At 43.3% G+C, this 56,442-nt stretch carries 63 protein-coding genes (2 of these 63 running past the window's edge); 28 read left to right on the top strand and 35 right to left on the bottom strand.

Annotation, left to right across the window (positions count from 1 at the left end):
• Window positions 1–706, top strand: partial view of a nitrogen regulation protein NR(I) gene (gene ntrC / locus Q8J82_RS03150; protein ID WP_304892225.1) — the 3' portion only. Its footprint begins 683 nt before the window's first position; the window shows 706 of its 1,389 coding nt (coding positions 684–1,389); its start codon lies off the left edge, out of view; its stop codon occupies window positions 704–706.
• Between the two features lie 65 nt (window positions 707–771).
• Here the strand turns inward: ntrC and Q8J82_RS03145 are convergent, their stop codons facing one another.
• From Q8J82_RS03145 to Q8J82_RS03105, 9 genes are all read right to left on the bottom strand, one after another.
• Complete coding sequence (locus tag Q8J82_RS03145) at window positions 772–1,098, bottom strand: type II toxin-antitoxin system RelE/ParE family toxin (RefSeq protein ID WP_304907931.1); 327 nt, start codon at window positions 1,096–1,098, stop codon at window positions 772–774.
• On the bottom strand, window positions 1,098–1,334 hold the full coding sequence (locus Q8J82_RS03140; RefSeq protein ID WP_305327758.1) for a type II toxin-antitoxin system ParD family antitoxin: 237 nt from the start codon (window positions 1,332–1,334) through the stop codon (window positions 1,098–1,100). Before Q8J82_RS03140 ends, Q8J82_RS03145 begins: the two co-directional genes overlap by 1 nt.
• 476 nt (window positions 1,335–1,810) lie before the next feature.
• A complete protein-coding gene (locus Q8J82_RS03135; protein WP_305327757.1) occupies window positions 1,811–2,080 on the bottom strand; it encodes a type II toxin-antitoxin system RelE/ParE family toxin in 270 nt (89 codons plus the stop codon).
• Window positions 2,080–2,304: a DUF6290 family protein gene (locus tag Q8J82_RS03130; protein ID WP_304892229.1), complete on the bottom strand. Its 225-nt coding sequence runs from the start codon at window positions 2,302–2,304 to the stop codon at window positions 2,080–2,082. The genes Q8J82_RS03135 and Q8J82_RS03130 overlap by 1 nt, the downstream gene beginning before the upstream one ends.
• A gap of 504 nt (window positions 2,305–2,808) precedes the next feature.
• Window positions 2,809–3,009: a DUF2283 domain-containing protein gene (locus Q8J82_RS03125; RefSeq protein ID WP_305252712.1), complete on the bottom strand. Its 201-nt coding sequence runs from the start codon at window positions 3,007–3,009 to the stop codon at window positions 2,809–2,811.
• The gene (locus Q8J82_RS03120; RefSeq protein ID WP_305327756.1) at window positions 3,006–3,242 is read right to left on the bottom strand and encodes a DUF4258 domain-containing protein; all 237 of its coding nucleotides are present in this window, start codon (window positions 3,240–3,242) and stop codon (window positions 3,006–3,008) included. The genes Q8J82_RS03125 and Q8J82_RS03120 overlap by 4 nt, the downstream gene beginning before the upstream one ends.
• 172 nt (window positions 3,243–3,414) lie before the next feature.
• Window positions 3,415–3,567, bottom strand: coding sequence for a hypothetical protein (locus Q8J82_RS03115; protein ID WP_305327755.1), 153 nt, complete (start codon window positions 3,565–3,567; stop codon window positions 3,415–3,417).
• Window positions 3,568–3,799: 232 nt separating this feature from the next.
• On the bottom strand, window positions 3,800–4,042 hold the full coding sequence (locus tag Q8J82_RS03110) for a hypothetical protein (protein WP_305327754.1): 243 nt from the start codon (window positions 4,040–4,042) through the stop codon (window positions 3,800–3,802).
• A 127-nt stretch (window positions 4,043–4,169) separates the two neighbouring features.
• Window positions 4,170–5,333 (bottom strand): porin, encoded by a 1,164-nt coding sequence (locus tag Q8J82_RS03105; RefSeq protein ID WP_305327753.1) that lies wholly within the window; start codon window positions 5,331–5,333, stop codon window positions 4,170–4,172.
• A gap of 540 nt (window positions 5,334–5,873) precedes the next feature.
• On the opposite strand from Q8J82_RS03105, the gene Q8J82_RS03100 reads away from it, so the two are divergent.
• A complete protein-coding gene (locus Q8J82_RS03100) occupies window positions 5,874–6,119 on the top strand; it encodes a type II toxin-antitoxin system Phd/YefM family antitoxin (protein ID WP_304891850.1) in 246 nt (81 codons plus the stop codon).
• On the top strand, window positions 6,109–6,393 hold the full coding sequence (locus Q8J82_RS03095) for a type II toxin-antitoxin system RelE/ParE family toxin (RefSeq protein ID WP_304891851.1): 285 nt from the start codon (window positions 6,109–6,111) through the stop codon (window positions 6,391–6,393). The genes Q8J82_RS03100 and Q8J82_RS03095 overlap by 11 nt, the downstream gene beginning before the upstream one ends.
• A 174-nt stretch (window positions 6,394–6,567) precedes the next feature.
• On the opposite strand, the gene Q8J82_RS03090 is transcribed toward Q8J82_RS03095, so the two are convergent.
• The 9 genes from Q8J82_RS03090 to Q8J82_RS03050 form a co-directional block, all read right to left on the bottom strand.
• A complete protein-coding gene (locus tag Q8J82_RS03090) occupies window positions 6,568–7,029 on the bottom strand; it encodes a transposase (RefSeq protein ID WP_304891852.1) in 462 nt (153 codons plus the stop codon).
• Between the two features lie 188 nt (window positions 7,030–7,217).
• Window positions 7,218–8,342, bottom strand: coding sequence for a deoxyguanosinetriphosphate triphosphohydrolase (locus Q8J82_RS03085; protein ID WP_305327752.1), 1,125 nt, complete (start codon window positions 8,340–8,342; stop codon window positions 7,218–7,220).
• Between the two features lie 103 nt (window positions 8,343–8,445).
• Complete coding sequence (aroB, locus tag Q8J82_RS03080) at window positions 8,446–9,522, bottom strand: 3-dehydroquinate synthase (protein ID WP_305327751.1); 1,077 nt, start codon at window positions 9,520–9,522, stop codon at window positions 8,446–8,448.
• A 204-nt stretch (window positions 9,523–9,726) separates the two neighbouring features.
• Window positions 9,727–10,245: a shikimate kinase gene (locus Q8J82_RS03075; protein WP_304891248.1), complete on the bottom strand. Its 519-nt coding sequence runs from the start codon at window positions 10,243–10,245 to the stop codon at window positions 9,727–9,729.
• Between the two features lie 150 nt (window positions 10,246–10,395).
• Window positions 10,396–12,552 (bottom strand): type IV pilus secretin PilQ, encoded by a 2,157-nt coding sequence (gene pilQ, locus Q8J82_RS03070; protein ID WP_304908870.1) that lies wholly within the window; start codon window positions 12,550–12,552, stop codon window positions 10,396–10,398.
• A 229-nt stretch (window positions 12,553–12,781) separates the two neighbouring features.
• Window positions 12,782–13,288 (bottom strand): pilus assembly protein PilP, encoded by a 507-nt coding sequence (locus Q8J82_RS03065; RefSeq protein WP_304908871.1) that lies wholly within the window; start codon window positions 13,286–13,288, stop codon window positions 12,782–12,784.
• A 44-nt stretch (window positions 13,289–13,332) separates the two neighbouring features.
• Entirely contained in the window at window positions 13,333–13,980 is a 648-nt protein-coding gene (locus Q8J82_RS03060) for a type 4a pilus biogenesis protein PilO (protein ID WP_305327750.1), read from the bottom strand.
• Window positions 13,977–14,561: a PilN domain-containing protein gene (locus tag Q8J82_RS03055; RefSeq protein WP_304908873.1), complete on the bottom strand. Its 585-nt coding sequence runs from the start codon at window positions 14,559–14,561 to the stop codon at window positions 13,977–13,979. Before Q8J82_RS03055 ends, Q8J82_RS03060 begins: the two co-directional genes overlap by 4 nt.
• On the bottom strand, window positions 14,558–15,631 hold the full coding sequence (locus Q8J82_RS03050; RefSeq protein WP_304891241.1) for a pilus assembly protein PilM: 1,074 nt from the start codon (window positions 15,629–15,631) through the stop codon (window positions 14,558–14,560). Before Q8J82_RS03050 ends, Q8J82_RS03055 begins: the two co-directional genes overlap by 4 nt.
• Window positions 15,632–15,853: 222 nt before the next feature.
• On the opposite strand from Q8J82_RS03050, the gene Q8J82_RS03045 reads away from it, so the two are divergent.
• On the top strand, window positions 15,854–18,352 hold the full coding sequence (locus tag Q8J82_RS03045; protein ID WP_305327749.1) for a penicillin-binding protein 1A: 2,499 nt from the start codon (window positions 15,854–15,856) through the stop codon (window positions 18,350–18,352).
• A gap of 19 nt (window positions 18,353–18,371) precedes the next feature.
• A complete protein-coding gene (locus Q8J82_RS03040) occupies window positions 18,372–18,995 on the top strand; it encodes a hypothetical protein (RefSeq protein ID WP_304891239.1) in 624 nt (207 codons plus the stop codon).
• 32 nt (window positions 18,996–19,027) lie between these two features.
• Here the strand turns inward: Q8J82_RS03040 and hemB are convergent, their stop codons facing one another.
• The 8 genes from hemB to rpe form a co-directional block, all read right to left on the bottom strand.
• Window positions 19,028–20,020 carry a porphobilinogen synthase gene (gene hemB / locus Q8J82_RS03035; RefSeq protein WP_304891238.1) on the bottom strand — a complete coding sequence of 331 codons (993 nt, stop codon included), beginning with the start codon at window positions 20,018–20,020 and terminating at the stop codon, window positions 19,028–19,030.
• Between the two features lie 42 nt (window positions 20,021–20,062).
• Window positions 20,063–20,854 carry an indole-3-glycerol phosphate synthase TrpC gene (gene trpC / locus Q8J82_RS03030; protein ID WP_304891237.1) on the bottom strand — a complete coding sequence of 264 codons (792 nt, stop codon included), beginning with the start codon at window positions 20,852–20,854 and terminating at the stop codon, window positions 20,063–20,065.
• A gap of 95 nt (window positions 20,855–20,949) precedes the next feature.
• Complete coding sequence (locus tag Q8J82_RS03025) at window positions 20,950–21,423, bottom strand: DUF3465 domain-containing protein (RefSeq protein WP_304891236.1); 474 nt, start codon at window positions 21,421–21,423, stop codon at window positions 20,950–20,952.
• Window positions 21,424–21,429: 6 nt separating this feature from the next.
• Complete coding sequence (trpD, locus tag Q8J82_RS03020; RefSeq protein ID WP_304891235.1) at window positions 21,430–22,476, bottom strand: anthranilate phosphoribosyltransferase; 1,047 nt, start codon at window positions 22,474–22,476, stop codon at window positions 21,430–21,432.
• Entirely contained in the window at window positions 22,476–23,042 is a 567-nt protein-coding gene (locus tag Q8J82_RS03015) for an aminodeoxychorismate/anthranilate synthase component II (protein ID WP_304891234.1), read from the bottom strand. Before Q8J82_RS03015 ends, trpD begins: the two co-directional genes overlap by 1 nt.
• Window position 23,043: 1 nt before the next feature.
• On the bottom strand, window positions 23,044–24,552 hold the full coding sequence (gene trpE / locus Q8J82_RS03010) for an anthranilate synthase component I (protein ID WP_304891233.1): 1,509 nt from the start codon (window positions 24,550–24,552) through the stop codon (window positions 23,044–23,046).
• Between the two features lie 167 nt (window positions 24,553–24,719).
• On the bottom strand, window positions 24,720–25,403 hold the full coding sequence (locus tag Q8J82_RS03005; RefSeq protein WP_304908876.1) for a phosphoglycolate phosphatase: 684 nt from the start codon (window positions 25,401–25,403) through the stop codon (window positions 24,720–24,722).
• Window positions 25,404–25,416: 13 nt separating this feature from the next.
• Window positions 25,417–26,127 carry a ribulose-phosphate 3-epimerase gene (gene rpe, locus Q8J82_RS03000; protein WP_304891231.1) on the bottom strand — a complete coding sequence of 237 codons (711 nt, stop codon included), beginning with the start codon at window positions 26,125–26,127 and terminating at the stop codon, window positions 25,417–25,419.
• A 96-nt stretch (window positions 26,128–26,223) separates the two neighbouring features.
• On the opposite strand from rpe, the gene hemA reads away from it, so the two are divergent.
• Genes hemA through prmC form a run of 3 tightly spaced genes read left to right on the top strand, consistent with a single transcriptional unit; the run spans window position 26,224 to window position 29,469 of the window.
• Window positions 26,224–27,483 (top strand): glutamyl-tRNA reductase, encoded by a 1,260-nt coding sequence (gene hemA, locus Q8J82_RS02995; protein WP_304908877.1) that lies wholly within the window; start codon window positions 26,224–26,226, stop codon window positions 27,481–27,483.
• Between the two features lie 28 nt (window positions 27,484–27,511).
• Window positions 27,512–28,594 (top strand): peptide chain release factor 1, encoded by a 1,083-nt coding sequence (gene prfA, locus Q8J82_RS02990; RefSeq protein WP_304891230.1) that lies wholly within the window; start codon window positions 27,512–27,514, stop codon window positions 28,592–28,594.
• Between the two features lie 2 nt (window positions 28,595–28,596).
• Window positions 28,597–29,469 carry a peptide chain release factor N(5)-glutamine methyltransferase gene (gene prmC / locus Q8J82_RS02985; RefSeq protein ID WP_304891229.1) on the top strand — a complete coding sequence of 291 codons (873 nt, stop codon included), beginning with the start codon at window positions 28,597–28,599 and terminating at the stop codon, window positions 29,467–29,469.
• On the opposite strand, the gene Q8J82_RS02980 is transcribed toward prmC, so the two are convergent.
• Together Q8J82_RS02980 and Q8J82_RS02975 are read right to left on the bottom strand one after the other, a co-directional pair.
• Window positions 29,466–30,233, bottom strand: coding sequence for an alpha/beta fold hydrolase (locus Q8J82_RS02980; RefSeq protein WP_304891228.1), 768 nt, complete (start codon window positions 30,231–30,233; stop codon window positions 29,466–29,468). The two genes, prmC and Q8J82_RS02980, sit on opposite strands and share 4 nt — an antisense overlap.
• Window positions 30,230–30,769 carry a gamma carbonic anhydrase family protein gene (locus Q8J82_RS02975; RefSeq protein WP_304891246.1) on the bottom strand — a complete coding sequence of 180 codons (540 nt, stop codon included), beginning with the start codon at window positions 30,767–30,769 and terminating at the stop codon, window positions 30,230–30,232. The genes Q8J82_RS02980 and Q8J82_RS02975 overlap by 4 nt, the downstream gene beginning before the upstream one ends.
• Before the next feature lie 137 nt (window positions 30,770–30,906).
• Here Q8J82_RS02975 and Q8J82_RS02970 point away from each other — a divergent pair, with 137 nt between their 5' ends.
• Together Q8J82_RS02970 and metW are read left to right on the top strand one after the other, a co-directional pair.
• Complete coding sequence (locus Q8J82_RS02970) at window positions 30,907–32,049, top strand: homoserine O-acetyltransferase (protein ID WP_304891227.1); 1,143 nt, start codon at window positions 30,907–30,909, stop codon at window positions 32,047–32,049.
• On the top strand, window positions 32,039–32,656 hold the full coding sequence (gene metW, locus Q8J82_RS02965) for a methionine biosynthesis protein MetW (RefSeq protein WP_304891226.1): 618 nt from the start codon (window positions 32,039–32,041) through the stop codon (window positions 32,654–32,656). Before Q8J82_RS02970 ends, metW begins: the two co-directional genes overlap by 11 nt.
• An 8-nt stretch (window positions 32,657–32,664) precedes the next feature.
• On the opposite strand, the gene Q8J82_RS02960 is transcribed toward metW, so the two are convergent.
• Entirely contained in the window at window positions 32,665–34,179 is a 1,515-nt protein-coding gene (locus Q8J82_RS02960; protein ID WP_305326420.1) for an MFS transporter, read from the bottom strand.
• A gap of 85 nt (window positions 34,180–34,264) precedes the next feature.
• Entirely contained in the window at window positions 34,265–35,068 is an 804-nt protein-coding gene (locus Q8J82_RS02955; RefSeq protein WP_305326421.1) for an exodeoxyribonuclease III, read from the bottom strand.
• Window positions 35,069–35,097: 29 nt separating this feature from the next.
• Between Q8J82_RS02955 and pyrE the strand changes: the two genes are divergently transcribed.
• Both pyrE and Q8J82_RS02945 read left to right on the top strand, forming a co-directional pair.
• On the top strand, window positions 35,098–35,766 hold the full coding sequence (pyrE, locus tag Q8J82_RS02950) for an orotate phosphoribosyltransferase (protein ID WP_304889901.1): 669 nt from the start codon (window positions 35,098–35,100) through the stop codon (window positions 35,764–35,766).
• A gap of 26 nt (window positions 35,767–35,792) precedes the next feature.
• Window positions 35,793–36,440, top strand: a complete 648-nt coding sequence (locus tag Q8J82_RS02945) for a DUF4124 domain-containing protein (RefSeq protein ID WP_304889902.1) — start codon at window positions 35,793–35,795, stop codon at window positions 36,438–36,440.
• A 77-nt stretch (window positions 36,441–36,517) separates the two neighbouring features.
• On the opposite strand, the gene gatB is transcribed toward Q8J82_RS02945, so the two are convergent.
• The 3 genes from gatB to gatC are packed head-to-tail and all read right to left on the bottom strand — an operon-like array spanning window position 36,518 to window position 39,818.
• Entirely contained in the window at window positions 36,518–37,981 is a 1,464-nt protein-coding gene (gatB, locus tag Q8J82_RS02940; RefSeq protein ID WP_305326422.1) for an Asp-tRNA(Asn)/Glu-tRNA(Gln) amidotransferase subunit GatB, read from the bottom strand.
• The gene (gene gatA, locus Q8J82_RS02935; protein ID WP_305327748.1) at window positions 37,981–39,495 is read right to left on the bottom strand and encodes an Asp-tRNA(Asn)/Glu-tRNA(Gln) amidotransferase subunit GatA; all 1,515 of its coding nucleotides are present in this window, start codon (window positions 39,493–39,495) and stop codon (window positions 37,981–37,983) included. Before gatA ends, gatB begins: the two co-directional genes overlap by 1 nt.
• 8 nt (window positions 39,496–39,503) lie before the next feature.
• Window positions 39,504–39,818, bottom strand: a complete 315-nt coding sequence (gatC, locus tag Q8J82_RS02930; protein ID WP_305327747.1) for an Asp-tRNA(Asn)/Glu-tRNA(Gln) amidotransferase subunit GatC — start codon at window positions 39,816–39,818, stop codon at window positions 39,504–39,506.
• 211 nt (window positions 39,819–40,029) lie between these two features.
• Between gatC and Q8J82_RS02925 the strand changes: the two genes are divergently transcribed.
• From Q8J82_RS02925 to Q8J82_RS02850, 16 genes are all read left to right on the top strand, one after another.
• Complete coding sequence (locus Q8J82_RS02925; RefSeq protein ID WP_305327746.1) at window positions 40,030–41,073, top strand: rod shape-determining protein; 1,044 nt, start codon at window positions 40,030–40,032, stop codon at window positions 41,071–41,073.
• 202 nt (window positions 41,074–41,275) lie between these two features.
• On the top strand, window positions 41,276–42,307 hold the full coding sequence (mreC, locus tag Q8J82_RS02920) for a rod shape-determining protein MreC (RefSeq protein ID WP_304889907.1): 1,032 nt from the start codon (window positions 41,276–41,278) through the stop codon (window positions 42,305–42,307).
• Complete coding sequence (mreD, locus tag Q8J82_RS02915) at window positions 42,294–42,773, top strand: rod shape-determining protein MreD (protein WP_304889908.1); 480 nt, start codon at window positions 42,294–42,296, stop codon at window positions 42,771–42,773. The genes mreC and mreD overlap by 14 nt, the downstream gene beginning before the upstream one ends.
• Window positions 42,774–42,797: 24 nt before the next feature.
• Complete coding sequence (mrdA, locus tag Q8J82_RS02910; protein ID WP_305327745.1) at window positions 42,798–44,744, top strand: penicillin-binding protein 2; 1,947 nt, start codon at window positions 42,798–42,800, stop codon at window positions 44,742–44,744.
• The gene (gene rodA / locus Q8J82_RS02905) at window positions 44,737–45,831 is read left to right on the top strand and encodes a rod shape-determining protein RodA (RefSeq protein WP_305327744.1); all 1,095 of its coding nucleotides are present in this window, start codon (window positions 44,737–44,739) and stop codon (window positions 45,829–45,831) included. The genes mrdA and rodA overlap by 8 nt, the downstream gene beginning before the upstream one ends.
• A gap of 13 nt (window positions 45,832–45,844) precedes the next feature.
• Window positions 45,845–46,861 (top strand): septal ring lytic transglycosylase RlpA family protein, encoded by a 1,017-nt coding sequence (locus tag Q8J82_RS02900; RefSeq protein WP_305327743.1) that lies wholly within the window; start codon window positions 45,845–45,847, stop codon window positions 46,859–46,861.
• 13 nt (window positions 46,862–46,874) lie between these two features.
• Window positions 46,875–48,062, top strand: coding sequence for a D-alanyl-D-alanine carboxypeptidase family protein (locus Q8J82_RS02895; RefSeq protein WP_305327742.1), 1,188 nt, complete (start codon window positions 46,875–46,877; stop codon window positions 48,060–48,062).
• A 31-nt stretch (window positions 48,063–48,093) separates the two neighbouring features.
• The gene (locus Q8J82_RS02890) at window positions 48,094–48,387 is read left to right on the top strand and encodes a YbeD family protein (RefSeq protein ID WP_305327741.1); all 294 of its coding nucleotides are present in this window, start codon (window positions 48,094–48,096) and stop codon (window positions 48,385–48,387) included.
• A 42-nt stretch (window positions 48,388–48,429) separates the two neighbouring features.
• Complete coding sequence (gene lipB / locus Q8J82_RS02885) at window positions 48,430–49,077, top strand: lipoyl(octanoyl) transferase LipB (protein ID WP_305327740.1); 648 nt, start codon at window positions 48,430–48,432, stop codon at window positions 49,075–49,077.
• On the top strand, window positions 49,070–50,050 hold the full coding sequence (gene lipA, locus Q8J82_RS02880; protein ID WP_305327739.1) for a lipoyl synthase: 981 nt from the start codon (window positions 49,070–49,072) through the stop codon (window positions 50,048–50,050). Before lipB ends, lipA begins: the two co-directional genes overlap by 8 nt.
• Window positions 50,051–50,152: 102 nt before the next feature.
• The gene (gene gshA / locus Q8J82_RS02875) at window positions 50,153–51,448 is read left to right on the top strand and encodes a glutamate--cysteine ligase (RefSeq protein WP_304891719.1); all 1,296 of its coding nucleotides are present in this window, start codon (window positions 50,153–50,155) and stop codon (window positions 51,446–51,448) included.
• A 142-nt stretch (window positions 51,449–51,590) separates the two neighbouring features.
• Window positions 51,591–52,541, top strand: coding sequence for a glutathione synthase (gene gshB / locus Q8J82_RS02870; RefSeq protein ID WP_304891720.1), 951 nt, complete (start codon window positions 51,591–51,593; stop codon window positions 52,539–52,541).
• The gene (locus tag Q8J82_RS02865; protein WP_305327738.1) at window positions 52,542–53,621 is read left to right on the top strand and encodes an FAD:protein FMN transferase; all 1,080 of its coding nucleotides are present in this window, start codon (window positions 52,542–52,544) and stop codon (window positions 53,619–53,621) included. It abuts the gene before it with no gap.
• Complete coding sequence (locus Q8J82_RS02860) at window positions 53,596–54,012, top strand: NusG domain II-containing protein (RefSeq protein ID WP_305327737.1); 417 nt, start codon at window positions 53,596–53,598, stop codon at window positions 54,010–54,012. Before Q8J82_RS02865 ends, Q8J82_RS02860 begins: the two co-directional genes overlap by 26 nt.
• 135 nt (window positions 54,013–54,147) lie before the next feature.
• Complete coding sequence (locus Q8J82_RS02855) at window positions 54,148–54,615, top strand: GIY-YIG nuclease family protein (protein WP_304891723.1); 468 nt, start codon at window positions 54,148–54,150, stop codon at window positions 54,613–54,615.
• Window positions 54,612–55,115 carry a Gx transporter family protein gene (locus tag Q8J82_RS02850; protein ID WP_304891724.1) on the top strand — a complete coding sequence of 168 codons (504 nt, stop codon included), beginning with the start codon at window positions 54,612–54,614 and terminating at the stop codon, window positions 55,113–55,115. Before Q8J82_RS02855 ends, Q8J82_RS02850 begins: the two co-directional genes overlap by 4 nt.
• Window positions 55,116–55,129: 14 nt before the next feature.
• Here the strand turns inward: Q8J82_RS02850 and Q8J82_RS02845 are convergent, their stop codons facing one another.
• Entirely contained in the window at window positions 55,130–55,726 is a 597-nt protein-coding gene (locus Q8J82_RS02845) for a hypothetical protein (protein WP_305327736.1), read from the bottom strand.
• An 80-nt stretch (window positions 55,727–55,806) separates the two neighbouring features.
• Window positions 55,807–56,442 carry the 3' end of a pilus assembly protein gene (locus tag Q8J82_RS02840; protein WP_305327735.1) on the bottom strand. The gene runs 3,033 nt beyond the window's last position, so only the last 636 of its 3,669 coding nucleotides appear in the window; its start codon lies off the right edge, out of view — the gene reads right to left on this strand; it ends in the stop codon at window positions 55,807–55,809.

Below are 56,442 nucleotides of genomic sequence, written 5' to 3'. Positions count from 1 at the left end.
TACCGGCACACTATTTTTAGATGAAATCGGCGACATGCCGCCAGACTTGCAAACGCGGCTTTTACGTGTGCTAAGTGACGGGCAGTTCTACCGCGTGGGCGGCCACCAACCCATTAAAGTGAATGTACGCATTATTGCTGCCACCCATCAGGATTTAGAAGAGCGCGTTAAAAACGGTTTATTTCGTGAAGACTTATTTCACCGCCTGAATGTCATCCGCTTAAGGTTGCCAGCGCTACGCGAACGCCGTGAAGATATACCATTACTCATCAAACACTTTTTACAACACAGTGCTACCGAGCTTGGTGTAGAAACCAAGCAGCCATCGGTTGCGGCACTTAAATATTTAAGCGCCGTGAACTGGAGCGGCAATGTACGGCAGCTTGAAAACGTATGCCACTGGCTAACCGTAATGGCACCCGGGCAAAACATTGATGTGGCTGATTTACCGCCTGAACTAAAAGAAGATAGCAGTAAATCCAGCGCAGCCCTCTCTTGGCAAGATGCACTCGCGAGTGAAGTCATGGATGCACTGAACCGTGGCGAGCAAAACGTATTAGAAACCCGCACGCAAATTTTTGAACGGATATTAATTGTAAAGGCGCTGGAACATACCCACGGCCGCCGTATTGAAGCCGCCAATCAGCTAGGCATGGGGCGCAATACACTCACACGGAAGATTCAGGAACTTGGGATAGAAGAATAATGTAGGAGGGGCGACCCGCCCCGATAACTTGGCAGCCAATTAAATCGAGTCTGACCCCATTTCCCCTATTCGTTAGTAAAGATTTCGAACTGAAGCGAAATCGGAATGTCACGACTGCTATGAAGTACTCGCCATATTTCAATTTGGTTGGGATGTTCAGCGTAAAAGACTAGATACGGAAATTTATTGCAACTCCAAACACGCAATTCAGGCAAATCTAATTCATGTGCGTAACGTGGAGAGCCAGTCGCAGGGAATTTTTGAATATGCTGGTATGCATGCTCTAAAGCATCTAGAAAGCTAAGTGCATATTCTGGTGCGTTAGCAACGTAATAATCCAGCGCAGCCAAAATATCAGCATCAGCTAGAGCACGCCGAACCAGCTTCTTCATTAGGCGTGCTGTGCTAATCGTTTATTAATGTCAGCGCGCAAATCAGAAAAATACTGTTTGTCGGCCTCACCAGCAACTGAAGAACTAGCGCCTTCAATTATCAAGCTACGTAAGTGCAAACGGTCTTGATCACGACGTATTAATTCCCGGACATATTCGCTAGACGTGCCGTAACCTGCTGCCGCGACATGCTCATCAACAAAGTTTTTAAGTGGTGCGGGTAATGAAATATTCATAGTGCTCATAACGTATACTCTAAATGCTTTGGCAAAATTTGGCAACAAATAATTATACGCTTTAAAGTACACCGCAGAATCGAGTGGAGCATTCGGTGTTAAATAAAGTACTCCAGCAAAAATTGTATTGTTATCCGTGTGAATGACACCCTGTCTATATTGTTCTGAAACACTTTGAAAACTTGAAGAAATCGCCCGGCGCATACTATCATGCTCAGGAATATGAAATACCGAAACTAGTTTTTTAAGTACTTTTTCTTGTAAATCACTATCTAAATCATATTAAGTCTTTTGTTCTACATCCAGGGTAAACATAGCCAATATCGCCTTCTTCATGGAGAAATTTATACTGCTGTGCTAAGGCGAATTGTCAAATAGCATCAGGGTTTTCGTAAAAATTATTGATTACGGTAACGGGGTATAGATTCATATTTTCAACTTATCAGCACGAGATTAGCGGGTTAAGTTGACTAAAACTAGCGATACACTTCTTTTCGATTGCCAATTCTAACCACCGTAATTGTAATTTGGCTATCATCTATATTAGCGATGATACGGTAGTCACCAACGCGATATTTCCAGTATTCGCCCAATTTTGCACCTTGCAGTGCAGCACCAAGTATTCTTGGATTTTCAGCCGCTGCCAACCAGTTTTCAATAAAGTCAATAATGCGTGCTGTTACTGGCTTATCAAGCTTTTGTAGCATTTTAAAAACTTTATCATCTACAATAACTTTCCAACGCATTAGTCTGCTAGCTCTAAACGACTTTTAACTTCATCTAAAGTGTAAGTTTTACTACGCCCAGCCTGAATATCAGCTAATCTTTGCTCGGCTAAATATAAATCTTCTAAATCTTCTAAATACTCTAAAATAGCTTCACGCGCATAAAATGTTTTAGTACGTCCTGTTGCTTTGGCTAAAACGTCTAATCTATTTTCTATATCTTCAGGTAATCTAATGGCTAACATACTTATCTCCAAGTTTGATATACATGTATATCATATAGCGAAAAGATTTCATTAGCAATAAAAAAACGGCACCCTGTAGGAGGGGCTTGTAGCCCAGAAGGCAATGGTGATTATTGTGGTGACGCTTATTTGCATGGCGATTCGCGGCTGCAAGCCGCTCCTACATACGACTTTGCAAGTGCTTTCACGTATGAATAATCTGCTTTAGCAGATATATTCTACGGGGATGCCAAGCACTGGTACAGCACTTAGCAAATTAGTAACACTTGCTAGCAAAGCTAGCTTAGTGGCACTTATCAGTTTTCTCTGGTCGGAGTGCCCGTGGTACCAAAACAAAAAACGGCACCCGAAGATGCCGTTTTTTATTTATAACTTTAAACTACAACAGGGTTACACTTCGACGTAAATCGTGTCTGACCCCATTTTCCACATTTGACCCCATTTTCCACATTTTCCAGACCCCATTTTCCAGTTTATTGTTCACAATGGTCAAATTACATCAAACTAGGCAGCCAACTTAGACTGCTCACTATGAAAAGGAATCAAGCCAGCAGCTACTGCGTCTAAAATAACCATTTGGACGATACTTCCATCAGCCGCATAACTTACATTCACATTCCAGTCTTGTGAAGTTTCACGCGTAATTGGCTTATCATTAAAAACAAGTTCTAAAATATCATCTTCAGGGTAATAAAGTGTTTTCATTTTTGCTCCAGTTCAAAATGGTGCATCACGGTTTTAATCACCAAAACAGACTCAATAACAACAGCAATGCATAATAAATTATCATTTCTATCTGTATAGGCTTTATAAATCCACAAACGTTTTTCGTCTTTATACTGAGTCATGCCAGTTTCAACTAAATCCAAGATAATTTCATCAGTAATGCTACGCTCAACCATACGCAATTTCGCATGGTGGCTGAGCCTAATTTCCAACAAAAATCTTTTGCTATACATCGGTTAATCATACTCCACAAATTGCATTCGCGATTTAAAAATCGCTCCTACCTAAAAAAACGGCACCCGAAGATGCCGTTTTTTATTGATAACTTTAATGACTTGTAGTTTCTAAGTTAAGCATAAATCGTGTCTGACCCCATTTTTACGATCAAAAATACTGTTTAGCGAAATTGGCTATTGCAACCGCAATTAAAGCACCCATCATCCATTTAAGTAAGTTCAAATCCGCACTAATCGGTGCCAGTGCAATTTGCAAATCTTTTTTAGTCACTAACTCAGACTCATCAATTGCCGAACGCATCGCTTCGGTTAGACCTCAGCTTGCTTTTCATCAAAACCTGCTTCTTTTAACTTTTGCAAAAATTTATGCGTATCAAATGTTACGGTAGCCATTAGCAACCCTTAGGATTTATCTTGACATAGTCTAGCGAAAGAAAATAAAGAAAGCAACCAATAAAAACGGCACCCGAAGATGCCGTTTTTATTTGCACACTGTTATGGTGGGCAAGGTAAACTTTTTGCACACCCTACGCTTAATACGCTATCTCTAGCCTTTTTTCAATACGCTCAATGCGCTCGTTAATTCTATCAATGCTGATATATTGTGTGGCATGTTCTGTTGAAAAATGAGCTACATCACGCCGCACTGCAGCAACGCCAACTTCTAAATTACTCACACGATGTTTAATTTCTTTTAGCTCGCTTTCAATGCGATTTTGCCCAGCTTGAAATGTCTTCAAGTGCTCAAGTATTAAGTTGTCTATTTTTTCGCTCATATATTTCCCTCCTAAAACTAAGGTTAGTCTATCATTTCAGCAAAAAAATGCAAACAAAAAAACGGCACCCGAAGATGCCGTTTTTTATTTATAACTTTAAACTCAACAGGCTGTTGCCTGTCTTATCCTAGAAGAATAAGATTGCGCCTAAAGCGATAGTTTTTGTTTTACCTTCTGTAGAAGTACCAGCGACTTTACCATCAAATTCACCTTTAACATCTGAGTACTCAGCTACCAAGTTCAAGTGTTTTGTCAATGGGTGGTAAGCACCAACAGTCCACATTCTGTTTTGTGTTTCATTGAATGCATCAATTGCGTTACCATCTAATGTTGACTCGCCGTAGCTTACGCCCAATTTAGTGCCTACACCTGGAAGTGTGTAAGTACCTTGAACGTACCAGTCATCTGAATCACGTGCTTGACCAGCAAGATCATAACCTTGATTGAACAATACTGTAGTACCAGTACCTTCACCTTGGCCGTAGTAACCAGTTAAGCCAAAACCAGCAACATTTACAGTAGCGCCTAAGTCCCATGCATTAGCTCTATCATCAGCACCTTCAACATTTTGTGTAAGTCCAGAAGCCCATACTTTACCAGCGAAGTCGCCAGCCCAAGCATAGCTTGCTTTACCTTCGTAAGCTGGCTCTGAACCACCACGTTGAGTATTGCCTGTACCGTTCCAAGCCTGTGTTACACCAGCTGTAAAGCTGAAACCATTCCAGTTTGGTGATGAGTAAGCGATTTGTGATTTCCAGTCAGCATACATAAAGCCAGTACCGATACGGCCTAATGTTGTTGTGTTACCAGCTAACATACCAGCAGCAGAACCCACGCCTAACAATGTCATGTCATTCAAGATAGCATCTGAAGCGTAGATACCTAAATCTTTACCAAGTTTGATAGAACCCCATGAAGCATCACCGAATGTCAAGAATGCCTGACGGTTTTCTTGTTGAGCTGTCTGAATACCAGATTGTGTTGTTGAAGCACCTGGATTGATGCTGATAGTGAAACCAACATCTAAGTCATTTTGACGAGTTTTACCAGAAACTGATAGGTAGTTTGGTAACAGACCAGTTGTAATGTTTGATGCTGTTTTAGTACCAGTATCATTTGCACCAGCTAAACCAGTTGCTGTACCAGAAGCACGTGTACTTGTGTAGTAAGCGTTTACAACACCACCGATGTCCAATGTCCAATCGCCAGCTGGAATCATGATGCCAGCGTTTGCGCTTGAAGCTGCAGCTAATAAAGCTGAAGCCACTGCTAATTTAATTGTGTTATTCATATTGAATCTCCTAAAAGGTTATTGCTTATAGTATTTATAACTAAGTTACCTCACCATTGCTGGCAAGAGAGTTTGCAAACTCTCTCAATGCTTTCTATGCTCTTATATTACAAACAGAATAGGTTTCATTAAGAAGGTGAATGAGAGTATGCCTAAACGAGTTAGCTGAAACAACTATTTATTTGCATTTTAGTCACAAATATTTACATTTGTTGTAAATGTGCAACATCCGGGTCATGTAGGAGGGGATTTATCACTGGTGGTTTAATGGTGACGGTGGCCTCGCGGATGAGCCAGTATTTGGCTTCTCCGCATCATCACCAACACCTTCGCGCAACAAGTTGCGCTCCTACAAGATGCGTTCAACCATGGGGTTTTTATGTAGGAGCGATTTTTAAATCGCGAAAGCAATAGAAATAGGGTCGGATTCTATTTTATTTAGTTTGGTGGATATTTGCTGGACTAAACCTAAATTAAATGCTAAATTAAATGCTAAATTAAACATCTAATAACACATTATTTTTATATTACGAGGTTTTTATGGATACTATTTACAGCAATATGACTGTAAGCGTGACTGAATTAAAGCGCAACTTTGCCGGCGTTATCAAGCTAGCTGATGATTGCCCTGTTGCTATTCTTAACCATAACCGACCAGAAGCTTACTTGCTGCCTGCCGCGCATTACGAACGACTCATCGCACATATGGAAGATTTAGAAGACGCTAAGCTCATTCAAGAACGCGCCAGTGGCCCGTTTATTGAGGTTGCGATTGATGACCTATAAGCTACGATTTCACGAACTGGCATTTGCAGAGTGGAAAAAGTTGGACAATAGCGTACGAGAGCCTTTCAAGAAGAAACTGATTGAGCGGCTTGAAGCTCCTCACGTTTCTGCCGCAGGTTTATCAGGCATGCAGGACTGTTACAAAATTAAACTTTTACGTGTTGGCTATAGACTTGTTTATCGTGTCGAAGATGATATTGTGTTTGTGACTGTGATTGCCGTTGGTAAGCGAGATAAACTAAAAGTTTATGATACGGCGAAGTCTAGACTGTGAACGTTATGGGTTGTTATTAGCTACATTGCTTTCGGGATTTGAAGGCCGCGAAAAATGGTGGCTTAATTCACCGTTGCTTTCGCGATCTAAAGATCGCTCCTACCTTGATGCGCAAGCGATGGTTGTTGTGTGCGGCATTGCCTTCGCGATTTAAAATTCGCTCCTACATATAAGTTACAACCAAATCGCATCCCAATGCGGATAATCGCCCACCTTTGTAACTAAGCCCGCGCGTATGGGGTTAGCTACAATATATCTTGCAATATTCTGTATATCTTCGTCTTTACGAATTGCATGGTCGTAATAGCCTGCTTGCCATATTGGCATGCCAATTACCTTGGCACTTTGTGATTTCATACTACGAATAATGCGTTGTAATGTTGCATTGTTATCTAGCTGTATTAGCCAGTGCATATGGTCTGGCATAATGACAAACGCAAGGGTTTTGGTGAAGTTTAAGTCATCTGATTTTCGTATAGTGCTGATGAGTTTTCTTGCGGAGGAAAAATCGCTAAAAATCGGTGCGCGGTTTTTGGTGGTAGTTGTAATGTGATAAATTTGATTAACTTCCGAATAGCGACCTTTGCGCAAATCTTTTTGGTGTTTGGGTTGTAGCAACTTTGTTGTTGAATTCATTTTTTATGGTTTATTTACTTTTTTCGCGGCTGCAAGCCGCTCCTACAACAACGCACTTGGTAGGAGGGGCTTGTAGCCCCGAATGCGGTGGTGAAATTGTGGCGTCATTGACCATTTGGGTTGTTCGCGGCTGCAAGCCGCTCCTACAATGCGTATAGGTAGGAGCGGCTTGCAGCCGCGAAAGATTATTACAAATACTCTTCTACCGTGAATAATTTACGGTGCTCGCGTATGGCAAAGCGGTCTGTCATGCCGGCTATGTAATCTGCAACGGCGCGGGCTTTGTCAGTTTCGGCATAAACTTGAAATTCATTGGGTAATAAGCCCGTATTTTCATAAAAAGCATTAAATAGTTCGCGCACAATGCATGCAGCCTTTGCGCTCATTCGATTTACTTTGTAATGGTGATATAGGTTTTTACGTAAAAACTGTTTGAGCTTGAGGTTTTGCTCTGCCACTACGCTGCTAAAGCTGATTAAATGCGGCAACTGGCGTATGTCATTGATGCTGGCAGGTTGGTGTTGCGCTATATTGGCTTCGCTATTTGTACATAAATCTACCACCAATGTGTTTATCATGCGGCGGACTGTTTCGTGTATCACGCGCTTTTGTTCTAATTTAGGATATTTGGTTTTTACTATTGCTAGGTTGTCGGCAAAGATTGTAACTTTTGACAACTGTTCTATAGTAATTAAACCTGAGCGCAGGCCATCATCTATATCATGGTTGTTGTAGGCGATTTCATCGGCAAAATTAGTGAGCTGCGCCTCCAAACTCGGGCTGGTCTTATCTAAAAAGCGCTTACCGACATCACCTAATAGCTTTGCATTTTTAATAGCGCAATGTTTTAGTATGCCTTCCCGCACTTCAAACGTGAGGTTTAAGCCATCAAACTCGGCATAACGCTGCTCTAGCTTTTCAACCACGCGCAATGATTGCAGGTTATGTTCAAAACCGCCGAAATCGCGCATACATTCATTGAGTGCATCTTGCCCTGCATGGCCAAACGGTGTGTGACCCAAATCGTGCGCAAGGGCAATGGCTTCTGTTAAATCTTCGTGCAAGTTAAGTGTACGCGCGATACCGCGCGCCATTTGAGCGACTTCAAGGCTGTGTGTTAAGCGCGTGCGGAATAAATCACCTTCATGGTTCACAAAGACCTGAGTTTTGTATTCCAAGCGGCGAAAAGCAGTTGAATGAATAATGCGGTCGCGGTCACGCTGAAAGGCATTGCGGGTTTCGGATGGCGGCTCGCTGAATTGGCGGCCTTGTGTTTGATTAGGGTTTGCAGCGTAGGGGGCTAGGGGGTTCATAAGCAGCATTTCCGCCGGCTGCTGCATTGCTCGCGGTCACAGACCGCTCCTACAATAGTCTGCACTTTGTAGGAGCGGTCTGTGACCGCGAAATTATTGATCTTTAGCATAACACCAAGGTCTCTTTTAATTTCTCAGCATCATAATCACTGGTAATGACTGATTTGCCAATGCCTTGCTGCAATATTAGCCTGATTTTTCCATTCTCTACTTTTTTATCCAAGCCCATTAAATCTAAATATTTTTCTGCGCCTAATTTTGGCGGAATTATTGGTAAATTAGCCGCTTCAAAACTATTTTTGATTCTGTTCACTTCATTAGCGCTTAGCCAGCCCATGCGTTGTGACAAATCAGCTGCCATCATGGTGCCTGCGGCTACAGCTTCACCATGCAGCCATACGCCGTAGCCCATGGCGTTTTCTATCGCATGGCCGAATGTGTGGCCCAAGTTTAGCAACGCGCGCTCGCCTTGCTCGTGCTCATCTTTAGCTACAACTTCTGCCTTGTTTTGACATGAGCGATAAATGGCATAACTGAGCACTTGTTCGTTAAGCTGCATCAAACTTGCCATATTGGTTTCCAGCCAGTCAAAAAAATCTGCGTCTCTAATTAAGCCATATTTAATGACTTCTGCCACGCCTGCTGAAAACTCTCGCGCAGGCAATGTTTGCAAGGTATCAATATCAGCCAGTACCAATTGCGGTTGATAAAAGGCACCTATCATATTTTTGCCTAAGGGATGGTTAATGCCAGTTTTTCCGCCGACTGAAGAATCCACCTGCGAAAGTAACGTAGTAGGGATTTGAATGAAAGGTACGCCACGCAGATAAGTAGCTGCGGCATAGCCAGTTAAATCGCCAACCACACCGCCGCCAAGTGCAATGAGCGTTGTACTGCGCTCACAACGATTCTGCAACAAAACATCATAAATTGTATTCAATGTTTCAGCATTTTTATAGGCTTCGCCATCTGGCAAAATAATGGGAATGACCTTGACGCCTTCTGCCTGAAGGGTTTGGCTTAATTTATCCAAATACAATGGCGCCACTGTGGTGTTAGTCACAATGGCGACATGCATACGTTTAAGGTAAGGTAAAATCAGGCTGGCATTGGTAAGAAGATTACGCCCGATATGTATTGGGTAACTTCTATTGGCTAGTTCTACTTTAAGTGTTTGCATTGTCATTATTGGCTTAATTGGGTTAGCTTAGTTTATATTGAGGCCTATGCACGATATGAAATAACCTACTAATTATCACAAAACCATCAAACCCACCTACGTCGTTCCCTGAGCTTGTCGAAGGGATATGCCCGGCAAGCTAATGGTGATTATGCATATCCCTTCGACAAGCTCAGGGAACAGTTTTAGTGAAATGGCGATAATTTAAGGCTTAATATTTTCATAAGCATCGTCTTGAGTGTAATCATTTTGCAGCAATTGCTCAATGTAATTTGTGATGTCATGTGCCGATTGTGCGCCGGTATCCACAATACAATCTGCTAAGGCCGTGTAGATGGGGTCACGCTCGATATAGAGTTGCTCTAACTTCTGCCTGATGTTACCACCCTGCAATAGCGGGCGAGTTTTATCATTGCGGGTACGTAGCCATAAATCATGAACGTTTGCCCGCAAATATACTACTTTGCCATTATTTTTAAGTAATGCCCGATTTTCCGGCATCAAAACGGCACCGCCGCCTGTGGCCATTACAATATTTTTTAACTGACACAGTTCTTCAATGATGGCTGTTTCACGTTTGCGAAAGCCTGCCTCGCCTTCCAGCTCAAATATAAGCGGGATTTTAACGCCGGTTTTACGTTCAATTTCATGATCCGAGTCGTAAAAAACCATGCCCAACTGCTTCGCAATTAGTCGACCTATCGTGGTTTTACCTGCCCCCATCAAACCGATAAAAAAAATATTGTTCAACTCTTACCACCTATTACGCATAAAAAATGCCCATCACAATCATGATGGGCATTTTAAGACAATCTTGAATATCTGTCAGGTTTTGCTTGAGTTAAAAATGCACAACCAGACAAAACCTGCGGTTTATTGCAACGTTAAACTATCATTCATAATTTTTGGCGTAATGAAAATCAGTAATTCTGTTTTGTTGTTAAGCGTAGTTTTACGTTTGAACAGATTACCCATAATTGGTAAGTCGCCAAAGAATGGCACTTTCTCCACATCGTTGCGTTCTGTTTGCTCAAAAATTCCACCAAGCACAGCGGTTTCACCGTTGCCTACCAACACCAGGGTATTGATGTTTTGGGTTTCAATAGATGGAACACCATTAAATACTTGCCCTACCCGGTCTTTTTTAACATCAAGTTGCATGATGATTTTATCATCCGGTGTAATTTGTGGTGTTACTTCTAAACTTAATACCGCAGGTTTAAAGGAAACCGTAGCTGCTCCGCTACTGCTTGCTTCTAAATAAGGTATCTCTGTACCTTGAGCAATTTTCGCTTTGTGCTGATTTGCCGTTGTGACACGTGGACTAGAAACTACTTTACCGCGCCCGTCGGCTTCCATCGCCGTTAATTCAAAGTTCAACAGCAAACCAGCCGGCAGATGGAACAAGCTGTATGCAAATGAGCCAAATGCATTGGCAACAGGAAGGTTCGATGCCAAATCAGGCAGTCCGTCAGAGCTTGTTGTAACAGCACCGCCTGTGAGGGCTGTTTGTATAGAGCCGTTATGCGTACCTTGTGTTAGCGTTGTGGCCGTACTTGCAGTTGGCCTGTTACCTAAAGTTCCGCTGATGGTACTCGCAGCCCTACCTGGTGTTCCTGTTTGAGTTACGCCAAACCTGGCCCCCAACGCCTTGCTGTATTTATCATCAGCAATCACCAATCTGGACTCAATCATTACTTGTTTAACTGCAATATCTACTTTATTGATAATTGCTTGCACCTGTTCTAAATATTTTGAAGTATCTTGCACAAACACCGTATTAGTACGTGGGTCTAACACTGCACTACCGCGCTTGGATAATATTTTTTGTTTTGGATCACTCAATATATTTTTGAGTGATTCTGCCTTCATATATTTCAAAGTAAATACTTCAGTGCGCACTGGCTCTAAATCATCAATTTGCAACGATGCTTCCAGCATTTGCTTCTCTTTAGCCGCCACCTCTTCTGCCGGGGCAATTAAAATTACATTACCCGTTTTACGCATAGATAGACCCTTGCTTTGGACAATAATATCCAATGCCTGATCCCAGGGCACATCTTTTAGTCGTAAAGTTAGATTGCCAGTTACTGTGTCACTTGTAATAATATTTAACCCGGTAAAGTCAGCAATTACCTGCAATACGGAGCGCACTTCGATATTCTGGAAATTCAAAGAGAGTTTTTCACCTGCGTAACCTGGTTTAGCGCCTCGAACCAATTTGTTTGGATCTTCGATTACTTGACGGACATCTATAATGAATTTTTTATCGGCTTGGTAAGCTGATTGCTCCCAGTTGCCTTTGGGTTCAATTATCATGCGGCCATTTTTACCTTGCTTCATGGTATCCACATAAATAACCGGTGTATTAAAATTGGTGACATTAAGGCGGCGCTGTAAGTTGGCTGGTACATCGGTGTTAATAAAATCAACGACAATTGTCTTACCTGTTTGCTTGATATTGATACCTGCTGAGGCATTTGATAAGTCTACAATAATACGGCCTTCACCATTTTTACCCCGGGCAAAATCAACATTGTTAATTGAATATTGCTGCTGGCCTATAGCCGCTTCTGCAAATTTAGTTTCAACACCTACATTTGCACTTACTTCATTGGCCTGCAGCATAATCGTTACTTCGTTACCTTTTACGGTGCTGCTGTAACCAACGTTTTTAGATAAATTCAGCACCATACGCGTACGTTCTTTTGCTTGGGCAAGCATAATGCTTTTTAGAGAGCCTTGATCTACCTGAATTATATTTTTTGCCAAACCATTTGCCACACCTGGAAAATCTAAAGCAATACGCGCGGGACTATTTAGCGTGAACCCTGCAGGGGCGTTTGCAAGCGGTGATGTGGTTTTAATGTGAACCGCGACCCTGCCACCAGGCAAGGTTGAAAAATCTACACTCTCAATTTTATTGCTTAATGCTAACTGCTCCTCAGCATATGAGAAACCAGCTGATAGCGTTAAACCTATCAGCAACAATGCCTGCAAAAATTTGGTCATCCATGTATTTTTTTTCATTGCCTCACCTTAAATTCCTAATTACTTAAATAGAGCATCAGCCTTTTGCCAACCAGAGAGCTGACAAGCAACACTCAGTAGACTGGTAACCAGTACTAAGCCAGTTTCGCTGGCAAATGTTGCTAATCAGGAAAACTGATAAGCACTTCTAACCCAGTCAGGAAACTGATAAGCGCGACTAACCAGCTACGCTGATAAGTCTTGCTAATAAACTGGCAAGTATTGCTAATTACTCTTGTAAAGCCAAACTTGAAATACGCTCTATCCAATCCCCTGAAAGTTCATCCTGCACAATCTCTTTTAGAACAACTTCGCTATCAGTAATTTTTGTTACCATACCAAAATTTTGACCTACATAATTTCCAATTTTTACTTGTTGCACACCATTATCTGGCGTCAAAAGTAAGGCATAAGTTAACTTGGTTTTTGATAGGTGCCCCACGTACTTTATACTTTCTAATGGGTATGCCTCCATAGACTCTTTCGGCCTACTCCGGTTTGGTTGCAACATACCCGATTTATTCGACGCTTTACGAGATCTGAATGGATCACTCAGCTTGCCATCTGCATTGTATTGCAAGGCAAGATAAGGCTTCACCTCCGGCAAAGGTTTAATCTTTGGCACCATTCCATTAGCCGCCTCACGAATGAACTTATCAAGATCATCTCCGCCATCACCATCGCAAGCCACTAAACCAAGACTTAGTATACAAATCGATGATATTTTGAACCACATGTTTTGTGCGGATTTTGATTTTAGTCGCAAATTCACTTGTTTAATCAACCTTTCCCACCTGGATTAACTTTGGAGGCGCTTTTCTTTGAGGCAATTTCATTCGCATCTAAATACCTGTAAGTTCTTGCCGTGGCCTCCATCACCAATACAGCATCGGAGGCTTTAGCATCTTTACCGCCAGTAGTCACGGAAATATCATTTAAAGTAACAATGCGCGACAATTTAGAGATGTCTGTAGCAAACGCTCCTAAGTCATGGTAGGTACCCAGCACTTTAATAGAGATTGGCATCTCAGCATAAAATTCTGCTTGCGTCTCCTGGCTAGGCTTAAATAACTCAAACTCCAAACCTCTATTCAATCCAGCCTGGTTAATATCAGTTAACAATCCATCCATTTGAGATTTATCTGGAAGCTGCTTTAACAAAGCACCGAATGTTTTTTCAATTTCGACCATTTGTTGTTTATACCCAACCAAATTAACGGCTTGGGCTTGTTTGTCTAAAAAAACCTGACGCAATTCCTGCTCTTTTGCTTTTGCCGTATCAAGTGATGTAAACGCATCAGTCCATAAAAAATAATAACCCAGCGCTAAAATAACGAAGAAAATTGCAGCAAGCAATAACGCTTTAACCGCAGCAGGCAAACTCCCCGCATTATTGATATCAATATTATTAAAGTCTTCTAACTTCATGGTTGACTTCCAGCTTTAGTTGTTTTGTCTTCTTCTGCATTAGGCACTTTAATATTTACGTTTAAGGCAAATGCATTTTGCTTGAGGGTATTGACTAATACTGATTTGATTTCAACCAGGCTAGGTGACTCCATCCAGTTTGAAGTGGAGAGATTACGCACTAAAGTGGCCACGCGCGCATTGGTATCGGCAATACCTTCAATTGATATTAAACCACCCTGTTGCTTGATATTTTTGAGATACATACCCTCTGGCAACTGTCTGCTTAATTCATCCAGAATAACAACCGCCTGACTACGATTAGTTTGCAGGTTCTCAACCACTTGTTTACGCTCTAACATGGTGCTGATTTGATCTTTTAAATCTTTAATATCGGCAATTTCCTTATCCAGCTTGACAATGGCCGCATCCAAACGCGCATTTCGCTCCGTCTGCGCATCAATTTTTGCATTGATGAATGTATAACCTAAGAAAATAATGAAAGCGGCAGCAATCGCAGAAAAAAGCGACATTAAGCCAAATTCACGCTGACGCGCTTCCCGTCTTATTTGGCGATGTGGCAGTAAGTTGACACGTATCATATTGACAAGCCCCGCATTGCAAGACCACATGCGATTAGCAGCGACGGCGCATCGATTGCGGCTTGCTGCTGTTTAAGTCTGGTGCTAATTGCCATGCTGTGAAATGGATTTGCAACAATTGTGTTCACTTGGGTTCTATCCTGCACCGCAACGTCTACTGCAGGAATGGCTGCACATCCACCAGCCAATACAATGTGATCAATTCGATTATATTGTGTAGAGCTAGTAAAGAACTGCAAAGCCCTTGCAACTTCCATAGATAGCGACTGCATAAAGGGCTGCAACACTTCGCTATCATAACTCTCAGGTAGCCCACCCTTGCGTTTAGCAATCTCGGCCTCTTCTAAAGACAAACCAAAGCGTCTTTGAATTTCCTGTGTGAGTTGTCCGCCGCCAAAGTTCTGCTCCCGCGTATAAACTGACTTATTATTATGCAAAACATTGATATGCATCATTGAAGCGCCGATATCTACAATTAATACCGTTTGTTCACGCCCTGAATTTGGCAGCTGACTTGCCACCAGAGAATATGCAGCTTCTGTTGCATAATTCTCTACATCCATTACCGCGACCTTTAACCCAGCACCTTCAGCTGCTCCGACTCGATCTTCAATTTTTTCTTTACGGGAAGCGGCTATTAGCACTTCCACTTCATCTGAATTGTTTGGCGCTGACCCAATAATCTGGAAGTCAATATTCACTTCATCTAAGGAGAATGGTATGTATTGGTTAGCTTCAGCCTCTACTTGAGCTTCCATGTCCTCTTCACGCAGACCTGCGTTCATTAACACTTTTTTAGTAATGACAGCGGAGGCAGGCAAAGCAAGCGCGACACGCTTTTGCTTGGAGCCTAATAGTTTCCATGCCATTTTCATGGCATCAGCAACTTTTTCAAGATCGCCCACATTGCCATCAACGATAGCCTCTTTTGCCAAAGGCGCACTTGAATATCCTTCAAGCTTATAGCCTCCGCGACCGTCGTCTGACAGCTCTACCATTTTAATAGCGGTAGAACTGATATCTACTCCAATCAGTGGCGGGGTTTTATCTTTAAAAAAGCTGAATTTCAAATTGAAATTCCCTTTCTGGTATCGTTAGTTACGTACATTTCTAATAATTTACATTAAATCCTATCAACAACTTAAAGCCCTGTAAAGCAATTTTTTTATTGCTTAATTCATTTATGGTTTTTATTTATCACTTTTTAACGCTTTATTTTATAGTTTGTTAGCCTTGGGCGTCAGAGCAATTTATAATACCGTCGATACTTAATCAAATGAAACGTAAACAACATGACTCCTACCAAATGGTGGCACTATGTTTTACTCGCTATAATTGTTAGCGGCTTATCCATACTGGCACTTGTGGCCATAGCAGCTGCGATTATCTACCCGTCATTACCTTCTCTTGATGCACTCACTAATTATCAGCCGAAATTACCATTGCGCGTGTACTCTGAAGATGGTTATTTAATTGGCGAGTTTGGTGAAGAACGCCGCGCTTTTATCGACATATCCCAAGTTCCGCAAAACCTGAAAGATGCGGTTTTAGCCATTGAAGACCGACGTTTTTATCAGCACGGCGGCATAGACACTACCGGTGTATTAAGAGCTATAAAAAACAATGTGACTGGCAAGTCTCATGAAGGCGCCAGCACTATTACCATGCAAGTCGCCAAGAACTTTTTCACCCCTCCTAACGGTAAACGGACATTTATCACCAAAATAAATGAATCTTTGCTAGCCATTAAAATTGAACGGACTTTAACCAAGGATAAAATCCTTGAGCTGTATATCAACCAGATTTATTTAGGCCAACGTTCTTACGGCTTTGCTGCTGCTTCTCAGATATATTATGGAAAAACGCTAGACAAACTTAATCTGGCAGAAACTGCTCTTTTAGCGGGACTGCCTAAAGCCCCTTCTGGCTACAATCCGTTTATAAATCCGAAACGTGCAATCGGCCGCCAACAAGAGGTGTTGCGCGACATGTATCGTTTTGGGTTTCTTAAGGAAAATGAGTATCAGGCAGCTTTAAAACAGCCGTTGCGTTTTAAAGAAGTTAAACGGTCTCGTGATTTATCGGCTGATTACGTGGCAGAAATTGTGCGGGAAACTTTGTACGCACAATATCAAGACGAGATTTACAGTAGCGGCCTCAATGTTTTCACCACTATACGCAGATCGAATCAGGAAGCGGCCAATAACGCGGTTCGTGAAGGCATTTTAAATTATGACTTGCGACATGGTTACCGCGGCCCTGAAGCAATGCTGGATTTAGGCTCGTTGCAGTCAGATGATGACACTGCCTCAAACAATAAAAATCCGTTAGATAACGCTCTGGATGAGTTTGAAACATTTAATGGTTTTATTCCTGCGATTATCACCAACGCTACGCCAAAGTCTATCCAGGCACATACCAAATATGGTGATGATATTGTTATTACCGGCAAAGGATTGTCGTTCGTAGAAAAAATGCTGGCCGAAAAAGACCCTGCCAAGCACTTATTAAAAGCTGGAGCTGTCATTCGCGTACTAAAAACTAAGGATGAGAAAAGCGCTGATGCATGGCGCATCGTGCAACTTCCACAGGTAGAATCAGCATTAGTTGCACTTGATCCTGAAAACGGTGCGGTACGTGCTTTGGTTGGTGGCTTTGATTTCAATAGAAGTAAATTTAACCATATTACTCAAGCATGGCGTCAACCTGGTTCAAGCTTTAAACCTTTTATTTACTCTGCCGCTTTAGAAAAAGGCTATACCCCAGCCACAATAGTAGAAGATTCCCCTTTAACCTTTTCTGCAAGTGAGACGGGTAACAAAGCGTGGTCTCCAAAAAATTATGAGGACGGCTTTGGAGGCCCAATACGCCTAAGACAAGCGCTGACTAAATCTGTCAACATGGTAGCAATTCGCGTACTGAATGATATAGACCCTATCTACGCGCAAAGCTATATCACACGTTTTGGATTTGCTGCTAAAGATCATCCGCCCTACCTAACAATGGCACTAGGTGCAGGTTCAGCCACGCCATGGCAAATGGCTAGTGCCTATGCCGTGTTTGCCAATGGCGGATATCGTGTCAAACCAAACTTGATTGCGAAAATTGTAGACCATAATGGCAAAGTTATTATGACAACCAAGTTTGACCATGCTGGTAATGGCGCGCCACGTGTGATTGATGCTCGCAATGCATTTATCATGAACTCTATGATGCAGAGCGTGGTGCGAAACGGCACAGCAACCAAAGCATTAAAACTTGGCCGTAGCGACATTGCAGGTAAAACAGGCACCACGAATGACCATATTGATGCTTGGTTTGCTGGCTACAGCCCCAAACAAGTGGCTATTGCCTGGATTGGATTTGATAAGCCACGTTCTTTAGGCAAAGGTGAAACTGGCGGTGGTGCTGCCTTACCAATTTGGATTAAATACATGGAAACAGCATTGAAAGGCGTACCTGAAGTGCAGATGCGGATACCTGATGGCGTGATTGCCATTAACATCGACCCATCCACAGGTACGCGTGATGAAGGAGGAATAATGGAGTATTTTTATCATGAAAATCCACCACCTTTAGTCGAGTCTGCATTGCCCCCGCTATTAGAAGATGGTGATGAGTCTGGCTTCAATCCAGCCGCACCGAGTCAGCCACAACGACTATTGCAACCAGAAATTATATTGCCATCGAGCCCCCCTGGCAAACACTCACAAACCGTACCGAATCAGCCCCCAAATACTGATCATACTGATGCACAAGGCCATGCAACAAAACTATTAAATTCAAACTGAACAACTTAATTTAGTTGCCATGGCAAAAGAAAATTTACAGCAATTACGACAATTGATTGCCCAGCAAGCGGCTCGAATGATGGCAGAAGATGGCATCTCTGATTATTCCTATGCCAAGAAAAAGGCTGGGCGGCAAGTTGGCGCGGTTGATAACGACGTATTACCTTCGAATGCTGAAATTGAGGAAGAACTCAAACTATATAATGCACTTTTTTTAAGTGATGAACAGCCAGAAAACCTGCGTATGCTCCGTAAAAACGCGCTCTTCACCATGCAATTACTTGAAAGATTTAACCCGTATTTAACTGGCGCTGTGCTGGACGGCACGGCTGGATTAGGTGCAGAAACGCATATTCACTTGTTTGCTGACAGCCTAAAAGACGTAGAAATGTTCTTGCTCAATCAAGATATTCCATTCCAAACCAATGAAAAATCATATCGTGTGATGAATGACGGAAAACGTGATAAAAAAGGCGACAACCGCAAAAAAGTTCCAGTTTTCTCACTTGAAATGTCGACTGGCATCATTAAATTAAGTGTATTTGAAGTCGATGAAATAAGAACTCCTACAAAACGGGCTGCAGATGGGAGTAATGCAGTGCGAGCGGACATACAAAGTGTTAAGTTTTTACTGAACCAATAAGCCTTGCAGCCACTACCCTTGCCGTGAATATGCTAAATTGCTTTTAGCCACCGTGCTACATCCATCGCAAAGTAAGTCAAAATCCCATCCGCACCCGCGCGTTTAAAAGCTAACAAGCTTTCCAACACACAGGCTTTTTCGTCTAACCAGCCGTTTTGCGCGGCGGCTTTCAGCATGGCATATTCACCACTGACTTGATAAGCAAAGGTTGGTACACCAAATTCATCTTTTACACGGCGGACAATATCCAGATAAGGTAAGCCTGGTTTCACCATCACCATGTCTGCACCTTCTGAAATATCCAGCGCCACTTCCTGCATCGCTTCATCGCTATTGGCTGGATCCATTTGATAGGTGTATTTATTGCCTGAACCAAGATTCCCTGCCGAGCCAACCGCATCGCGAAACGGCCCATAAAACGCTGAGGCATATTTGGCAGAGTAGGCCAAAATCTTAGTGTGAATATTACCCGTACTTTCTAACGCTTCACGGATTTGACCAACTCGGCCATCCATCATATCACTGGGCGCGACGATATCAGCGCCGGCATTAGCATGTGAAACCGCTTGCTTTACCAATACTTCAATTGTTTCATCATTCAGCACATAACCTGCATCATCAATCAATCCATCCTGGCCATGCGTGGTAAAGGGGTCTAAAGCGACATCGGTAATTACGCCAAGCTGCGGATAAGCTGCTTTAAGTGCTGCAACCGCACGTTGCGCCAAGCCATCCGGGTTATATGCTTCAGCCGCATCTAAACTTTTAAATTGACTATCCACCACTGGAAATAATGCAATAGCAGGAATGCCGAGTTGCACGCATTCCGCAGCGGTTTTGAGTAACACATCAATACTCTGACGCTTTACACCTGGCATAGAAGCCACTTCTTCTGTACGATCTTCACCGTCAAGAACAAACACCGGATAAATTAAATCATTCGTCGTCAGCACGTTTTCGCGCATCATACGGCGTGAAAATTCGTCTTTACGCATACGACGTGGGCGGGAGTAGGGATAGCTCATTTTTTGTTACCTCGATTCAGAAAACAACCAATTAACGAAAAGTTAAATGCTAAAGACTCTTGCCAACTCTGCACCAGGGTCTGGCTGGCGCATAAATGCCTCGCCCACTAAGAATCCGTGCACATCGTTATCTGTCATCAGCTTCACGTCTTCTGGTGTAAATATACCTGATTCTGTAACAACAAAGCGGTCATCTGGCAGCACTTTTAATAAATCAAGCGTAGTTTGCAGCGTCACTTCAAATGTACGTAGATTACGATTATTGATGCCGATTAACGGTGTATCAAGCTGCAGCGCCAATTCCAGCTCATCTGCATCATGCACTTCTACCAAAACTGCCATGCCTAGTTCGTGCGCTATTGCCTCTAACTTTTGCATTTGGCCAAGCTCAAGGGCGGCAACAATAAGTAAAATGCAATCAGCCCCCATGGCGCGCGCTTCAAATACCTGATATTCATCTATGATGAAATCTTTGCGCAACACAGGCAGTTTGCAGGCCTTGCGGGCCTGCTTTAAGTATTCGGCTGACCCTTGAAAATATTCAGCGTCAGTAAGCACTGACAAACACGCTGCGCCTGCTTTTTCATAGCTTTTCGCAATTTCAGCAGGGTTAAAATCTTCGCGAATTACACCTTTGGATGGGCTGGCTTTTTTAATTTCAGCAATCACAGCTGGCTTATTAGCCATAATTTTTTTGTGAATACTGCCAACAAAATCACGCGGCTCGCCTTGTGCTTCAGCTTGCTTTTGCAGCTGCTCCAAACTAACAGCAGCCTTGCTGGCAGCAACTTCTATTTGCTTGGTGGCTAAAATTTTATTTAAGATATCTGACATAGTTTTTTCAATTTATAGTTTTTTCAATTTATAGTTTTTAGATGATTGATAAGGCTTGTTTAAATGCAGCGCCTTGTTTATTTGTTAAGCTTGGTTTAATTGTAAGTTTGGCCGTTGTGTTTAATCCAACCGCCCTCGATTGTCTGTTTTGGGTCACGATGCGTCCAATGCATCACGCCGCCCTTTGGGTTATAGACATATTCACCTCTAAACTGAACAGTATCACCCACTGCAAGCGGTACAACAGGTGCCAGGTCAATATTATGCGCAAACAGCAATGTTTGCTCTGCTGAAATAGTGACTAAGAATTTCTGATGTCGTGAGCCTTTATTGTCATCAGGCAATATTTTTTTTACGATGCCCGCGCCTTCAACAAAAATGTCACTCTTTTTACTTTGAAATGCCTGAATAATCGCGACGTTGTCGCTTTGCGCTGGCGTGGTATTTTGAAGGCCAGCTTGTGGTTGCACTAGCTTCGGCGAGTTATTAACACCCTCAATGCCAGCAGTATTTTGCTTGCAGGCAAATAACAGACTTAAAATAATCAATAAAAAAATATGTTTTTTCATGAATTTCTATGCTGCTTTTAAAGCCTCTAACTTAGCCAAAGCCAAGCCGTTATCAATCACTTCTGCCGCCTTGTTAATACCAGCCTGCAAGTTATCGACAATACCTGCTACATAAATAGCTGCTCCAGCGTTTAGCAGCACAATATCTCTAGCTGCGCGCTGGTTAGGATTATCAAGTTTGCCGTTAAGCACGTCTAAAATCATGGCTTTCGATTCTTCTGCATTTTGCACTTGTATGGTGCTTAAGTCGTGCAGCTGCATGCCAAACTGGCTAGGATGTATGGTGTATTGATTGATTGCGCCATCTTTTACCTCGGCAACAAAAGTATCACCTGTAAATGAAATCTCATCCATGCCGTCAGCGCCATGTACGACCATGACATGTTCGCTACCCAAACGCTGCAGGACTTGCGCCAGTAGAATCGTTAAATCTTGATGGAATACGCCCATCACTTGCCGTTTGGCGCCCGCAGGGTTGGTCATCGGGCCAAGCAGGTTGAATAGGGTGCGTATGCCCATTTCTCGGCGAACAGGCGCAGCATGCTTCATTGCGCTATGGTGGTTAGGCGCAAACATGAAACCAATACCGATGCTATCGACACATTTCGCGACTAGTTCAGCTGGTAAATTAACGTTTACGCCTAAAGCCTCCAATACGTCCGCACTGCCGCAGGTGGATGACACGGAGCGGCCGCCATGCTTGGCAACTTTTGCACCTGCTGCTGCTGCAACAAAGGCGCAAACGGTAGATATGTTAAAAGTCTGAATGCCGTCGCCGCCCGTACCGCAAGTATCAATCAGATGACTGGTGTCGTTAATGGTGACTTTAGTCGAAAGATCTCGCATAACTTTAGCCGCGGCTGCGATTTCATCGACGGTTTCACCTTTCATCCGCAAACCCATCAACAGGCTGGAAATTTGCACCGCAGTCAGTTCGCCTGACATCATCATGCGCATAATTTCAAGCATTTGCGTATGCGTGAAATCATCACGGTTCAGCAGTTGCTGCAAAGCTTCTTTGAAAGTCAGCTCCATTATTTGTCCTTCTGGCATTATTTTTCCTTCAGGAAGTTATCCAGCAGTTCATGGCCGTATTCCGTCAGGATGGATTCTGGATGAAACTGCACGCCTTCAACACGCAACGTCTTATGTCGCACACCCATAATCTCGCCATCCTCAGTCCATGCGGTAATTTCCAAACAATCCGGCAGGGTTTCTTTTTCTATCACCAAAGAGTGGTAACGCGTTGCGGTGTAAGGGTTAGGCAAGCCTCTAAACACACCAATATTATGATGGTAAATCAATGAGGTTTTGCCGTGCATGAGCTGCTTGGCATGCACAATATTCCCGCCAAATGCCTGACCTATACTCTGATGTCCCAAACACACACCTAATAAGGGAATTTTTCCTGCAAATTCTTTAATCAGCGGCACGCTAATACCCGCCTCATTTGGCGTGCATGGGCCAGGTGAAATTACAATATGAGTGGGGTTTAGTGATGCCACTTTAGCCAAGTCGATTTCATCGTTACGATATACAAGGACTTCTTGCCCCAGCTCGCCTAAATACTGCACCAGGTTGTAGGTAAAAGAATCATAATTATCTATCATGAGCAACATGTTAAACCCCTGCTTTCGTAGCTACTTCTATACTCAAGTCCAAACCTGCCTGCACCAGTTCGGCAGCACGCAGTACAGCTTTAGCTTTATTCTGGGTTTCGTCCCATTCACTTTGCGGAACTGAATCCGCCACGATGCCGGCACCAGCCTGTACGTAAAGCATGTTATTTTTAATCACGCCTGTTCTAATCGCAATCGCCACGTCCATATCGCCATTAAAGCCCAAATAACCCACCGCACCCGCATAAATACCACGTTTGCTCGGTTCCAGCTCATCGATGATTTCCATTGCACGTACTTTAGGCGCACCACTTACCGTACCAGCAGGAAAGGTAGCTTTAATCACATCAATCGCATCCATGCCTGCTTTGAGCTTACCTTCAACATTGCTCACAATATGCATCACGTGGGAGTAACGCTCAATCATCATATTATCTGTGACCTTTACGGTACCTGTCTGTGCCACCCGACCTACATCATTGCGACCTAAATCCATAAGCTGTACGTGTTCCGCACGCTCTTTGGGGTCGGCTAACAATTCCACTGCCAGTGCCATGTCTTGCTCACGTGTTTTTCCGCGCGGCCTTGTACCAGCAATTGGACGAGCTGTGACAGTGCCGTTCTCAAGCCGCACTAAAATCTCAGGCGACGCACCCACCACATGATGATCGCCCATGTCGTAGTAGAACATATACGGTGATGGATTCAAACTGCGCAAGGCACGGTATAAACTTAATGGAGGCGCAGTGAATTTCTGCGACATACGTTGCGACAACACCACCTGCATGATATCGCCATCTAAAATATACTGTTGTGCTCGTTTTACGGCAGCTTTAAAGTTGTCTTCACCAAACTCTGAGCTGGCGACTGAGCTTTCTGAAGAAACCGCTTCTGGAATCGCCACAGTTTTTCTTAACAATTTCAGAAGCTCACCCAAGCGTGCATATGCATTCTCGTAAGCATTAGCTTCAGTTGGATTTGCATAAACAATGAAATATAGTTTGCCGCTTAAGTTGTCCACCACAGCAATTTCTTCAGACACCATAAACAACACGTCGGGCACGTTGATTGCATCAGGCTTATTAACGCCAGCTAAACGTTTTTCAATATACCGTACCGTTTCATAGCCAAAATAGCCCGCTAATCCGCCGGTAAAACGTGGCAAACCTTCATAAGGAGGCGTTTTGAAACGCGCCTGATAACTTTTAACGAAGTCTAATGGGTTGGTATTTTCGACTGACTCGACGACCTTATTACCATCAAGTACTTGCACATGATTATCATGCGCCACGATACGGGTTTTTGCTGGCAGGCCAACAATCGAGTAACGGCCAAAGCGTTCACCGCCCTGCACAGACTCCAGCAAATATGAAAAAGGCTGATTGGCTAATTTTAGATACAGTGACAATGGTGTATCTAAATCCGCAAAAGTTTCCAGCACCAGCGGGATGCGATTATAGCCTTGCTCAGCAAGGGTGTTGAACTCGGTTAAACTAATCGTACTAAACATAATTTTTCTCACATATAAATTGGTTAAATGGTGTTACTTGGGTTGCAAACGTAAAGTTACGCATAGCACTCCCTGTAGGCTTTAAGCCCGCCACCATCGCCAACTATGTGTTTTGATGCCACCTATATTCATGTTAAGTACTTAAATTTAGTTTCTAGTTAAAATAGTTAATGCAACAAATCCAGCGCATCACCGATGTTATCAATTAACGCATCGACTGCATTTGCATCTACACGCTGGCCTTGATTATAGCCATAAGGCACAGCAAACACACTGCAACCTGCGCTTCGTGCTGCAGTAATATCGGTTTTAGAGTCGCCGATTAACAGAGCATCAGCCACTGAAACCCCAAGCTTTTCACAAATATAAATAAGTTGATCTGGATCGGGCTTCTTTTTTGACAAAGTATCGCCAGACACTACCAACTCAAAAAACTGCATGAAGTCATTGGCTGCCAATAAAGGCAAAGTGAAACTTGCTGGCTTATTTGTTACACAAGCCAATGGGTATCCCGCTTTTTTAAAGGCCTCTAAACCTTCTACTACATTTGGATAAGGCTTACTTTCGGCTGCATTGTTCGCATAAAACTCAAAAAATAATTTTTGCGCTTCCGCATACTCTGCAGCATCAGGCTCAGCAGCAACTTGACCCGTTAAACAACGTTTAATCAGCACATGCGCACCTTCACCGATGTAAGACTCTATCTGCCATTCATCTAAAGTAGGTTTGCCAAGTGCAGTCAACATTTTATTCGACGCGCGCGCGATTTCCGGTGCGGTATGCATCAAGGTACCATCAAGATCAATCATGATGGCTTTAACCTTGAATTTTTTATTTTCAGTGCTGCGCAATTTAAGTTGCCGTTTATTTCACCGTTGCCAATGAAGCACGCATTTCGCCTACAATCGTGTTGTAACGGTTTTTATCAGTGTCTTTGCCTTGAGTAAAGATTGCACTACCTGCCACAAACGTGTCAGCGCCAGCACGTGCAATTTCAGCAATGTTTTGTGCGTTCACGCCGCCATCTACCTCAAGCCAAATTTGGCGGCCAGTTTTTTCATAATATGCATCAATTCTTGCACGGGCTAGTTTCAATTTTTCCAGGGTTTCCGGGATGAATTTTTGTCCGCCAAAGCCAGGATTCACTGACATTAACAAAATCATATCCACTTTATCCATCACATGATCTAAATAACTTAATGATGTCGCGGGGTTGAATACCAAACCGGACTTACAGCCCAAATCACGCACCATCGCCAGACTACGGTCAATATGCTCAGATGCTTCCGGGTGAAAAGTAATGATGTTCGCGCCAGCTTTGGCAAAGTCAGGAATAATACGGTCAACAGGCTTTACCATTAAATGCACATCGATAATGCCGCCTACACGTTTAGCGGTTTCACGGATAGCTTCACACACTAAAGGCCCGATTGTGAGGTTAGGCACGTAATGATTATCCATGACATCAAAGTGCACTAAATCTGTACCGGATGTAATGACATCGTCAATTTCTTGGCCAAGTTTGGCAAAGTTTGCTGAAAGAATACTAGGGGCAATTCTAAAAGTTTTATCCATGGCGAAAGTCCGTTATTTAAATGGTTTAAAAATACTAATTTGTTATTTTAACGCTATTTCTTGCTTAACATAAGCCAATACATCAAAATTACGCCTATGCAGTTATATGTTATCGGCGTTAACCACACGACCGCACCCATTCAGATTCGAGAAAATGTTGCTTTTAATAGCGAACAATTAGGTAGCGCCTTGCGCGAGCTGACCTCACACGACGCTACAGAGGCGGCGATTTTATCTACATGCAATCGTACCGAACTTTACTGCAGCGCAGAAAACCCTGAAAAGCCGCTTCACTGGTTAACGCATTATCATAAGTTAGAAGCTAGCAGTATTCAACCTTACATTTATACCCTACCCAATGATGAAGCAGTAAAACATGCTTTCAGGGTGGCCTCCGGCCTAGATAGCATGGTGCTTGGCGAAGCACAGATTTTGGGGCAATTTAAACAATCCGTCAAAATCGCCCAGGATGCCGGCACGCTAGGCACTTTATTACATAAGCTATTTCAACGTACATTTGAAGTTGCCAAAGAAGTACGCACCAACACTGACATTGGCGCAAACTCAATATCAATGGCTGCAGCAGCGGTGAAACTTGCGCAACGTATTTTTGGTGACATCAGCGAACAAAAAGTATTATTTATTGGCGCAGGTGAAATGATAGAACTGTGCGCCGACCATTTTTCCGCACAAAAACCAAAAAGCATGGTGGTGGCAAATCGTACGCTAGAGCGCGGCTCGCTCTTGGCGGAAAAAATGAGTTCGCATGGGATTAACGCACATGCCATTCTGCTTAACGACTTACCCGAACGTTTTGCCGAGTTCGACATTGTCATTACCAGTACCGCCAGCCAATTGCCGATTGTAGGACTGGGCATGGTTGAAAGCGCGATTAAAGCGCGTCGCCACCGACCGATTTTTATGGTGGATTTAGCTGTTCCGCGCGACATTGAGGCTGAAGTGGCAGAGTTGGACGATGTGTTTTTATACACCGTAGACGACCTTGCGCAAGTAGTGGCGGATGGCATCGTTAACCGTCAGGAAGCAGCCGTAGATGCTGAATTGATTGTAGCTACGCGCGTTGAGCACTTTATGCAATGGGTGAAAAAACGCAATACAGTGCCCACTATTAAGGCGCTGCGCGACCAGGCAGAAGTCATGCGTCAAGCCGAGCTTGAAAAAGCGCTTAAGCTGATTCAAAAAGGTGAAAGTCCGGAGCGCGTGTTAGAGGCGCTAAGTAACGCACTGACCAACAAATTTTTACACGCTCCCAGCCATGCTCTGAATCAAGCGCACGGCGAAGAACACGCCAAGCTTGAAGACATCATCAAGCAGCTTTACCAAATTAAAAACTAAATAAAATCTCTAAAAGAGCCTACCTAGAATGAAACCCAGCATGATTAGAAAGCTCGCCACCTTGAGCGAGCGCTTAGAAGAAATTAACCGCCTGATGAGTAGTGAAGGTGTGACCAACAACATGGATGCCTACCGTAAGTTAACGCAGGAGCATGCGGAAATTACACCTATTGTTGAGCAATATCATGTATTTGAGCAAGCGGAGGCCGACATGGCTGAAGCGCAAAAAATGCTATCTGATCCTGACATGAAAGAATTTGCTCAAGAAGAAATAGAATCGAGTAAAGCCAAACTAGAACAGGTAGAGCTAATGTTGCAAAAACTGTTGCTGCCAAAAGACCCCAATGACGATAAAAATCTGTTTTTGGAAATTCGTGCAGGTACAGGCGGTGATGAGTCTGGCTTATTTGCAGGGGATTTATTCCGGATGTACAGCCGCTATGCAGAACGCCAAAAATGGAAAGTCGAAATCATGTCCGCTAATGAAGGTGAAATGGGCGGTTACAAAGAGATTATCGCCAAAATTGAAGGTTACGGCGCTTACTCAAAACTAAAATTCGAATCTGGCGGCCATCGCGTACAGCGTGTGCCCGATACTGAAACCCAGGGGCGTATTCACACCAGCGCCTGCACTGTGGCCGTGTTGCCGGAGGCAGATGAAATTAACGATGTGGTGATTAACCCTGCGGATATTCGCATTGACACCTACCGCGCCAGTGGTGCTGGTGGTCAGCATATTAACAAAACCGACTCTGCTGTTCGCATTACCCACGCGCCTACAGGTATTGTAGTCGAATGCCAAGAAGGTCGTAGCCAGCATGCCAACAAGGCACAGGCTATGCAAGTGCTAGCCGCACGTATTAAAGCCAAGCAAGTGGATGAGCAACAAAGCAAGATTGCCAGCGAACGTAAAAGTTTGATTGGCAGCGGCGATAGAAGTGAGCGCATCCGCACCTACAATTACCCACAAGGCCGCATCACCGACCACCGCATCAACCTCACGCTTTATAAGATTGATGCGATTACCGAAGGTGATATGGATGAGTTGATTGGTGCGCTATCGGCAGAACATCAAGCTGATTTACTGGCAAGTTTGGGTGAAGATAATTAATAATGAATATTCATGCATGTTTGCATGATGCTCAAACCTTGCTCTCTCAAATGCTTGAGACAAGCAGGCACGAAGCCAAACTTGAAGCGCAGCTGCTATTACAACATGTACTTAAGGTTAATCGAGCTTGGTTAATAGCGCATGAGAACGATGTCCTACAACCTAATAACCACGCGGTGTTTGAAGCATTACTAGGTTGCCGCTTGAGTGGTGAGCCTATGGCTTATATTTTGGGGTGCCGTGAGTTTTATGGATTGGAGTTGATGGTGACGCCTGACACTTTGATTCCTCGCCCTGATACGGAAACATTGGTGGATGCGGCTTTGGCTAAGATTCCACGAAGTGATCATTCAAATGTCTTAGACCTTGGCACTGGCACTGGTGCAATAGCGCTTGCGATTGCTAAACATCGCCCACAAGCCAGCGTTACTGCCGTTGATGCTTCATCTACCGCCTTGGAAGTTGCAAAAAAAAACGCTCATCATTTAAAGATGACTGACGTGCTGTTTGTTTTGAGCAACTGGTTTAATAACATCACCAATGATAAATTTGATGTGATTGTCAGTAACCCACCTTACATTGAGCAAAATGACGCGCATTTGACGCAAGGCGACTTACGTTTTGAACCGCTATCTGCACTGGCTTCAGGCATAGATGGCTTGGATGATATTCGCCACATTATCAATCATTGTTTAATCTACCTTAAACCCCAAGGCTGGTTAATGTTGGAGCACGGCTACAACCAAGCTGAGCAAGTTGCAAATTTAATGGCTGACACCGGTTTAACGAACATTGAAACGATTCGAGATTTAGGCGGCAACGACCGCGTAACGATAGGCAAAAACCCTTTAATTATCAACTCCCATTGGGATTAGGCCTGGTGTTTAACTACTTTTTCTATAAAAGCCTGCACGCTGGCAGCGGCTTCTTTCGGCGTTACTTGCAACAGTAGGTGCGGTGAATCTAACTCTACGAGTGTTACATTCCTCGCCAGTTTGAATATGAGCTCTGAAGCTGATGCTGGCACTAAGTAATCATGCCGCCCCCGCAGATAGAGAATCGGCGTCTTGATATTTGCAAGTTTTGCTGAATAATCAACATTAATGACCGCCTCCAATCTAGAGCGCATGGTAATTGCTGAAACCGTAGGCAAGGTATTCTGAAGCATCTGATAAGCCTTTTCACTGCTAAAACCGTTCATTAGAAACTGACTAGTGATATTTAACCAAAATTTGCTGATTGGTATTGCTGGCAGCAAAAAACTGAATTTTGAGAGCATCGGCCTAGGGTTGCTTGCAAATGTGCAAGAGAGGATTAGGCCTTTTAGCTGGTCTCTGGCACAGGCTGCTAACGCAATCGCAATGGGGCCCGAAAATGATTCCCCTAGTATGATGTAAGGCGCATCTTTCGGGAGTTGAGCACTTTGAATCTGAGCGTTGGCTAGTACGGTCAAAGCCTCGTAACTTAAACGGCCTGTTTTAGGGTAGCTGATCACAACCGTTGTAATTTCTGGATTAAGTGCTGCGATGAAACTCTCGAACAACTCACCTGTGCCATCCATACCAGGTAAAAGTATTAGCGTTACTAAGGGCTTGGGTTCGCTTAGGGACTGGGTTTCATTTAGGGGCTGAGTTTTCATTTAGACAGATACGCATTCTTTAACTGTACATAGTTATCTGCCGAATACATAAAGTGTGCGATTTCTTCTGGTGTTAAAGCACGTATTTTTTTAGCTGGGCGACCTACGTACAAGCAGCCGCTGTCTAATATTCTGCCTTCCGGCACTAAACTACCTGCCGCCAGTAACACATGTTTCTGAACCAGCACTTTATCCATCACAATGCTACCCATCCCAATAAGGCATTCATCCTCGATGGTGCAGCCATGCAAAATCACCGTATGCCCAATGGTTACGTTGTCTCCTATCAAAATTGGCGAGCCTTCAGGGTCAGCGCTGGACTTATGATTGACATGCAACATACTTAAATCCTGGATATTGGAATTTTTACCAATACGGATAAAGTTAATATCCCCACGAATGACTGCGCCAGGCCATACCGAGCTATTTTCACCAAGACTCACTTCACCAATGATGGTTGCGGCTTCATGCACATAAACACCAGCCGCTAATTGCGGTGTTTTATTTTGAAAGTTTTGGATATTTTTTGAATGCATCATAAAATCTCGCTAGTTTGATTACCTTTGAGTAAGTTTAGCTGAATGTTTAGGCTAAAATTTCTCAAAGCAAAAAATTTAACAACCCTAAATTTAACAACCCTTAGTATTTAATATAGCCATAGTATAATCACACCATGCAAGAAAATAACTCCGTCGGCATCGTTGCCCCACAAACTGCGCACTTTAATAAGCCGCTCACGCTGAAAAGCGGTGTTGTATTGCCGCAGTTCGATCTCGTTTATGAAACTTACGGGGCGTTAAATGCCGATAAATCGAATGCGGTTTTAATCTGCCATGCGCTATCCGGCACGCATCACGTTGCAGGTAAATATAACGAGAATGATAAATATCCTGGTTGGTGGGACAATTTAGTTGGCCCGAATAAACCATTAGATACCAACAAGTTCTTTGTGATTGGTGTCAATAACTTAGGTGGCTGTCACGGCAGCACTGGTGCGACCAGCATCAACCCAGCCACGAATAAACCTTGGGGTTCACAATTCCCGGTACTTACGGTTGAAGACTGGGTAGCTTCACAAACATTATTGGCAGACTATTTAGGCATACAACAATTAGCCGCGGTGGTGGGCGGAAGTCTAGGCGGCATGCAAGCCTTGCAATGGACGATTGCTTACCCTGACCGCGTGCGCCATGCATTGGTGATTGCTTCAGCCCCCAATCTCACCGCACAAAATATGGCGTTTAACGAAGTAGCGCGCCAAGCGATTATTACAGACCCTGAGTTTCATGGCGGTGACTATTACGCACACGGTGTTGTGCCGCGCCGAGGCCTGCGCATTGCCCGTATGCTGGGTCATATTACCTATTTAAGTGATGATGCGATGGGTGCAAAATTTGGTCGCAAGCTCAAAGATGGCGTTAAATATAGCTTTGATGCTGAGTTTGAGATGGAGTCTTACCTGCGTTACCAAGGTGATAAATTTGCCGGCGAGTTTGATGCGAATACCTATTTACGCATGACACGCGCTTTAGACTATTACGATCCGGCGTTACCATTTAATAACGATTTAACTATGGCATTAAGCAATGTAAAAGCGCAATTTTTAGTGGTTTCTTTCACAAGTGACTGGCGGTTTTCACCTGCGCGCTCACGCGAAATCGTAAAGGCACTGCTCGATAATGAATGCACTGTGAGTTACGCTGAGGTCACTGCAGCCCATGGTCATGACGCATTTTTAATGCCGGATGCGCACTATCACAATATTTTGCGCGCCTATTTAAGTAATATTGAGATTGGTAGCGACAATGCAAAATAATGTAAAAATTACAAATATTGTCGGTGAATTTAGACAAGACTTTGCAATTATTGCAAATTGGGTGAAATTTGGCTCTAAAGTACTGGATTTAGGTTGTGGCGATGGAGAATTATTACAATTTTTGCGTAAAAGCTTAGAGGTAAAAGGCTATGGCGTAGAAAAAGACGATGCCAATTGGTTAGCATGCATGAAAAATGGCAGCAATGTCATTCAAATGGACCTGGAGGACGGCTTGTCGGGCTTTGAAGACCAATCGTTCGATACGGTCATACTCTCACAAACCCTACAAGCCATGCACAATACCGAAGAAATCGTCCAGGAAATGTTGCGGGTTGGACGTGAAATCATTGTCACCTTCCCCAATTTTGGTTATTGGCGTAATCGCATTCAAATTACGGGCGGGCGCATGCCTGTTTCTAAAACCTTACCTTACCAGTGGTACGACACACCCAATGTACATCTTTGCACGATTAACGACTTCGATCAATTTTGTAAAAATCACAAAATCACTATTTTAGAGCGAAAAGTCATTACCGATGGTAGCGAGGTGGGTTTTATGCCCAATTTATTTGGTAATTTGGCGATGTATCGCTTAAAAACCAGTTAGAGTTACCTCTAGCTTGATTTCTGCTCAATATGTTTTTGGCTAATTCGATACACAGATTCCCGCATCCACCAAAGCATTACAACTCCTGGAACAGCCGTGACGACCGAAAACAGAAAGAAATTCGGCCATCCGAGGCTTTCCGATAACACTCCCGCAACTGGGCTGACATAAATGCGCCCCACCGCTGCCAGGGCTGAAAGCAGTGCATAATGTGTTGCGCTAAATTGATTGCTGCACAAACTCATCAGCAACGCAACAAATGCCGCCGTACCCATACCACTGGTAATATTTTCTAATGCAATCGCACTCATCAATAAACTATCAATTTGCGTGGGAACAGTAACTGCCACGAAACCTAAATCAAACGGCATTAAAGTAAAGCTGCCCCATGCGCCTTTGCCTAATATAGCCAACGCGTAAAAGCCAAAATTTGAAAGTAGTTGCAAAACACCAAAGCTCATGAGTGCTTGAAACAAAGTAAAACGCATCATGAGTAACCCCGCTAAAAACGCACCAATAATGGTGAGCCAGATACCAATGATTTTATTCACTATACCCACTTCAATTTGGGTGAACAGCATGCCTTTCAGCAAAAATGGGGTAAATAAACTACCTGCAAAAGCGTCACCCAATTTGTAGAGAATAATTAAAATCAAAAAAGCCCATGCGCTTTTTTGGTTAAAGTAGCTAGATAATGATTGCGTTAGGGTAGCAAAGCCAACATATTGCGCCGCTTTTACACCCATAGGTAGCGCTACACTTAGGCTTACCAGCACATATGCCAACTGCACCCATTTACTTGCTTCTGCAAAATCAATTCCTGCTGCCATAAAAGCAAAGCGCGTCACATATACCCCTGCCAGTACACCTAGCAGCAATGCTAAAAAGCCTAATAATTCTTTTTTCGGGTCTGAATTTAACGGCTTAATTTCACTTTTAACCGTAGGCAAAAATACTAAAGAAAATATTGCGGAAAACAGCATCACTCCTGACATCATCTGGTAAACGCGGCTCCAGCTTTGCCATTGGTCTGCCCAAATAAGTGCAATACCGCCAGACAAAATCATACCCATCCTATAACCTAATACCGACATAGATGCGCCTATGCCGCGCTCATCAGCCTCTAGCACATCGGTGCGGTAAGCATCAATCACAATATCCTGCGAGGCCGATAAGAATGTCACTAGTAACGCAATGACTGCGAATGTAGCCGGGCTTGTTGTATAAGATATTGTAGAAAGATAATAAATACTCACGGCCAAAAATAGTTGAGTGAGTACTAGCCAACCACGCCGCCGTCCAAGCCATGACGGTTCAAAACGATCCATCAGCGGTGCCCACAAAAACTTAAATGTATAAGGCATTCCCACCAGCGCTAAAAAACCAATCGTCGCAATCGCGACGCCATCGGTGGTAAGCCAAGCCTGCATTGCCTGCCCAGTAAGAGCCAATGGCAAGCCTGATGCAAATCCTAAAAAAAGTATTGCGGTAAGCCGTTGCAGGCGCTGGATTTGTTTAAACATGTGGTGTGTTATTTTAATTTTTTGGTCAAAGTTATATTCTAACTAAAGTAGCGTCGCTAACCAGACAAGTTTTTAATTTTAAATATTACAGTCCATAATCCACTATCAATGGCGCATGATCGCTAAAACGCTCTTCTTTATAAACCTGGGTAGAAACAGCTTTACTGGCTAATTTCGGTGTTGCAATTTGGTAATCAATCCGCCAACCCACGTTCTTAGCCCAAGCTTGTCCACGGTTACTCCACCACGTGTAACATTCATCGGTGGTATTTGGATATAATTTTCGGTAAACATCTACCCAGCCCACCTGGTCAAACAGCGTTGTAAGCCATGCACGCTCCTCCGGTAAAAATCCGGAATTCTTCTTATTGCCTTTCCAGTTTTTCAAATCAACTTCTTTATGCGCGATATTCCAGTCCCCGCAAATAACCACTTCGCGGCCGCTCGCTATCAGCGCTTGTAAATGCAGCATAAATCGGGTCATTACGCTAAACTTGAATGCCTGACGCTCCTCGCCGCTGGAGCCTGATGGCAAATACAGTGAAATAACGCTTAGGTTTCCGACACTCGTGTTGTTAAATTGGCATTCTAGATATCGGCCTTCGCTATCAATATCAAGCACATCTTTATTTGATCCGCCTAAACCTTCAATCACCGCATCAGGCTTAGTTTTGGAATAAATACCAACGCCGCTGTAACCTTTGTTTTCAGCATAATGAAAATAACCGTAATACCCTGGCGGGCCCAACATCTCCGGTGTCATATCTGCTTGCTGTGCCTTAATTTCTTGCATACAGACGATATCTGCATTTTGTTTTTGCAACCATGCTTGCACACCTTTATTTGTGGCTGAGCGTATACCATTTAGGTTTAGCGATATAATCTTCAAAACTTAATTCCTTAATTTATTTAACAATTATGACGACAACTAACACGAATCTACAATCAGACCAATTCAGGCAAGAGTTTATCGCATTTGCCATTAAAAAAGAGGTATTACGTTTTGGTGAGTTTAAAACCAAAGCAGGCCGTTTGAGTCCCTACTTTTTTAACGCAGGCCTGTTTAATGATGGAATGAGCTTAATGAAGCTTGGCGAATTTTATGCTGAAGCCATTAAAAACTCGGGTATTGAGTTTGACATGCTATTTGGACCAGCTTACAAAGGCATTACATTAGTGGCAAGTATTGCCATCGCCTTTGCCAAAAATGGTCACAATGTGCCCTATGCCTACAACCGCAAAGAAGCCAAAGGCCATGGCGAGGGTGGACTAATCGTTGGCAGTCCGTTAAAAGGCCGGGTACTTATTATTGATGATGTAATATCGGCGGGTACATCAGTACGAGAATCGGTAGAGCTTATCGCTGCTAACGGTGCCAATGCTTGTGGTGTGGCCATTGCTATCGACCGGCAAGAGCGTGGCATAGGCGAGCTTTCTGCCGTGCAAGAAGTCATTAAAACGAATGGAATACCCGTTTGTGCGATTGCCAACTTAAGTGACTTATTGAGTTATTTACAAAAAAATCAAGACATGGCGCAAAACTTGCTTGCTGTTAAATCCTATCGGCAACAATATGGCGTTAATTAATCGCCAAAAGGACTATATTCAGGACAATGAAGTATTTTCAGCAAACTCACATTGATATTGATAAGACTAAGACTCAACCTAGTTTAGCCTTAGTGTTATGCATGTTTGCTACGATACTTTTACTTGGCACTTTTTCGCAGCACGCTCAAAGCACCGGCAAAATTGTGAAATGGAAGGACGACAAAGGCGTAACACACTATGGTGATAGCGTACCGGCACAATATTCGGGTCGTGAAAGTTCAGAAATCAGTAAACAAGGTATTACCATTAAGCGTAATGCACCAATTGATGTACAAGCCCAGGCGTTAGATACGGCCAAGCTGGAACAAGTCAAAAAAGACAAAGCGCTTACCAATGCTTTTACCAATGCAAATGAAATAGATTTAGCGCGTGACCGCAATTTGCAACTTGATTTGGTCGCCATCGAAGGCTTGCAATTACAAAAAAAGAATACTTTAAACAGATTAGCGGTCAGTCAAAGTTACGCAAAAAACTTCACCGAAAACAACAAGCCTATACCCGCCGACTTAAGTGCTGAGATTAAAAGCAATCAAGCGCTGCTTGCAAAGCAGGAACAGCAAATCGAACAACGCAGAGCCGCAATGGAGAGCACTCGCCAACGTTTTGATGATGACAAAGCTCGCTTCATTACGCTCAAAAAACATAACGAATGACATGACTGCTTTACCTGAGCAGCAGCGGGCTGCTCAACCTTAAGTTTTATGGGCACTCTTTAATGGTATTTAAGTTTTTAGGTGCTTAGTTTTATCTTTAGAATTTCATTCACCTGCGCAGGATTAGCTTTACCTTTCGAGGCTTTCATCGCCTGACCGACTAGCGCATTAAAGGCTTTTTCTTTACCCGCTTTAAATTCTTCGACCATGGCAGGATTTGCAGCTAACACCTCATCAACAATCGCTTCAATTGCACCAGTATCAGACTCTTGTTTCAGACCCTTAGCTTCGATAATACCGTCAACCTCGCCTTCAGCATTCCACATTGCCTCAAACACTTGTTTTGCAGCGTTGTTTGAAATAGTGTTATCACCAACTCGCTTTAGTAATTGTGCAAACTGTTGAGCGTTAATAGGTGAATCATTGATGCTCATATCTGCAGCATTAAGTTTGGCAGCCAAAGATCCCATTACCCAGTTGGCGGCTTGTTTTGCATCAGCGCCGGCATCTACCACAGCTACAAAATAATTTGCCAAATCACGTGAAGTGGTTATTGCGTTCGCATCATAGCTTGATAGCGCATACTGCGCCTCAAAGCGTGCTTTCATGGCCTCTGGCAGTTCTGGCATATCTGCCTGCACACGCGCTTTATCTGCCTCAGTAATCACCAAAGGTAACAAATCCGGGTCTGGGAAGTAGCGGTAATCATTCGCTTCTTCTTTGCTGCGCATAGCGCGCGTTTCGCCGGTGTCAGGGTTAAATAACACCGTTGACTGTTGAATTGATCCACCGTCTTCTAACGTTTCAATTTGCCAACGGGTTTCATACTCAATGGCTTGCTGCATGAACTTGAAAGAGTTCAGATTTTTAATCTCACGCCGTGTACCAAGCTTTTCCGTACCTTTTGGACGCACTGATACATTGACATCACAACGGAAGCTGCCTTCCTGCATATTACCGTCACAAATGCCGATCCATTGCACTAACTCATGTAATTTTTTTGCATAGGCTACGGCCTCAGCGGCTGAACGCATATCCGGCTCTGTCACGATTTCCAATAATGGCGTACCAGCGCGGTTGAGATCTATGCCACTCATGCCCTCAACAGCACCATTGTTTTTTAAATCATGCACTGATTTACCCGCATCTTCTTCTAAATGAGCGCGGGTGATGTTGACGACTTTTTCATAAGCTGCATTTTTACCTACTGCTGGCACTTGTATCGTCACAGCGCCTTTACCAACGACAGGTAACTCAAACTGGCTAATTTGGTAGCCTTTAGGTAAGTCAGGATAAAAGTAATTTTTACGTGCGAACACAGAGCGAGGAGCAATATGCGCATTAATAGCCAAGCCAAATTTAATGGCACATTGCACCGCTTCTTTGTTAAGCACCGGCAGTACACCAGGCAAAGCAAGGCTCACCTCACAAGCTTGCGTATTTGGCTCTGCGCCATATTTAATGGATGCACCTGAAAAAATCTTAGTGTTTGTTTTTAATTGAGTGTGTGTTTCTAACCCAATAACGACTTCCCATTCCATTATACTTTTCCTTCTGGCATGACCAAGTTTGGCTTGTCCAAATCTGGCATGCGGTTATGCCAATCTGTCACTTGTTGATACTGATGCGCTACATTTAACATACGCGCTTCATCAAAATAATTACCGATAATCTGCAAACCAACTGGCAATTGTTTTCCATCATCACTTTGTGCAAAACCTGCTGGTACACTCATGCCAGGCAAACCAGCCAAATTGGTCGAGATGGTATAAATATCTTGCAGATACATGGCGACAGGGTCATCCACTTTTTCACCTGCTTTAAAGGCAGTAGAAGGTGCAGCAGGCCCCATAATCACATCACATTGCTTAAAAGCATCTACAAAATCTTGTGCGATTAAGCGACGAATTTGCTGCGCTTTAAGATAATAGGCATCGTAATAACCCGCACTCAATACATAAGTCCCAATCAAGATACGTCGTTTGACTTCGGCACCAAAGCCTTCAGCACGGCTCTTGTTATACATATCCATCAAGTCAGTATATTCAGCGGCACGATGCCCATAACGTACACCATCGTAGCGCGACAAGTTACTTGAAGCTTCAGCAGGCGCCAATACATAATAAACAGGAATCGATAAACCAGTGTTTGGCAGTGAAATTTCAACAATCTCCGCGCCTAATTTTTTGTATTCTGCAATTGCGCTATCTATAACTTTGCCGACACTCACATCTAAACCATCGGCAAAGAACTCTTTCGGCAAGCCAACTTTTAAGCCCTTAAGGGGTAAATCTAAGTTTGGCTTATTTAAATCGCGCGTGTAATCTTCTTTTTCACGATTCAAACTAGTGGAATCGCGCTCATCAAAACCGGCCATTACATTCATCATCAATGCACAGTCTTCTGCACTCTTCGCCATAGGCCCAGCCTGATCAAGTGAAGAAGCAAAGGCAATCATGCCGTAGCGTGACACTACACCATAAGTCGGTTTTAAGCCGGTAAATCCACATAATGACGCTGGCTGACGAATGGAACCGCCAGTATCTGTACCGGTTGCTGCCGCGCAAAGCCGCGCCGCCACCGCCGCCGCACTGCCGCCACTGCTGCCGCCTGGTACGCGGTCAAAGCTCCATGGATTTTTAACGCCACCAAAATAACTAGTTTCATTAGATGAGCCCATCGCGAACTCATCCATATTGGTTTTACCCAAATTCACCGCACCCGCAGCATCAAACTGGGTAATCACATGCGCATCATAAGGTGCTATAAAGTTAGCCAGCATTTTTGAGCCACAAGTAGTTTGCCAGCCTTTTGCGCAAAAAATATCTTTTTGAGCAATCGGAATGCCCGTCAAAGCGGCAGCATTGCCTGAAGCGATGCGCGCATCTGCTGCTTTGGCTTGATTTAGCGTTTTAGCTTCATCCAAAGCAATATAAGCATTGATGCTCGGATTGTATTGACTGATGCGGGTTAAAAACGTCTGCGTTAATTCAACACTGGAAATTTTCTTAGCCTGGAGTAAATCTCCAAGTTGTTTTAGGCTACTGTTAATCATATTAATTCTTACTCAATTACTTTAGGTACAAGATACAAACCACCCGCTACCGCTGGCTCTGTTGAACCATTACCCAGCACGGGCGCGTTTTTCTGAAATTCATCCCGAAGATTAGTTTTAGTCACTACATCCTCACGCAAGCGCTGACTTAAGTCTTGCGAATGTGACATAGGTTCTATGCCCGTAGTATCCACCGCCTGCATTTGCTCGATTAAGCCTAAAATACCTGTCAGCTTAGTGAGTGTAGCTGCAGCATCACTATCACTCACTTCGATACGCGCCAAATGTGCAACTTTTTTAATGTCTTCAATACTTAATGCCATGTTTCATTAATCCGAAATTTAGTTATTACATTTTAATGTTCAAAATTAGCCACTTGTTATAACCCCTAGTTACAATTAAGTTGCAATCACATCTTAATTTTCAACCCAATATGCGGTATTATACCTGCATTTTATTGACGTCTTAATTGCACATGTTTAATTACTTAGCGCATCAAGTATTCACCTCGCATCAAACCACAGGAAAAACACAATGTTCGGCTTTATAACTAGTTACTTTTCAAACGACCTTGCCATTGACTTGGGTACAGCCAATACGCTCATTTACGCTCGCGGCAAAGGCATCGTTTTAGACGAACCATCAGTCGTGGCGATTCGCCTAGAGGGCGGCCCTGGCGGCAAAAAAATTCTACTGGCGGTTGGTGCCGAGGCAAAGGGAATGCTCGGCCGTGCGCCAGCCAATATTCAAGCGATTCGCCCGATGAAAGATGGCGTAATTGCAGACTTTACGATTACCGAGCAAATGCTCAAGTATTTTATCCGTCGCGTACATGATGCGCGCTGGTTTTCTCCAAGTCCACGCATTATTATTTGCGTGCCGGTTGGCTCTACCCAGGTAGAACGTCGCGCGATTAAAGAGTCAGCTGAACGTGCTGGGGCCAAGCAAGTATTTTTAATCGAAGAGCCAATGGCAGCAGCGATTGGTGCAGGTATGCCAGTTTCCGAAGCGACTGGTTCAATGGTAGTGGATATTGGTGGCGGCACCACTGAAGTGGGCGTTATTTCACTTGGCGGTATTGTCTATGCGAAATCTGAACGTGTAGGCGGCGACAAATTTGACCAGGCGATTATCGATTACATTCGCCGCAACTACGGCATGCAAATTTCTGAACCAACCGCTGAAAATATCAAAAAAACAATAGGTTCCGCTTTCCCAGGCTCAGCTGTTTTAGAAATGGAAGTCACTGGTCGCAACCTTGCAGAAGGTTTGCCACGCAAATTCACGATTTCAAGTAACGAAATCTTAGAAGCCCTAACTGAACCACTGAATGCGATTGTTGGCGCAGTAAAATCTGCGCTAGAGCAAACACCGCCCGAGCTAGGTGCCGATATTGCCGAAAAAGGCATGGTGCTTACTGGTGGCGGTGCGTTATTGCGTGATATTGACAGATTATTGGTAGAGGAAACAGGATTGCCAGTAATTCTTGCAGAAGATCCGTTAACGTGCGTAGCGCGTGGTTGCGGACGTGCTTTGGAAGAAATTGATAAGCTAGGCAGCATCTTCGCTTACGAGTAAGTCTAATTGATAGAAATGCACTAAAAAATAAAACATGTAATTAAAGTAAAAGTTTAGGCCGTATTATGCGGCCTAAATTACATAAAATACTTAAATTAGCCTCTTTAATGGACGGTGTTTTTAGCGTCCCTGCAATTTAAACAAAACAAATTCTGCAAAAAGTAAACCTCTGTTAATTGAGATATTAAATACAGCTTAACGAATGTCGCGCCGTATCAATCACAAACTTGAGCACCAACCAGTTCCTGCATTCTTTGTGCGCGGTCCAAGTGCGTTTGCGCGCCTAGCCTTTTTTTCACTCTTGTCAATAGCATTAATGGCTACCGATTCACGCTTACATTATCTAATCAGCCTTCGCCAGAGCTTACAAGTTTTACTGCATCCCTTACAACTGCTGGCTAACACGCCATCTCAGATTTATCGTAATGTTGACGAGTACTTTACTACACACGACCGGCTGTTAAATGAAAATCGACAATTAAGGCAACATGAGCTTAAGCAAGACATTGCACTGCAAAAACTCGACACATTGGCACTTGAGAATGAGCACCTTCGCCAATTACTGCAAACAAACAAATCTGTTGTTGAAAGCACCGTCGTGGGAGAAATTATGCACGTAGGTCGCGACCTGTTCACAAAAAAAATTGTCGTGAATCGCGGAGAAAGACACAGTATAGAAGCGGGCGAAGCAGTAGTTGATGCCACGGGCGTAATTGGTCAGGTAACTCGTGTCTATCCGTTAAGTAGCGAGGTGACGCTGATTACCGATAAATCGCTCGCCATTCCAATTCAGGTAGAACGTAACGGCTTACGCGCCATTGCTTTTGGGCACGGGCGCGATAATACCTTAGATTTACCTTACTTACCGACCAATGTAGATATACAACGCGGCGATAAATTAGTCACTTCTGGCATTGACGGCGTCTACCCTGCTGGTTTGGCTGTTGCAACCGTATCACAAATTGAAATTACCCCAGATTCACCCTTTGCCCGAATAATATGCGTTCCAACCGGCGGGGTAGAAAATCACCGGCAAGTACTATTGGTCAGCATTCCTCGTGTTGAAGTACTGCCATCAAACGAGATTAACGCTGCGGCAAAGCCTGACGCACAAGCCAAACCTAAAGATGGTAAGCAATCTGCGGCAAAACCAGTCAATATGAAACCTGCCAATACAAAACCACCTGCAAAACCGCAATCTAACAATACGAGCAAACCTCATGCCGCCGAGTAAGCTCAAATCCGTTTACTTTTCGCTTATCGTAGCGTTAATTTTCCTCCTCTTACCATGGTCAGGAGTCTGGTTAAAAATTCGGCCGGATTTCTTATTGCTCGTCATCATATTCTGGATAATACGCGCTCCGAATTTATGCAATGTTGGTACAGCTTGGTTTGTAGGTCTGTTTGTAGATTTGGCAACGGGCGGAATATTTGGTCAATATGCACTGGCCTACACTATTACTGCGTTTTTTGCAGTCACTTATCAGCGCCGCTTAGTGCTGTTTAACAATACACAACAACTTTTCTATGTGTTCCTGTTGCTGATCATTTCCCAAATTGTTCTATTAATACTTAAAACTTTTGCTGGAGCAGAATTGATAGGTTGGGGTTACTTTTTACCTAGCATCACTGGCATTTTATTGTGGAAAATTGCGGTATTTCTTGGCCTGAATACAGGTGGTCGCTCTCGTGGAGCTTGATAACTCGAAATATGACATTTAACTATGCGTGCTGAACTTAAAAATTTCCAGCATGAGCAATACTACTTCAGGCTGAGATTAGGCTTTACAGCATTAGTTGTACTATGCTTATTTGGCTTACTTGCTACTCGTTTTTTTTACCTGCAAGTCAAACAATATAACCACTACCAAACACTGGCCGAAAAAAACCGTATCTCACTGGTTCCTATCGTACCAAATCGCGGTTTGATTCTGGACAAAAATGGCGTGGTACTCGCCCACAATTTTTTCGTATACACCCTGGAAATAACACCCTCAAAAATAGAAAATCTTGAAGCAACAATTGCCGAAGTCAGTAAACTTGTTGAGGTGAGCTCGCTTGACCGCAAGCGCTTTAACAAACTTCGCGATGAAAGTCGAAATTTTGAAAGCGTGCCAATCCGCACCCACCTGAACGAAGTAGAAGCGGCTAGCTTTGCTGTCAATCATTACCGTTTTCCAGGGGTGGAAATCAAGTCTCGATTGTATCGACACTACCCATTAGGTAAACTTGGCGCACACATTGTGGGTTATATTGGGCGAATCAATGACAAGGATTTAATCAACCTTGAAAAAGATGGCGTTCTTTCCAACTATAAAGGCTCTGACCATGTAGGTAAAAGCGGCATAGAGCAGTTTTATGAAACTCAATTACATGGCACCACAGGTTTTCAACAGGTAGAAATTGATGCCGATGGTCGTGCAGTCCGTGTATTATCAAGTACGGCACCCGTACCAGGCAGCAACCTCGTTTTATCAATTGATAGCAAGCTGCAAGAAATCGCTGAAACCGCTTTCGGTGAACGCCGAGGGGCGCTAGTCGCTATCAATCCTAAAACAGGCGAAGTATTAAGCTATGTCAGTCAGCCTTCATTCGACCCCAATTTGTTTGTAGATGGTATTGATGTTGATAACTGGAAATTACTGAATGAATCATTAGACAAGCCACTTATTAACCGTCCGATTCGCGGCGTATATCCCCCTGGTTCCACCTTTAAACCTTTTGTCGCGCTAGCTGGTTTAGAATACGGAAAACGCGCACCGCCCTACGCGATTAATGATGCAGGTTATTTTAGCTTACCTAACAGCACACATCGTTACCGCGACTGGAAACCAAGTGGGCATGGTATTGTAGATATGCAAAAGGCCATTACTATTTCTTGCGATACCTTTTTTTATGGTTTGGCATTAGAGTTAGGCATTGATAGATTAACTGGATTTGTGCGTCATTTTGGCTTTGGCGGTAAAACTGGCATTGATATCCAAGGTGAAAATGGCGGGCTGCTACCAACGCCAGAGTGGAAAATGCGCCGATTTAAACAACCTTGGTATCAGGGTGAAACTGTAATCGTCGGCATTGGCCAAGGTTACACTTTAACCACACCAATGCAATTGGCCTACGCCACTGCTACGCTCGCTAATAATGGCATCGCAATGAAGCCCCATTTAGTAACACAAATTCAGAAAGCCATTACCAATGAAAACCTTGCGGTTCCTTTTGTAGTGCAAGATAGAGTTTCAATCAAACCGGAAAATATAGACATCATAAAGCGTGGCATGGTTGATGTAACATTACCAGGTGGTACGGCGGCTAGCGTGGGGGCAAATGCTGGGTACAGCATTGCCGCTAAAACCGGCACCGCCCAAGTGATAGGTATCAAACAAAACGCTAAATATAATGCTAGTGCGATTGATGAGCGACACCGTGACCATGCGCTATTCGTGGCTTACGCACCCGCTGATGACCCCACCATTGCATTAGCCGTTATTGTAGAAAATGGTGGCCATGGCGGCTCGGCGGCTGGGCCCATCGCCAGAAAAGTAATGGACTATTATTTGCTGGGTAAGCTACCAATACCAGAATCTACAAAAACTGATAATAAAAAGCCGAGGGATTCTGGAGTAAGCATCGTGACACCTCAAACTACGCCTGAAGAAGAATTGCATGATTAGCAAACTATTTCAGCAGTTTTTTAAACACATTGACTCATTTTTAATGGTGTGTTTATTTTCCACCCTAATGGTTGGTTTATTTATGCTTTATAGTGCATCAGGGCAAAATTTTTCACGGGTTTATGCTCAAGGCATCAATATTATTGTAGCGTTCTGCTTTATGTGGGTAGCGGCGAATATCGCCCCAAACCAGCTTGAGCGTATGGCTTTGCCGCTTTATTTGCTTGGTGTTGTACTTCTCATTGGCGTTGCATTGTTCGGACACATTAGCCATGGCGCACAGCGCTGGCTTGACATAGGCCCAATGCATATTCAACCTTCTGAAATCATGCGTATTGCCGTGCCGATGATGCTTGCCTGGTATTTTTCTAAGCAAGAAGGCAAACCTAGGATGGTTGATTTTGCTACCGGCGCGTTATTGCTAGCCGTACCCGTTGCCTTAATTATGAAACAGCCTGACTTAGGCACATCACTATTAGTGGCTGCATCAGGGTTTTATATCCTATTTTTAGCAGGCTTGAATTGGAAGTTTCTACTTGGCGGCACGGTCTTATTTACCGCATTAACACCCGTTTTTTGGTCTATGCTGCATAGCTATCAAAGACGCCGCATCGAAATTTTATTTGACCCGACACAAGATCCGCTTGGTTCAGGCTACCACACTATTCAATCTATGATTGCCATTGGCTCTGGCGGTTCGGCAGGTAAGGGTTGGTTGAACGGCACGCAGACGCAATTAGATTTTTTACCTGAGCGCACGACAGACTTTATTTTTGCAGTATTTAGCGAAGAATTCGGATTTTTAGGAAACTTATTACTGCTTACGCTTTTTAGCCTGATTATTATGCGTGGCTTGGTTATTGCATCGCAGGCACAAAGCACTTTTTCCCGACTATTGGCTGGCAGCATCACGCTGACTTTTTTCACTTACGCATTTGTAAACATGGGTATGGTCAGTGGTATTTTGCCCGTGGTGGGTGTTCCCTTACCCTTAATCAGCTACGGCGGAACTTCAATGGTGACAATATGCTTAAGCTTTGGTATCTTAATGAGCATCCAAACCCATAAAAAACTGGTGGCAACTTAAAATAGGCGCTCAAATGTTAACTCTTAAAACAATAAACTTACGCAATCATCTCGTATTGTTAACGATGGCCTTATTAACTGCTTGTAGTCAAACCCCCACATTAAAATCAGCACCCAAACAAACGTCTGCTGAAAGTACTAGCTTGCCAAAAACAGACACCTCTTCAAAACCAGACTCAAAAGCTGGTGGCGGGGGTTACTACTTAGATGATGGCCCAGGTGAAAATGCACCAGCCAATCTTGACGGCATTCCTGGTGCAATACTAAAAACAGAACAAATTAACTTGCGGGCAAATAAACCCTACTCGGCATTAGGGCAAAAATATACCCCCATGACCACTTATGTGCCCTATAAAAAACAAGGCGTTGCTTCATGGTATGGCAAGCGCTTTCACGGCAAAAAAACTTCAACTGGCGAAATCTATGACATGTATGCAATGACTGCTGCACACACTGTATTGCCTATTCCTAGCTATGCCAAAGTCACCAATCCAGCCAATGGCCGCTCGGTGATTGTTCGCATCAATGACAGAGGTCCGTTTAAACATAGCCGGCTCATTGATTTGTCTTATGCGGCAGCCTATCAATTACGCCTGATAAAGCAAGGCAGTGGCTTGGTTGAAGTGGAAACAATAGACACCAGCGCAGAAGGCATGCGAAAGATGTCGAGTAACAATTCGCTCTCGACAGTCTCACCAACTGAAAGCCTATCACCAAACAATGAAACAGTCGTGACGCTTGTACCATCTGCTCCCGCAACTGTATCAGTTGCAACAAATACCTCATTTAACAATATTCAAAGTACACAGTATTATGTGCAAGCTGGAGCATTTAAAAACGAGGTGAATGGCACTCTTTTACAAAAAAAGATTCAAGGACTGGATATGGCCGAAAATGTAGGCGTTGCTAACGTGTATAATGATGGCCTGTATCGGGTAAAGCTCGGGCCATATGCAAGCAAAAATGAGGCGGATATTTCTGCTGCTAATATCCGTAAACAATTAAACACATCTGCACACGTCACTAACTAATAAACATAATCTCATGCAAACAAATACTCTATCACGTCTAAAATTCGCTAAATCAGCACTTATTGCCAGCCTTACTACATTAAGCTTTACAATATTTGGCTTTGCTCCAATAGCGCAGGCTGAAAATGCGCAAGTGGCACCGCCGCCAAATTTAGCTGTTAAAGCTTACATACTTAAAGATTTTAGCAGCACCCATGTAATTGCTTCACAAAACAGCAGCATGCGTATTGAGCCAGCATCGCTCACCAAAATAATGACTGCTTACCTAAGCTTTAAAGCACTTAAAAATGGACATCTATCCCTGACACAAACACTGCCAGTCAGTGAAATTGCGTGGAAAGTGGAAGGCTCAAAAATGTTTATTGAGCCGAATAAACCCGTCACCGTAGATGAACTTTTACACGGTATGATTATTCCATCAGGTAATGATGCCTCCATTTCCCTGGCTGAAGGTATTGCCGGCACTGAAGTGCAGTTTGCCGACATGATGAATAAAGAGGCTCAACGTTTAGGTATGAAAAATACCCGCTATATGAATGCGACTGGCTTGCCCGATGCACAGCATTACACCACGGCAGACGACCTGGCGATACTTGCAACAGCCTTGATACATGACTTTCCAGAGCAGTATCAACGCTTATATTCAATTAAAGAATATACCTATAACAAGATTACTCAACCCAACCGAAATCGCCTGCTATGGTTAGACCCTAATGTAGATGGCATGAAAACTGGGCACACCAAAAGTGCTGGCTATTGTTTAATCGCAACTGCTAATCGTGATGGGGTGCGCCGCATTTCTGTAGTGCTTGGTGCGCCAACGGATGCAGCTCGTGCAACAGAAAGCCAAAAATTGCTTAATTATGGTTATCAATACTTTGATACAAAATTAGTCTATAAAAAAGGGCAGAGTATCAATCAGCTTAAGGTATGGAAAGGTAATGAAAACCAAGTCGCTTCAACGGTAACAGAGGATTTATTTGTTACCTTACCAAAGGGTGAATATGCTAATGTGAAAGCAGTAATGTCTAGCGTCCAACCGTTAATTGCGCCGATTAAAAAAGGACAAGTGATTGGCAGCGTAAAATTCACACTCAATGGCAAAGCAATAGACGAGCGCGCTTTGGTTGCAGCAAAAACGATTGATGGCGCAGGCATTTTAGGCCGTGCCTGGGATTCGATTAAGTTATTAATGCAATAGTAGACTGTCATTACATTAGCGGTAAAATATTATGGCTGACATAGAACCACTCTTGAATCCAAACGAGGCACCGCCTTTAATCGACTTCCCTTGTGACTTTCCTATTAAGGTCATGGGAGAAACACAAAGTATATTTCCCGAAACTATCATTCGACTAATTAATACAATATTGCCTGCATTCAATGCGACAAAAATTGAAACAAGAGTGAGTTCATCAGGCAAATATACCAGCCTCACCTGTACTGTGTACGTGCAGTCGCAAGATCAACTAGATGACATTTACCGCTTACTTAGCGCACATCCGCTAGTTAAGTTTTCACTTTAAACCTTTCTGTAGCAGCGCTGTTAACTTCATAGTAATTTTTACATGCAGCAATCTACAACCGCACCAAACCCTCTATTTGTAAAGCACCTTGGGCTTACTGATTTTGAAATGACTTGGCACGCAATGCAGCGATTTACTGCAGAGCGGACCATAGACACTACAGATGAACTATGGGTTACAGAACACCCGCCCGTTTACACCTTAGGTTTGAATCGTAAAAACATACGCTTGCCAATACGCAATGATATTGCCTTAGTACATACAGATCGCGGCGGAAAAATCACCTACCATGGCCCAGGTCAGCTTATCATTTATGTATTGCTAGACCTAAAGCGGCACAATCTAAGCATACGCAAGCTGGTGAGTTTACTGGAAAATGCAGTGATAGAATTGCTAGCTGATTATGGTCAATTAGCAGTAGCCAAAACAGATGCGCCAGGCGTTTATGTACAAAATGCTAAAATAGCCTCGCTTGGTTTACGTATAAAAAATAATTGCTGCTATCATGGCTTAAGCTTAAACGTAAACATGGACTTAAAGCCATTTGAAGCCATAGACCCATGCGGTTATGCAGGCCTAAAAGTGACGCAAACTAAAGATTTAGGCATTGCTGCCAACCTACAAACTATTGCAGAGTTATTGCTCGAAAAGCTCTCCAAAAATTTAGCAGATGAACATAGACATGACTGATATAACACCTCCAAAAATCACTGAAAGTAAAATTTCACGCGCTAAAATAGCCGGCGTCAAAGAAACAGATGCCGCAAAAACGTCACGCATACCCATCAAGATTATTCCGCAACCGATGCAGCGTAAGCCTGAATGGATACGCATGAAAGCACCAGATTCAGCCCGCTATCAGGAAATTAAAAAAATACTACGGGATAACAAACTCCATACTGTGTGTGAAGAGGCTAGTTGCCCCAACATAGGTGAATGTTTTAGTGGTGGCACCGCAACCTTTATGATTTTAGGTGACATTTGTACGCGTCGCTGCCCTTTTTGTGATGTGGCGCATGGTAAACCACTGCCACCAGATGTGAATGAACCTGAAAACTTAGCCCGTACCATCGCACAAATGAAGCTCAACTATGTAGTAATTACCAGTGTAGACCGTGACGATTTACGTGATGGCGGTGCGCAACATTTTGTAGATTGCATACATGCAGTCCGCAAGCAATCTCCCAACATTAAAATAGAAATTCTCGTACCTGATTTTCGTGGTCGCCTAGACGTTGCAATGCAAATTTTAAGTAACGCCCCGCCAGACGTGATGAACCATAATCTTGAAACGATTCCCCGCCTATACAAACAGGCAAGACCAGGCTCGGATTATCAAAACTCACTCACTTTATTGAAAAAATTTGGCGAAATGTATCCAAACATTCCTACAAAGTCTGGCTTGATGTTGGGCTTAGGCGAAACCGACGATGAAATCTTAGCGGTCATGCAAGATTTACGTGCGCATAATGTCAGCATGCTTACGCTAGGCCAATATCTACAACCCAGTGTGCATCATTTACCTGTGATGCGCTATGTGGAGCCAGCTATTTTTGATGATTTAAAGCTAAAAGCTGAAGAAATGGGCTTTAATAATACCGCCAGTGGCCCCATGGTAAGAAGTAGCTATCACGCTGATACGCAGGCGCAACAATATATTTAGGTCGCGTGTAAAATAGTCGCGCAAGCGCACGCAATAATTTAAGTTGGACACGTGTAGCTAAATATTGATAAGCGCATAAACAACATACGAAAAAGAGAATCTATGGTTCCACACTTAACGACAGCACTGAATGGCCCGTTACTTAGTCTAGAAAAAAACATGTTAGATGCCATGCCGAAAATCGAGCATTGGTTTCGCACGCAGTGGTTAGAATATTCCTCGCCATTTTACGCCAGTGTTGATTTACGCAATTCTGGTTTCAAATTAGCCCCTGTAGATACTAATTTATTCCCTGGCGGTTTTAACAATCTCAACCCGGAGTTTCTGCCTTTAAGCGTGCAGGCGGCAATGGTAGCCGTTGAAAAAATCTGTCCGGAAGCGCATCGTTTACTGATTATTCCTGAAAACCATACGCGCAACACCTACTACCTGCGCAATGTGGTTGAGCTTGCTAACATCATGAAGCAAGCAGGGATGGACGTTCGCATCGGTTCAATTTCGCCAGAAATTACAGAACCCACCACACTGGAAACAGCAGATGGTCATTCTTTATTGTTGGAGCCCGTGGTTCGTGTGGGCAACCGCATAAAGTTACTCAATAAGGAGTTGGGAGACTTTGATAGCTGCGCAATTTTGCTTAATAATGACTTATCGGCAGGTATTCCAGAAATTCTTAAAAACCTAGAACAGGATTTAATACCTCCATTACATGCGGGCTGGAGTACACGAAGAAAATCACAGCATTTTAGTGCTTACAATCGAGTAGCCAAAGAGTTTGCTGAACTAGTCGGCATTGATGAATGGCTGTTGAACCCATATTTTGAAACTTGTGGTGAAATAGATTTTCATGCGCGTACAGGTGAAGAATGTCTAGCGCTCAAAGTAGAGCAGCTATTAAATAATATTAAGCTTAAATACGCGCAATACGGTGTTACACAAGAGCCCTTTGTCATTGTAAAAGCAGATGCTGGGACCTATGGCATGGGCATCATGACAGTAAAATCGCCAGATGATGTCCGTGACTTAAACCGTAAAGCGCGTAATAAAATGTCCGTTGTAAAAGAGGGATTGCAAGTCTCTGACGTGATTATTCAGGAAGGCGTTTATACCTTTGAAAGCATCAATGACGCTGTTGCAGAGCCCGTTGTATATATGATGGATCACTTTGTCATAGGCGGATTTTACCGTGTACATACTGGACGAGGCATAGATGAAAACTTAAACGCACCTGGCTCACATTTTGTGCCGTTAGCTTTTGAAAAGCCTTGTACCATGCCGGATTGCGCAGGCGCCCCTGACTCTGCACCTAACAGGTTTTATGCCTATGGCGTGGTGGCGAGGCTAGCTCTGCTGGCGGCGGCCATTGAGTTGCAAGAACATGATCCACTTAACCAATAAAAGTGTTGTAGAAATACTTTTAAAACATACCCAACCCTCTGTTCCCTGAGCTTGTCGAAGGGTGACTAGCTTAGCATCGCCCTTCGACAAGCTCAGGGAACAAAGGCAATAACGGATAAATTAATTTTTTGATGAAACTCATGTGAAGCTACTATTCATTTTAGACCCACTTGAAAGCCTTAAAGCCTATAAAGACACTAGCCTCGCCATTATGCGAGAAGCGGCCAATCGCGGTCATGAGTTATTCGTGAGTCAGCAACATGACCTGTTTTTACGTGGCGATATTGCAAAAATCAATGCTAAAAAATTCACTTTTACAGAGCAGCTATTTTCAACTGAAGGAGCGATTGAATATGTGCCTGCAGATTTTAATGCAGTCATCATGCGTAAAGATCCGCCTTTTGATAACGAATATCTTTACAGCACTTATTTGCTTGAAATTGCCGCCAACCAAGGCGCAAAGGTTTACAACAATCCAAGCGCAATCCGTGGCTGGAATGAAAAACTATCTGTCACGCGTTTTCCACAATTTACACCTGAATTCTTAGTCACGGCTAACAATGATTTAATTCGTGAATTCTTAAAACAACACCAAGATATCGTCGTTAAACCGCTTGATGGCATGGGTGGCAGCAGCATTTTTCGTTTAGGTTTAAAAGACCCGAATATCAGCGTGATATTAGAAACTATCACCAATTTCGGCACCCGCACGATTATGGCACAGCGCTATCTGCCAGCTATTTTACAGGGTGATAAACGCATTATCGTGATTGATGGAACTCCATTACCCTATTCACTCGCACGAATCCCCATGGCAGGTGAAACACGTGGCAACCTGGCTGCTGGCGGCACTGGTGTGGCACAATTATTAAGTGAACGAGATTTAGAAATTGCTACCACCGTGGGCAAAGTGCTTAAGCAAGCTGGTTTGTTTTTAGTAGGTTTAGATGTCATCGGCGATTATTTAACTGAAATCAATGTTACCAGCCCGACTGGCATGGTAGAAATTGCCAAACAAACACAACATTTGACCCAACCTTGTAACCCGGCAAGTGTGATGATGGATGCTATGGAACGGCATGCCGTACTTTAAATGCCTAAAACGCTCATATTCTTTGCACTACTCGCCCTTATATTATTCGGCGCCTATCAACTAAATTCTAAAGAACCGCTTTACCATAGTCAGAGTTACGTTTTTGGCACTTTGGTAGACATCAGTATTTATGGTGAAAGTGATGAACGCGCACGACTACTTTCCAATCAAGTCTTGCAGGATTTTCAAAACCTGCATAATAGGTTGCATGCCTGGAAGCCAATATCTGAAGGAAAACCTAGTGAATTGGGTCAACTTAACATAGCTTTTGAGCAAGGCAGTAAGCCCGTTAGCATCAGCCCAGATTTAACGGCAATGCTGGCTGATGCAACTGCGCTTTCCGTCAAATCAAATGGTTTATTTAACCCTGCTATTGGCCATTTAATTGGCGCCTGGGGCTTTCATCGTGATGAATTTAGCGCAGTTAATATTGACGATGAAAAAATAAAAACTCTAGTAAAAACCAACCCCAGTATGGCCGACATTGTGCTTGAAAACAATACCGCTTATAGCAAAAATCCAGCTGTGAAGCTTGATTTAGGCGGCTATGCTAAAGGCTATGCACTGGATATTGCTGCTAACTATTTGCGCAAAGAACATGTCAAAAATGCACTTATCAACATAGGCGGCAACATTATTGCCATCGGCCAGCATGGCGACAAAGCTTGGCGTGTAGGCATACAGCACCCACGCGCGCCCACAGCAATTGCAACTTTAGATTTACCAGATGGCTGGGCCGTTGGTACATCTGGTGATTACCAACGCTACTTTATGCTGGATGGAAAACGTTACTGTCACATTATAGACCCACGCACTGGCTACCCTGTGCAGCACACACAAGCCGTAACGGTGCTGGTACCGCCGCAACTACCTAAGCAAACACAAGCTGGCGTATTATCAGATGTTGCATCAAAACCAATTTTTATTGAAAGCGCAGTAAATAAACGCAAAGCAGCTCAAGTTTTTGGCATTGATAACTTTATGGTAATTGATGAGAAAGCCAATATTTTTGTTTCAAAAGAAATGGCTAAAAAACTTAACTGGCTAACCCCAAATGTTAAATTCACAACGATTCCGTAAGCTTCTCGCTCAGCCTGAGCGACTCACAAAAGAATTGCTACTTGGTGACTGGCTGGTTGTTCTAGCAAGCGTGTTATTTATACTCTTGTTATTCAAAACGCTATGGTCTAATGAACATGCAGCTAAAGTACAAATCAGGTTAGGCGATAAAATCTACGCCACCTACAGCCTAAACCAACAACGCGATGTACATGTGCACGGCCCAATCGGCAGCGCCACCATCAGCATCTCACAGGGTAAAGTACGGTTTTCAAAATCGCCATGTCATAATCAATATTGTGTGCATCAAGGCTGGCTAACGCGGGCTGGGCAAGCCGCCATTTGTTTACCCAATCAAATCAGCCTGGAATTACTTGGCGAGACGAAGCCTTATGATTCGCTTAACTATTAGCTTCGACAGGCTCAGCTACCGAGCTTCAACAACCTTGCTCACTAAGCTTGTTTCGGTCACTGAGCTTGTCGAAGTGGTCGAAGTGGTCAAAACCATAACACCTCATACTATAATTTAAGGTCTACAATGCCATATATGTATATTCTGAAATGCGCTGATGGTAGCTTTTATACTGGCAGCACCGTCAATTTAGAAAAACGAATATGGGAACATAATAATGACTTAGGTGCTAACCATACAAAAAGTAGATTGCCAGTAGAGTTAGTTTTTTGTGAAGAGTTTGCACAGATTGACGAGGCGTTTTACAGAGAAAAACAAGTACAAGGCTGGAGCCGTGCAAAAAAAATAGCATTGATAGCTCGACGATATGAAGATTTACCTGCTTTAGCTTTAAATTCTTCTGCTAAGGTTTTGGCTTCGACAGGCTCAGCCACCGCGACAGGCTCAGCCACCGCGACAGGCTTGGATAGTGAGCTTTGTCGAACCACAGCCAACACCACGTTCCCTGAGCCTGTCGAAGGGATATCTAAACCTGCCTGCTCTGAGCTTGTTTCGGTCACTGAGCTTGTCGAAGTGGTCGAAGCCAAGGACCAAGTACATTGAAACCCACCCAGATTCAAACCACAGCCGACGACCACCGCATAGCCAAGCTCGCGGCTTTCGCCATTGCTTTACACATGGTAGAAGCCGTTATACCTTCACCTTTGCCTGGCGTGAAACCTGGCATAGCCAACATCGTCACCTTATATGTGTTATACCAATATGGTTTTAAAACAGCTGCCTGGGTAAGCATATTGCGCGTATTTGCCAGCAGCTTATTACTGGGGCAGTTTTTGTCACCTACATTTTTATTAAGTTTAAGTGGCGCTGTTTTGAGTTTAGCGGTGCTTTGGATGGGCATGCGCTTACCCAAAAAATGGTTTAGCCCAATTTCATTGAGTATTTTGGCTGCTTTTGCACACATTGCCGGGCAGTTGATTATTGTGCGCCTATGGCTAATCCCGCATGCAGGGGTAAGTTATTTAATACCGATGTTTGCTGTTGCAGCTTTATTTTTTGGTTTAATAAACGGCATTGTTACTAATAAGCTGTTAAAAAAATAAAGTCTACAACTGGACTAAATTTCCAAAGCAATTTCAATATAACTGTCTACCTCAACTCCTTTTTTCCGTGCTGGTATAAACTCCAGTTTTTTTACTTGCGCTTCAATTTCCGCATAAAAAAGTGGTTCTGTATTGCCTCTATCCAGGTTAACAACCTGATCTACGTTACCATTTTTGTTGATAAAAATTCTTAACTGATAAACTACCAGCAACTTATTGATACTTGTTGGCATTGGCGGCTCTATACCATGTAGTGGTATTGCCGTTATATCTACATCGCTAGGTTTTAAATATCGACTCAATAGGTCTTCATTGCCAGAGCTTAGCGTATTTTTAGTCAATGTTATTAATGGTAATCCCAATTCTTTTTTCATTGGCTCTATTTGAATGTCATGCCTATTTTTTGCCAACAGATTGATGTCGTCACTTTTATTAGAATTCTCTAAAGGTTTAGCATACTCCGTTATTGCTAACTCTCTTTCTAACCGCAACAATTTTGGCTGGCTCAAAATTAAAAACCCAACCTGAAACACGTTAGCGCTCAAGTTGGGTTTTGCTAACTCGGTGTCAATATACTGCTTATTAAGATTCGTATTGATAGGTAATGTCAAATTAGCTATCAAAAATATATGCACCAACACAGACACAAGTACAGCAATTGGTAGCTTGCAACGCATCTCTATCAAATTAACTAATCAGATGTCGGAAGCTCGCGCCAATTTAATGGTGTAAACCCTGTAGCACTTGCTGGATTAACCTGAATGTTATCACTATTCCCAGCATCATTACTTATGCTAATTCTGCTGGTTGAAGTACCATCCTTCCTGAAAAACGATACATTTGTTGCTAGCCCAGTACCAGGATATGAAGCAATAACATTTCCACCGCTGTCTAAAATCGCAGACTTACCGCTACCATAAGCCAGCGCATAGAGCTTGTTGCTGCCAGAAGGATTGCACGCATCGCCGCCTAACGAATTGGCCGCAAAGGCAACCACGCCGGCAGAGCTAATCATTTCCACATTGACCCGGTAAGGCGAAGCTCCATTAGAGCCTAAATCTATATAGTAACCCATTGGTTTTGAACTATCTGCAATTACGCCAGTTGTAGCTACCGTGCTGGTGTTATCAACCATCTGGCTTCGCGTTACAGGATATGAACCGCCTGTTGGCAATGTGCCGGCAGTAAATGGCTGACTTTGGGTGCCGTCTAAAATCGCATAAAAAGTTTGTGCCTGAGTATTACTCACATCACTATCCGCCAATATACGTCCTGTGCCAACAAAAACATAACGTTTCAAGGTGCTCTTATCTATTTCAATTAAAGG

Origin of the sequence: Methylotenera sp. (assembly GCF_030684185.1) — a bacterium.
Classification (GTDB): Bacteria; Pseudomonadota; Gammaproteobacteria; order Burkholderiales; family Methylophilaceae; genus Methylotenera.
The sequence above is the reverse complement of the archived record's forward strand: the minus strand, read 5'-3'. Positions and strand labels throughout refer to the sequence as shown.

Excerpts from the sequence above, each read along its gene's own strand:
- Q8J82_RS03145 (WP_304907931.1), bottom strand. The coding sequence starts at position 1,098 with ATGAAGAAGCTGGTTCGGCGTGCTCTAGCTGATGCTGATATTTTGGCT.
- Q8J82_RS03140 (WP_305327758.1), bottom strand. The coding sequence starts at position 1,334 with ATGAATATTTCATTACCCGCACCACTTAAAAACTTTGTTGATGAGCAT.
- Q8J82_RS03135 (WP_305327757.1), bottom strand. The coding sequence starts at position 2,080 with ATGCGTTGGAAAGTTATTGTAGATGATAAAGTTTTTAAAATGCTACAA.
- Q8J82_RS03130 (WP_304892229.1), bottom strand. The coding sequence starts at position 2,304 with ATGTTAGCCATTAGATTACCTGAAGATATAGAAAATAGATTAGACGTT.
- Q8J82_RS03125 (WP_305252712.1), bottom strand. The coding sequence starts at position 3,009 with ATGAAAACACTTTATTACCCTGAAGATGATATTTTAGAACTTGTTTTT.
- Q8J82_RS03115 (WP_305327755.1), bottom strand. The coding sequence starts at position 3,567 with ATGCGTTCGGCAATTGATGAGTCTGAGTTAGTGACTAAAAAAGATTTG.
- Q8J82_RS03110 (WP_305327754.1), bottom strand. The coding sequence starts at position 4,042 with ATGAGCGAAAAAATAGACAACTTAATACTTGAGCACTTGAAGACATTT.
- Q8J82_RS03105 (WP_305327753.1), bottom strand. The coding sequence starts at position 5,333 with ATGAATAACACAATTAAATTAGCAGTGGCTTCAGCTTTATTAGCTGCA.
- Q8J82_RS03100 (WP_304891850.1), top strand. The coding sequence starts at position 5,874 with ATGGATACTATTTACAGCAATATGACTGTAAGCGTGACTGAATTAAAG.
- Q8J82_RS03095 (WP_304891851.1), top strand. The coding sequence starts at position 6,109 with ATGACCTATAAGCTACGATTTCACGAACTGGCATTTGCAGAGTGGAAA.
- Q8J82_RS03090 (WP_304891852.1), bottom strand. The coding sequence starts at position 7,029 with ATGAATTCAACAACAAAGTTGCTACAACCCAAACACCAAAAAGATTTG.
- Q8J82_RS03085 (WP_305327752.1), bottom strand. The coding sequence starts at position 8,342 with ATGAACCCCCTAGCCCCCTACGCTGCAAACCCTAATCAAACACAAGGC.
- aroB (WP_305327751.1), bottom strand. The coding sequence starts at position 9,522 with ATGCAAACACTTAAAGTAGAACTAGCCAATAGAAGTTACCCAATACAT.
- Q8J82_RS03075 (WP_304891248.1), bottom strand. The coding sequence starts at position 10,245 with ATGGGGGCAGGTAAAACCACGATAGGTCGACTAATTGCGAAGCAGTTG.
- pilQ (WP_304908870.1), bottom strand. The coding sequence starts at position 12,552 with ATGAAAAAAAATACATGGATGACCAAATTTTTGCAGGCATTGTTGCTG.
- Q8J82_RS03065 (WP_304908871.1), bottom strand. The coding sequence starts at position 13,288 with ATGTGGTTCAAAATATCATCGATTTGTATACTAAGTCTTGGTTTAGTG.
- Q8J82_RS03060 (WP_305327750.1), bottom strand. The coding sequence starts at position 13,980 with ATGAAGTTAGAAGACTTTAATAATATTGATATCAATAATGCGGGGAGT.
- Q8J82_RS03055 (WP_304908873.1), bottom strand. The coding sequence starts at position 14,561 with ATGATACGTGTCAACTTACTGCCACATCGCCAAATAAGACGGGAAGCG.
- Q8J82_RS03045 (WP_305327749.1), top strand. The coding sequence starts at position 15,854 with ATGACTCCTACCAAATGGTGGCACTATGTTTTACTCGCTATAATTGTT.
- Q8J82_RS03040 (WP_304891239.1), top strand. The coding sequence starts at position 18,372 with ATGGCAAAAGAAAATTTACAGCAATTACGACAATTGATTGCCCAGCAA.
- hemB (WP_304891238.1), bottom strand. The coding sequence starts at position 20,020 with ATGAGCTATCCCTACTCCCGCCCACGTCGTATGCGTAAAGACGAATTT.
- trpC (WP_304891237.1), bottom strand. The coding sequence starts at position 20,854 with ATGTCAGATATCTTAAATAAAATTTTAGCCACCAAGCAAATAGAAGTT.
- Q8J82_RS03025 (WP_304891236.1), bottom strand. The coding sequence starts at position 21,423 with ATGAAAAAACATATTTTTTTATTGATTATTTTAAGTCTGTTATTTGCC.
- trpD (WP_304891235.1), bottom strand. The coding sequence starts at position 22,476 with ATGCCAGAAGGACAAATAATGGAGCTGACTTTCAAAGAAGCTTTGCAG.
- Q8J82_RS03015 (WP_304891234.1), bottom strand. The coding sequence starts at position 23,042 with ATGTTGCTCATGATAGATAATTATGATTCTTTTACCTACAACCTGGTG.
- trpE (WP_304891233.1), bottom strand. The coding sequence starts at position 24,552 with ATGTTTAGTACGATTAGTTTAACCGAGTTCAACACCCTTGCTGAGCAA.
- rpe (WP_304891231.1), bottom strand. The coding sequence starts at position 26,127 with ATGGATAAAACTTTTAGAATTGCCCCTAGTATTCTTTCAGCAAACTTT.
- hemA (WP_304908877.1), top strand. The coding sequence starts at position 26,224 with ATGCAGTTATATGTTATCGGCGTTAACCACACGACCGCACCCATTCAG.
- prfA (WP_304891230.1), top strand. The coding sequence starts at position 27,512 with ATGAAACCCAGCATGATTAGAAAGCTCGCCACCTTGAGCGAGCGCTTA.
- prmC (WP_304891229.1), top strand. The coding sequence starts at position 28,597 with ATGAATATTCATGCATGTTTGCATGATGCTCAAACCTTGCTCTCTCAA.
- Q8J82_RS02980 (WP_304891228.1), bottom strand. The coding sequence starts at position 30,233 with ATGAAAACTCAGCCCCTAAATGAAACCCAGTCCCTAAGCGAACCCAAG.
- Q8J82_RS02975 (WP_304891246.1), bottom strand. The coding sequence starts at position 30,769 with ATGCATTCAAAAAATATCCAAAACTTTCAAAATAAAACACCGCAATTA.
- Q8J82_RS02970 (WP_304891227.1), top strand. The coding sequence starts at position 30,907 with ATGCAAGAAAATAACTCCGTCGGCATCGTTGCCCCACAAACTGCGCAC.
- metW (WP_304891226.1), top strand. The coding sequence starts at position 32,039 with ATGCAAAATAATGTAAAAATTACAAATATTGTCGGTGAATTTAGACAA.
- Q8J82_RS02960 (WP_305326420.1), bottom strand. The coding sequence starts at position 34,179 with ATGTTTAAACAAATCCAGCGCCTGCAACGGCTTACCGCAATACTTTTT.
- pyrE (WP_304889901.1), top strand. The coding sequence starts at position 35,098 with ATGACGACAACTAACACGAATCTACAATCAGACCAATTCAGGCAAGAG.
- Q8J82_RS02945 (WP_304889902.1), top strand. The coding sequence starts at position 35,793 with ATGAAGTATTTTCAGCAAACTCACATTGATATTGATAAGACTAAGACT.
- gatB (WP_305326422.1), bottom strand. The coding sequence starts at position 37,981 with ATGGAATGGGAAGTCGTTATTGGGTTAGAAACACACACTCAATTAAAA.
- gatA (WP_305327748.1), bottom strand. The coding sequence starts at position 39,495 with ATGATTAACAGTAGCCTAAAACAACTTGGAGATTTACTCCAGGCTAAG.
- gatC (WP_305327747.1), bottom strand. The coding sequence starts at position 39,818 with ATGGCATTAAGTATTGAAGACATTAAAAAAGTTGCACATTTGGCGCGT.
- Q8J82_RS02925 (WP_305327746.1), top strand. The coding sequence starts at position 40,030 with ATGTTCGGCTTTATAACTAGTTACTTTTCAAACGACCTTGCCATTGAC.
- mreC (WP_304889907.1), top strand. The coding sequence starts at position 41,276 with ATGTCGCGCCGTATCAATCACAAACTTGAGCACCAACCAGTTCCTGCA.
- mreD (WP_304889908.1), top strand. The coding sequence starts at position 42,294 with ATGCCGCCGAGTAAGCTCAAATCCGTTTACTTTTCGCTTATCGTAGCG.
- mrdA (WP_305327745.1), top strand. The coding sequence starts at position 42,798 with ATGCGTGCTGAACTTAAAAATTTCCAGCATGAGCAATACTACTTCAGG.
- rodA (WP_305327744.1), top strand. The coding sequence starts at position 44,737 with ATGATTAGCAAACTATTTCAGCAGTTTTTTAAACACATTGACTCATTT.
- Q8J82_RS02900 (WP_305327743.1), top strand. The coding sequence starts at position 45,845 with ATGTTAACTCTTAAAACAATAAACTTACGCAATCATCTCGTATTGTTA.
- Q8J82_RS02895 (WP_305327742.1), top strand. The coding sequence starts at position 46,875 with ATGCAAACAAATACTCTATCACGTCTAAAATTCGCTAAATCAGCACTT.
- Q8J82_RS02890 (WP_305327741.1), top strand. The coding sequence starts at position 48,094 with ATGGCTGACATAGAACCACTCTTGAATCCAAACGAGGCACCGCCTTTA.
- lipB (WP_305327740.1), top strand. The coding sequence starts at position 48,430 with ATGCAGCAATCTACAACCGCACCAAACCCTCTATTTGTAAAGCACCTT.
- lipA (WP_305327739.1), top strand. The coding sequence starts at position 49,070 with ATGACTGATATAACACCTCCAAAAATCACTGAAAGTAAAATTTCACGC.
- gshA (WP_304891719.1), top strand. The coding sequence starts at position 50,153 with ATGGTTCCACACTTAACGACAGCACTGAATGGCCCGTTACTTAGTCTA.
- Q8J82_RS02865 (WP_305327738.1), top strand. The coding sequence starts at position 52,542 with ATGCCTAAAACGCTCATATTCTTTGCACTACTCGCCCTTATATTATTC.
- Q8J82_RS02860 (WP_305327737.1), top strand. The coding sequence starts at position 53,596 with ATGTTAAATTCACAACGATTCCGTAAGCTTCTCGCTCAGCCTGAGCGA.
- Q8J82_RS02855 (WP_304891723.1), top strand. The coding sequence starts at position 54,148 with ATGTATATTCTGAAATGCGCTGATGGTAGCTTTTATACTGGCAGCACC.